Origin of the sequence: Pseudomonas sp. HN11, assembly GCF_021390155.1 — a bacterium.
Taxonomy (GTDB): Bacteria; Pseudomonadota; Gammaproteobacteria; order Pseudomonadales; family Pseudomonadaceae; genus Aquipseudomonas.
In genome coordinates this window covers 171,996-228,125 of the sequence record NZ_CP089985.1, presented here as the reverse complement: position 1 = coordinate 228,125, position 56,130 = coordinate 171,996, and the positions used below count along the sequence as shown (strand labels likewise).

53 protein-coding genes and 1 tRNA gene (2 of these 54 running past the window's edge) are annotated in these 56,130 nt (G+C 60.8%); 22 read left to right on the top strand and 32 right to left on the bottom strand.

The annotated features are described in order from the left end of the window. The 9 genes from tcyN to LVW35_RS01035 form a co-directional block, all read left to right on the top strand. Nucleotides 1–413, top strand: the 3' portion of a protein-coding gene (tcyN, locus tag LVW35_RS01075; protein ID WP_233893286.1) for an L-cystine ABC transporter ATP-binding protein TcyN. The gene continues 334 nt to the left of window position 1, outside the view; 413 of the gene's 747 nt are visible here — the last part of the coding sequence; its start codon lies beyond the left edge, outside the window; the stop codon is at nt 411–413. 386 nt (nt 414–799) lie between these two features. Then, the gene (locus tag LVW35_RS01070; RefSeq protein WP_233896362.1) at nt 800–1,552 is read left to right on the top strand and encodes a hypothetical protein; all 753 of its coding nucleotides are present in this window, start codon (nt 800–802) and stop codon (nt 1,550–1,552) included. Between the two features lie 187 nt (nt 1,553–1,739). After that, nucleotides 1,740–2,981: an SfnB family sulfur acquisition oxidoreductase gene (locus tag LVW35_RS01065; protein ID WP_233893285.1), complete on the top strand. Its 1,242-nt coding sequence runs from the start codon at nt 1,740–1,742 to the stop codon at nt 2,979–2,981. A 24-nt stretch (nt 2,982–3,005) separates the two neighbouring features. Then, nucleotides 3,006–4,199 (top strand): SfnB family sulfur acquisition oxidoreductase, encoded by a 1,194-nt coding sequence (locus LVW35_RS01060; RefSeq protein WP_233893284.1) that lies wholly within the window; start codon nt 3,006–3,008, stop codon nt 4,197–4,199. Then, nucleotides 4,199–5,578 carry an LLM class flavin-dependent oxidoreductase gene (locus LVW35_RS01055; RefSeq protein ID WP_233893283.1) on the top strand — a complete coding sequence of 460 codons (1,380 nt, stop codon included), beginning with the start codon at nt 4,199–4,201 and terminating at the stop codon, nt 5,576–5,578. Before LVW35_RS01060 ends, LVW35_RS01055 begins: the two co-directional genes overlap by 1 nt. After that, the gene (locus LVW35_RS01050) at nt 5,575–6,390 is read left to right on the top strand and encodes a MetQ/NlpA family ABC transporter substrate-binding protein (RefSeq protein WP_233893282.1); all 816 of its coding nucleotides are present in this window, start codon (nt 5,575–5,577) and stop codon (nt 6,388–6,390) included. The genes LVW35_RS01055 and LVW35_RS01050 overlap by 4 nt, the downstream gene beginning before the upstream one ends. Then, on the top strand, nt 6,387–7,502 hold the full coding sequence (locus LVW35_RS01045) for a methionine ABC transporter ATP-binding protein (RefSeq protein ID WP_233893280.1): 1,116 nt from the start codon (nt 6,387–6,389) through the stop codon (nt 7,500–7,502). Before LVW35_RS01050 ends, LVW35_RS01045 begins: the two co-directional genes overlap by 4 nt. Further along, nucleotides 7,492–8,136: a methionine ABC transporter permease gene (locus LVW35_RS01040; RefSeq protein WP_233893278.1), complete on the top strand. Its 645-nt coding sequence runs from the start codon at nt 7,492–7,494 to the stop codon at nt 8,134–8,136. The genes LVW35_RS01045 and LVW35_RS01040 overlap by 11 nt, the downstream gene beginning before the upstream one ends. Nucleotides 8,137–8,175: 39 nt before the next feature. Beyond that, complete coding sequence (locus LVW35_RS01035) at nt 8,176–8,805, top strand: class I SAM-dependent methyltransferase (RefSeq protein WP_233893276.1); 630 nt, start codon at nt 8,176–8,178, stop codon at nt 8,803–8,805. On the opposite strand, the gene LVW35_RS01030 is transcribed toward LVW35_RS01035, so the two are convergent. Genes LVW35_RS01030 through LVW35_RS01010 form a run of 5 tightly spaced genes read right to left on the bottom strand, consistent with a single transcriptional unit; the run spans nt 8,806 to nt 17,572 of the window. Beyond that, complete coding sequence (locus LVW35_RS01030; protein WP_233893274.1) at nt 8,806–10,122, bottom strand: amidohydrolase family protein; 1,317 nt, start codon at nt 10,120–10,122, stop codon at nt 8,806–8,808. Between the two features lie 40 nt (nt 10,123–10,162). Further along, the gene (locus LVW35_RS01025) at nt 10,163–12,370 is read right to left on the bottom strand and encodes a glycoside hydrolase (protein ID WP_233893272.1); all 2,208 of its coding nucleotides are present in this window, start codon (nt 12,368–12,370) and stop codon (nt 10,163–10,165) included. Nucleotides 12,371–12,372: 2 nt separating this feature from the next. Next, nucleotides 12,373–15,426, bottom strand: a complete 3,054-nt coding sequence (locus LVW35_RS01020) for an efflux RND transporter permease subunit (RefSeq protein ID WP_233893271.1) — start codon at nt 15,424–15,426, stop codon at nt 12,373–12,375. After that, on the bottom strand, nt 15,423–16,493 hold the full coding sequence (locus LVW35_RS01015) for an efflux RND transporter periplasmic adaptor subunit (RefSeq protein ID WP_233893270.1): 1,071 nt from the start codon (nt 16,491–16,493) through the stop codon (nt 15,423–15,425). The genes LVW35_RS01020 and LVW35_RS01015 overlap by 4 nt, the downstream gene beginning before the upstream one ends. Continuing rightward, the gene (locus LVW35_RS01010; RefSeq protein WP_078046357.1) at nt 16,490–17,572 is read right to left on the bottom strand and encodes an efflux RND transporter periplasmic adaptor subunit; all 1,083 of its coding nucleotides are present in this window, start codon (nt 17,570–17,572) and stop codon (nt 16,490–16,492) included. The genes LVW35_RS01015 and LVW35_RS01010 overlap by 4 nt, the downstream gene beginning before the upstream one ends. A gap of 121 nt (nt 17,573–17,693) precedes the next feature. On the opposite strand from LVW35_RS01010, the gene LVW35_RS01005 reads away from it, so the two are divergent. After that, nucleotides 17,694–18,854 carry an AAA family ATPase gene (locus tag LVW35_RS01005; RefSeq protein WP_233893269.1) on the top strand — a complete coding sequence of 387 codons (1,161 nt, stop codon included), beginning with the start codon at nt 17,694–17,696 and terminating at the stop codon, nt 18,852–18,854. Between the two features lie 90 nt (nt 18,855–18,944). On the opposite strand, the gene LVW35_RS01000 is transcribed toward LVW35_RS01005, so the two are convergent. Further along, nucleotides 18,945–19,238, bottom strand: a complete 294-nt coding sequence (locus tag LVW35_RS01000) for a fructose-bisphosphate aldolase (protein WP_233893268.1) — start codon at nt 19,236–19,238, stop codon at nt 18,945–18,947. Nucleotides 19,239–19,710: 472 nt separating this feature from the next. Between LVW35_RS01000 and LVW35_RS00995 the strand changes: the two genes are divergently transcribed. The 4 genes from LVW35_RS00995 (at nt 19,711) to LVW35_RS00980 (ending at nt 24,499) form a co-directional block, all read left to right on the top strand. Beyond that, entirely contained in the window at nt 19,711–21,930 is a 2,220-nt protein-coding gene (locus LVW35_RS00995; RefSeq protein WP_233893267.1) for a type VI secretion system Vgr family protein, read from the top strand. Between the two features lie 125 nt (nt 21,931–22,055). Next, nucleotides 22,056–22,685, top strand: coding sequence for a VRR-NUC domain-containing protein (locus tag LVW35_RS00990; RefSeq protein ID WP_233893266.1), 630 nt, complete (start codon nt 22,056–22,058; stop codon nt 22,683–22,685). Nucleotides 22,686–22,772: 87 nt separating this feature from the next. Beyond that, on the top strand, nt 22,773–22,922 hold the full coding sequence (locus tag LVW35_RS00985) for a hypothetical protein (protein WP_233893265.1): 150 nt from the start codon (nt 22,773–22,775) through the stop codon (nt 22,920–22,922). A 2-nt stretch (nt 22,923–22,924) separates the two neighbouring features. Continuing rightward, on the top strand, nt 22,925–24,499 hold the full coding sequence (locus tag LVW35_RS00980) for a type VI immunity family protein (protein WP_233893264.1): 1,575 nt from the start codon (nt 22,925–22,927) through the stop codon (nt 24,497–24,499). 86 nt (nt 24,500–24,585) lie between these two features. Here the strand turns inward: LVW35_RS00980 and LVW35_RS00975 are convergent, their stop codons facing one another. The 11 genes from LVW35_RS00975 to LVW35_RS00925 form a co-directional block, all read right to left on the bottom strand. Next, nucleotides 24,586–25,440: a transporter substrate-binding domain-containing protein gene (locus LVW35_RS00975; RefSeq protein WP_233893263.1), complete on the bottom strand. Its 855-nt coding sequence runs from the start codon at nt 25,438–25,440 to the stop codon at nt 24,586–24,588. After that, nucleotides 25,437–26,213, bottom strand: coding sequence for an amino acid ABC transporter ATP-binding protein (locus LVW35_RS00970; protein ID WP_233893262.1), 777 nt, complete (start codon nt 26,211–26,213; stop codon nt 25,437–25,439). The genes LVW35_RS00975 and LVW35_RS00970 overlap by 4 nt, the downstream gene beginning before the upstream one ends. After that, nucleotides 26,210–26,869 (bottom strand): amino acid ABC transporter permease, encoded by a 660-nt coding sequence (locus LVW35_RS00965; RefSeq protein ID WP_233893261.1) that lies wholly within the window; start codon nt 26,867–26,869, stop codon nt 26,210–26,212. The genes LVW35_RS00970 and LVW35_RS00965 overlap by 4 nt, the downstream gene beginning before the upstream one ends. Beyond that, nucleotides 26,850–27,515: an amino acid ABC transporter permease gene (locus LVW35_RS00960; protein WP_233893260.1), complete on the bottom strand. Its 666-nt coding sequence runs from the start codon at nt 27,513–27,515 to the stop codon at nt 26,850–26,852. Before LVW35_RS00960 ends, LVW35_RS00965 begins: the two co-directional genes overlap by 20 nt. Nucleotides 27,516–27,868: 353 nt before the next feature. Further along, nucleotides 27,869–28,651 carry a MetQ/NlpA family ABC transporter substrate-binding protein gene (locus LVW35_RS00955; RefSeq protein ID WP_033898862.1) on the bottom strand — a complete coding sequence of 261 codons (783 nt, stop codon included), beginning with the start codon at nt 28,649–28,651 and terminating at the stop codon, nt 27,869–27,871. 128 nt (nt 28,652–28,779) lie between these two features. Further along, nucleotides 28,780–29,706, bottom strand: coding sequence for a sigma 54-interacting transcriptional regulator (locus tag LVW35_RS00950; RefSeq protein WP_233893259.1), 927 nt, complete (start codon nt 29,704–29,706; stop codon nt 28,780–28,782). 50 nt (nt 29,707–29,756) lie between these two features. Further along, nucleotides 29,757–30,338: an alpha/beta hydrolase gene (locus LVW35_RS00945; RefSeq protein ID WP_016975008.1), complete on the bottom strand. Its 582-nt coding sequence runs from the start codon at nt 30,336–30,338 to the stop codon at nt 29,757–29,759. A 264-nt stretch (nt 30,339–30,602) separates the two neighbouring features. Continuing rightward, nucleotides 30,603–31,004 carry an ExbD/TolR family protein gene (locus tag LVW35_RS00940; protein ID WP_065893820.1) on the bottom strand — a complete coding sequence of 134 codons (402 nt, stop codon included), beginning with the start codon at nt 31,002–31,004 and terminating at the stop codon, nt 30,603–30,605. 1 nt (nt 31,005) lies between these two features. After that, nucleotides 31,006–31,725, bottom strand: a complete 720-nt coding sequence (locus LVW35_RS00935; RefSeq protein ID WP_442799578.1) for a MotA/TolQ/ExbB proton channel family protein — start codon at nt 31,723–31,725, stop codon at nt 31,006–31,008. A 54-nt stretch (nt 31,726–31,779) separates the two neighbouring features. After that, a complete protein-coding gene (locus LVW35_RS00930; RefSeq protein WP_233893258.1) occupies nt 31,780–32,586 on the bottom strand; it encodes an energy transducer TonB in 807 nt (268 codons plus the stop codon). A 240-nt stretch (nt 32,587–32,826) separates the two neighbouring features. Then, nucleotides 32,827–33,675 (bottom strand): LysR family transcriptional regulator, encoded by an 849-nt coding sequence (locus LVW35_RS00925; protein WP_233893257.1) that lies wholly within the window; start codon nt 33,673–33,675, stop codon nt 32,827–32,829. 107 nt (nt 33,676–33,782) lie between these two features. Between LVW35_RS00925 and LVW35_RS00920 the strand changes: the two genes are divergently transcribed. The 3 genes from LVW35_RS00920 (at nt 33,783) to LVW35_RS00910 (ending at nt 36,433) form a co-directional block, all read left to right on the top strand. Further along, a complete protein-coding gene (locus LVW35_RS00920; RefSeq protein WP_233893255.1) occupies nt 33,783–34,244 on the top strand; it encodes a nucleoside deaminase in 462 nt (153 codons plus the stop codon). Beyond that, complete coding sequence (locus LVW35_RS00915) at nt 34,231–35,400, top strand: CynX/NimT family MFS transporter (protein ID WP_233893254.1); 1,170 nt, start codon at nt 34,231–34,233, stop codon at nt 35,398–35,400. Before LVW35_RS00920 ends, LVW35_RS00915 begins: the two co-directional genes overlap by 14 nt. A gap of 97 nt (nt 35,401–35,497) precedes the next feature. Beyond that, complete coding sequence (locus LVW35_RS00910; RefSeq protein ID WP_233893253.1) at nt 35,498–36,433, top strand: LysR family transcriptional regulator; 936 nt, start codon at nt 35,498–35,500, stop codon at nt 36,431–36,433. Here LVW35_RS00910 and LVW35_RS00905 read toward each other — a convergent pair. Further along, on the bottom strand, nt 36,324–37,418 hold the full coding sequence (locus LVW35_RS00905) for a fatty acid desaturase (protein ID WP_233893252.1): 1,095 nt from the start codon (nt 37,416–37,418) through the stop codon (nt 36,324–36,326). The two genes, LVW35_RS00910 and LVW35_RS00905, sit on opposite strands and share 110 nt — an antisense overlap. 101 nt (nt 37,419–37,519) lie before the next feature. Between LVW35_RS00905 and LVW35_RS00900 the strand changes: the two genes are divergently transcribed. After that, nucleotides 37,520–38,524, top strand: a complete 1,005-nt coding sequence (locus LVW35_RS00900) for an AraC family transcriptional regulator (RefSeq protein WP_233893251.1) — start codon at nt 37,520–37,522, stop codon at nt 38,522–38,524. Between the two features lie 9 nt (nt 38,525–38,533). On the opposite strand, the gene LVW35_RS00895 is transcribed toward LVW35_RS00900, so the two are convergent. After that, complete coding sequence (locus LVW35_RS00895) at nt 38,534–38,899, bottom strand: response regulator (RefSeq protein ID WP_233893250.1); 366 nt, start codon at nt 38,897–38,899, stop codon at nt 38,534–38,536. A 38-nt stretch (nt 38,900–38,937) separates the two neighbouring features. Further along, nucleotides 38,938–39,624, bottom strand: coding sequence for a Crp/Fnr family transcriptional regulator (locus tag LVW35_RS00890; protein ID WP_233893249.1), 687 nt, complete (start codon nt 39,622–39,624; stop codon nt 38,938–38,940). An 83-nt stretch (nt 39,625–39,707) separates the two neighbouring features. Between LVW35_RS00890 and LVW35_RS00885 the strand changes: the two genes are divergently transcribed. Further along, a complete protein-coding gene (locus LVW35_RS00885; RefSeq protein WP_233893248.1) occupies nt 39,708–40,235 on the top strand; it encodes an Mpo1 family 2-hydroxy fatty acid dioxygenase in 528 nt (175 codons plus the stop codon). 67 nt (nt 40,236–40,302) lie between these two features. Here LVW35_RS00885 and LVW35_RS00880 read toward each other — a convergent pair whose 3' ends face one another. From LVW35_RS00880 to dibA, 6 genes are all read right to left on the bottom strand, one after another. Next, nucleotides 40,303–41,283 carry a sulfate/molybdate ABC transporter ATP-binding protein gene (locus LVW35_RS00880; protein ID WP_034101869.1) on the bottom strand — a complete coding sequence of 327 codons (981 nt, stop codon included), beginning with the start codon at nt 41,281–41,283 and terminating at the stop codon, nt 40,303–40,305. A 3-nt stretch (nt 41,284–41,286) separates the two neighbouring features. Next, nucleotides 41,287–42,159, bottom strand: a complete 873-nt coding sequence (cysW, locus tag LVW35_RS00875; protein ID WP_233893247.1) for a sulfate ABC transporter permease subunit CysW — start codon at nt 42,157–42,159, stop codon at nt 41,287–41,289. A 13-nt stretch (nt 42,160–42,172) separates the two neighbouring features. Then, nucleotides 42,173–42,991 (bottom strand): sulfate ABC transporter permease subunit CysT, encoded by an 819-nt coding sequence (gene cysT, locus LVW35_RS00870; RefSeq protein ID WP_233893245.1) that lies wholly within the window; start codon nt 42,989–42,991, stop codon nt 42,173–42,175. A gap of 77 nt (nt 42,992–43,068) precedes the next feature. Beyond that, the gene (locus LVW35_RS00865; RefSeq protein ID WP_233893243.1) at nt 43,069–44,079 is read right to left on the bottom strand and encodes a sulfate ABC transporter substrate-binding protein; all 1,011 of its coding nucleotides are present in this window, start codon (nt 44,077–44,079) and stop codon (nt 43,069–43,071) included. A gap of 73 nt (nt 44,080–44,152) precedes the next feature. Continuing rightward, entirely contained in the window at nt 44,153–44,335 is a 183-nt protein-coding gene (oscA, locus tag LVW35_RS00860) for a sulfur starvation response protein OscA (protein ID WP_003170956.1), read from the bottom strand. A 207-nt stretch (nt 44,336–44,542) separates the two neighbouring features. Next, nucleotides 44,543–46,456, bottom strand: coding sequence for a phosphodiesterase DibA (gene dibA, locus LVW35_RS00855; RefSeq protein ID WP_233893242.1), 1,914 nt, complete (start codon nt 46,454–46,456; stop codon nt 44,543–44,545). A gap of 167 nt (nt 46,457–46,623) precedes the next feature. On the opposite strand from dibA, the gene desA reads away from it, so the two are divergent. Further along, a complete protein-coding gene (desA, locus tag LVW35_RS00850) occupies nt 46,624–47,808 on the top strand; it encodes a delta-9 fatty acid desaturase DesA (protein ID WP_233893240.1) in 1,185 nt (394 codons plus the stop codon). Nucleotides 47,809–47,996: 188 nt separating this feature from the next. Next, the gene (locus tag LVW35_RS00845; RefSeq protein WP_233893238.1) at nt 47,997–48,998 is read left to right on the top strand and encodes a sensor domain-containing diguanylate cyclase; all 1,002 of its coding nucleotides are present in this window, start codon (nt 47,997–47,999) and stop codon (nt 48,996–48,998) included. Between the two features lie 321 nt (nt 48,999–49,319). Here the strand turns inward: LVW35_RS00845 and gabT are convergent, their stop codons facing one another. Together gabT and gabD are read right to left on the bottom strand one after the other, a co-directional pair. Continuing rightward, entirely contained in the window at nt 49,320–50,597 is a 1,278-nt protein-coding gene (gene gabT / locus LVW35_RS00840) for a 4-aminobutyrate--2-oxoglutarate transaminase (protein ID WP_233893237.1), read from the bottom strand. A gap of 180 nt (nt 50,598–50,777) precedes the next feature. After that, nucleotides 50,778–52,220, bottom strand: coding sequence for an NADP-dependent succinate-semialdehyde dehydrogenase (gene gabD, locus LVW35_RS00835; protein ID WP_233893236.1), 1,443 nt, complete (start codon nt 52,218–52,220; stop codon nt 50,778–50,780). A 371-nt stretch (nt 52,221–52,591) separates the two neighbouring features. On the opposite strand from gabD, the gene LVW35_RS00830 reads away from it, so the two are divergent. Further along, a tRNA-Arg gene (locus tag LVW35_RS00830) sits at nt 52,592–52,668 on the top strand. A gap of 56 nt (nt 52,669–52,724) precedes the next feature. Here the strand turns inward: LVW35_RS00830 and LVW35_RS00825 are convergent. The 4 genes from LVW35_RS00825 to LVW35_RS00810 all read right to left on the bottom strand — a co-directional run. Beyond that, nucleotides 52,725–53,318, bottom strand: coding sequence for a hypothetical protein (locus tag LVW35_RS00825; protein ID WP_233893235.1), 594 nt, complete (start codon nt 53,316–53,318; stop codon nt 52,725–52,727). Continuing rightward, nucleotides 53,315–53,887, bottom strand: coding sequence for an RNA polymerase sigma factor (locus LVW35_RS00820; RefSeq protein ID WP_034101858.1), 573 nt, complete (start codon nt 53,885–53,887; stop codon nt 53,315–53,317). The genes LVW35_RS00825 and LVW35_RS00820 overlap by 4 nt, the downstream gene beginning before the upstream one ends. A gap of 152 nt (nt 53,888–54,039) precedes the next feature. Then, nucleotides 54,040–55,680 carry a vWA domain-containing protein gene (locus LVW35_RS00815; RefSeq protein WP_233893234.1) on the bottom strand — a complete coding sequence of 547 codons (1,641 nt, stop codon included), beginning with the start codon at nt 55,678–55,680 and terminating at the stop codon, nt 54,040–54,042. A gap of 112 nt (nt 55,681–55,792) precedes the next feature. Beyond that, nucleotides 55,793–56,130, bottom strand: the 3' portion of a protein-coding gene (locus LVW35_RS00810) for a DUF799 domain-containing protein (protein ID WP_078046326.1). Its footprint extends 313 nt past the window's final position; the window shows 338 of its 651 coding nt (coding positions 314–651); its start codon lies off the right edge, out of view; it ends in the stop codon at nt 55,793–55,795.

Here is a 56,130-nt window from a genome sequence, read left to right as displayed (position 1 = left end):
AGAAGATGCCACGCGACGCCGCTGTCGCACTGGGGCGCAAGTTGCTGGCGAGAGTGGGCCTGGAGGGCAAGGAGGACGCCTACCCACGGCGCCTGTCCGGCGGCCAGCAACAGCGCGTGGCGATTGCCCGTGCATTGGCCATGGAGCCGGAGGTGATTTTGTTCGACGAACCCACCTCGGCCCTCGACCCGGAGCTGGTGGGTGAAGTGCTGGCGACCATTCGCAGCCTCGCCGAGGAAAACCGCACCATGGTGATCGTTACCCACGAAATGAGCTTTGCACGGGATGTGGCCAACCGGGTGATCTTTTTCGACAAGGGTGTGATCGTGGAACAGGGCGAAGCCAAGGCGTTGTTTGCCAACCCCAAGGAAGAGCGCACCAAGCAGTTTCTGAGCAAGTTCCTCGCTCACTGACGCCTCCCTTTGTAGGAGCTGGCTTGCCAGCAAAAAAACGATCAGCCGAGACGGTAAATCTGGTTAACCGCATTATCGTGGACGCTCTCGCTGGCAAGCCGGCTCCTACACGGGAATCGTTGTTCCAACAGGTAAAACTCACCCAACGCACCCGCCCGAGTATCCCCGCGCCAGTCAGACCCTTCTGAATCTGCTCCAACCCGTCGCTAAGCCCTTTGCCGCCATTGACGCCCCTCGGCCAACCCTCTTATCTAACGCCCAGAGGATTGGATCCTATCCCGGCTATTCACTGAGTCGTTCTTTTCGGCCCATCACGCGCATCCGCGTCAAAGGTCCGGAACGATTGCTGCTGGCTGCATCAAGGAGATTACTTATGACGCCCCCCCCTGCTCACCGCCCCGACACTGCCACAGGCCATCGGAAATGGCATCAACGCCCTGGCTGCCACACACCTGCAGGTCAACATTGCGCCATACCCCGGCATGGACGAAGGCGACCTGATCGAACTGTTTTGGAACAACTGTTTCGCCGCTTCACGTCGGGTGACTGCCTGCAAAATCGGCACGTACACCTGCCTGCGGGTACCGGAGAGTTTCGTGCTGGATGGCCCGGCGCGGGTTCATTACCAAGTCATGCAGGTCGGTCGCGCTGTTGCACGCTCCGCCACGGCCCACGTGCGCGTGAAGATGTGCTGCCCAGGCGGTCAGCCCTCGCCCTTGTACCGCGACGAAAACCATAACCTCGACCCGGTGGGCATGCCCGAGACCATCCGCCGCTACGGTGTCAACGCCAGCCAGATACGCCGCGGCGTTCCCTTGACCATCCAACCCTACTTGAACATGACCTGCGGCGACGCCATTACCTTGCGCTGGGGCGATGTACGCCTCGACCTGCCGAAGGTCCAGGCCAAGGATGTCGATCTGGCGGTACAGGTGTGGGTGCCTTCGGCGGTGATTACCGAAGCTGGCGACGACTGCAGGCTTGAGGTGACGTACTGCATTCTGGATCGCGTCGGCAACAATTCACGCTGGGCGCCTGCCCGAACGATACGCATAGCCGCCGAGGCGCGGTCCCGCCCGGCCGGGACCGCGCGGATCTACCAACCGCGGCCAATGGGATCACCCTGCGAACCCGGGTGACAGCCCTTCTATGCATATTCCCAAAAGTTAGTTTATTTAAATATTTAACACGCTTAGGGTATATGCACCGGACCACCGGACATCTCTGATTTTTCTGTTTTTATTTCATTGAATGCGAGGTCGGTATGGTCAGAATTACCCCGGTGCACAACGCCAGGGCATTACGTGCAGCCAAGGAGCGGCGCTGATGTCTAACTTGGCTCAAACACCCCCCCAGAGTGATCTGGACGTTGCCCCCCTGCTGTTGCCAGCCGCCGTGCTGCGCAACGACGCAGAGGCGCTGAAGGCTGCCCATGCACTTGCCCAGGCTGCGCGCCTGCAAGCCGGCAAGCGCGACCAGCAGCGCAAGCTGCCGTGGGCGCAGATAGAGCAGTTCACTCGCAGTGGGCTGGGCAGTATTTCCATTCCCCGTGAATACGGCGGCCCGCAGGTCTCTTTCGTGACCCTGGCCGACGTGTTCGCGATCATCAGCGCGGCAGACCCGGCCCTTGGGCAGATACCGCAGAACCACTTCGGCATCCTGCACCTGTTGCAGGGTGCGGCGACCGAGCGCCAGAAAAAGCAGCTTTTCCAGAGCGTCCTCGACGGCTGGCGCATCGGCAATGGCGGCCCGGAACGCGGCACCAAAAACACGCTGGAACTCAAGGCGCGCCTCACCGCCGAGGGTGACGGTTATGTGATCAGCGGCCAGAAGTTCTATTCCACCGGTGCGCTCTTCGCCCACTGGGTCGCCGTCAAGGCACTCAACGATGATGGCAAGCAGGTCATGGCGTTTGTACGCCGAGGCACCGAAGGGCTGCGCATCGTCGATGACTGGTCCGGCTTTGGTCAACGCACGACTGCCAGCGGCACTGTGTTGCTGGACCAAGCGCCGGTGGACGCCGAACTGGTCGTTGAAAACGGGCGCATCGGCGACACACCGAATATCCAAGGCGCCGTCTCCCAATTGATCCAGGCGGCCATCGACGCCGGCATCGCACGCGGCGCGCTCGACGACACCATCGCGTTCGTACGTGAACGCTCGCGCCCGTGGATCGACGCCAAGGTCGAACGTGCCAGCGATGACCTGTATGTGATCGCCGATATCGGCAAGCTGAAGATCGAACTGCATGCCGCCGAAGCCCTGCTGCGCAAGGCCGGCCAAATACTTGACGAGGTCAGCGCCGCGCCGATCACCGCGCAGTCCGCCGCCCATGCATCCATCGCCGTGGCCGAAGCCAAGGTGCTGACCACCGAGGTGTCGCTGCTGGTCAGCGAAAAACTCTTCGAACTGGCCGGCAGCCGCGCGACCCTCGCGGAGTTCAACCTTGATCGTCATTGGCGCAACGCGCGGGTGCACACCCTGCACGACCCGGTGCGCTGGAAGTATCACGCGGTCGGTGCCTATCGACTGAACGGCAGGTTGCCGGCTCGACATTCCTGGATCTGACCGACCAGACATCTGGAGAACATCATGACTTTCTCTCACCCCGTCGCGGTCATTACCAGCGATGAACAAGCCCTTATTGTCGCCAGCGACCTGGCCGAAGACTTCCGCCGCGACAGCGCCCAGCGTGACCGCGAGCGCCGTCTGCCCTTGCCCGAGCTGGACGTGTTCTCGCGCTCCGGCCTGTGGGGTATCAGCGTCCCCAGGGAATTCGGCGGCGCGGGCGTTTCCAACGTCACCCTGGCCAAGGTCATCGCCCTGATCGCCCAGGCGGATGCTTCACTGGGCCAAATCCCGCAGAACCATTTTTATGCATTGGAAGTGTTGCGCGTGAACGGCAGCCCGGCGCAGCAAAAACGCCTGTACGCCGAAGTCCTCGCAGGCCAACGTTTCGGCAACGCCCTGGCAGAGTTGGGCACAAAAACGGCTCATGACCGCATCACCAAAATCATTCGCGACGGTGACGGTTTCCGTATCAGCGGCCGCAAGTTCTATTCCACCGGCGCGATCTACGCCCAGCGCATCCCCACCTCGGTGGTGGATGAACAGGGCGTGCAGCAACTGGCTTTCGTCCCACGCGACAGCAAAGGCCTGAGCGTGATCGACGACTGGAGCGGCTTCGGCCAGCGCACCACCGGCAGCGGTTCGGTGGTGTTCGAAAACGTGTGGATCGCCGCGCAGGACGTGATCCCGTTCCAGAGCGCCTTTGAACGCCCTACAACCGTCGGCCCGCTGGCGCAGATCCTTCACGCCGCCATCGACACCGGCATCGCCCGCGCCGCCTTTGAAGATGCGCTGCACTTTGTGCGCACCAAGACTCGCCCGTGGATCGATTCCGGCAACGACAAGGCCACTGAAGACCCACTGACCCTTAAAAGCTTCGGGCACCTGAGCATCCGCCTGCACGCCGCCGAGGCGCTGCTGGAACGTTCGGGCGAATTCCTCGACCGCGCCCAGGCCGACAGCAACGCGGAAACGGTTGCAGCAGCCTCCATCGCCGTCGCTGAAGTACGTGCCTTGAGCACCGAAATCTCCCTCGCCGCCGGCAGCACCCTGTTCGAACTCGCCGGCAGCCAGGCGACCCTTGCAGAGCACGGCCTGGACCGCCACTGGCGCAACGCTCGTGTGCACACCCTGCACGACCCGGTACGTTGGAAGTATCACGCGGTGGGCAACTACTACCTCAATGATGAAAACCCGCCGCTGCGGGGGACCATCTGATGAGCAAAAAGAAGATCCTGCTCAATGCCTTCAACATGAACTGCATCGGGCATATCAATCATGGCCTGTGGACCCACCCACGAGACACGTCCACCGAATACAAGACGATCGAGTACTGGACCAATTTGGCCAAGACGCTGGAACGGGGGCTGTTCGATGGTTTGTTCATCGCCGATATCGTCGGTGTGTACGACGTCTATCAGAACGCCATCGATGTGCCGCTCAAAGAGTCGATCCAGCTGCCGGTGAATGACCCATTGCTGCTGGTTTCAGCCATGGCGGCCGTCACCCAAAACCTCGGCTTCGGCCTCACCGCCAACCTCACCTACGAGCCGCCGTATCTGTTCGCCCGACGCATGTCCACACTGGACCACCTGAGCCGTGGCCGGGTCGGTTGGAACATCGTCACCGGCTACCTCGACAGCGCCGCCAAGGCCATGGGCCTGACCGAGCAGGTCGAGCATGACCGCCGCTACGACCAGGCCGATGAATATCTGCAGGTGCTGTACAAACTCTGGGAAGGCAGTTGGGAAGACGGCGCGGTGCTCAAGGATCCGCAGGCGCGGGTGTATGCGCAGCCGGGCAAAGTGCACAAGGTCGAACATCACGGCGAGTTCTATCAGGTCGAGGGTTATCACCTGTGCGAGCCCTCGCCGCAGCGTACGCCGCTGCTGTTCCAGGCTGGCAGTTCGGACCGTGGTTTGCTGTTTGCCGGCCGCCATGCCGAGTGCGTGTTCATCAGCGGGCAGAACAAGGCGTCGACCAAGGTCCAGGTGGATAAGGTGCGCGCCAGCGCGGTCGAGGCCGGACGCAATCCGGAGGACATCAAGGTGTTCATGGGCCTCAACGTGATCGTGGGCGCTACCGAAGCGTTGGCCTGGGAGAAGCACGCCGAGTACCTGAGTTACGCCAGCCCGGAAGCCGGCGTGGCGCATTTCTCGGCGTCCACCGCCATCGATTTCGCCCAGTACGAGCTGGACGAGCCGATTCAGTACGTGAAAAGCAACGCGATCCAGTCGGCCACCAAGAACCTGCAGAACAACGACTGGACCCGACGCAAGTTGCTGGAACAGCACGCCCTGGGTGGCCGCTATATCACCCTGGTCGGCTCGCCTGAACAGGTCGCTGACGAGCTGGAATCCTGGATCAGCGAAACCGGCCTGGACGGTTTCAACCTCACGCGCATCGTCACGCCGGAAAGCTACGTGGACTTCATCGACCTGGTGGTGCCGGAGCTGCAAAAGCGCGGCTCCTACAAGACCGCGTATGAGACCGGCACCCTGCGCGAAAAAGTCTTCCACGGCAACGCCCGTCTACCCGAACAACACACCGGTTCCACCTACCGCCAAACGGCTTCTCTGACTGGAAATAGCCTATGAAAAAGACATTACTCGCCCGCCCAGTCAAAGCACTGGCCCTGGCTTTCGGACTGTTCAGCTCGGCGGTGTTCGCCGCCGATACCCCGTTGAAAGTCGGCACCACCGCCGCCTTCGCGATTCCCCTGGAAGCCGCCGTGGCCGAAGCCGACAAGCAAGGCCTGAAAGTCGAGTTGGTGGAATTTACCGACTGGATCGCACCCAACGTCAGCCTGGCCGCCGGCGATATCGACGTGAATTACTTCCAGCACATCCCGTTCCTGGAAAACGCCAAGGCCGCCGCCGGCTTTGACTTGGTGCCGTACGCGCCTGGCATCATCAACAACGTCGGCCTGTATTCGAAGCAATACAAGAGCATCAAAGACCTGCCCCAGGGGACCAGCGTGGCGATTGCCAATGACCCGATCAACAGCGGGCGCGGCCTGCAACTGCTGGCCAAGGCCGGGCTGATCACCCTCAAGCCAGGCGTGGGCTACAAGGCCACCGAAGAAGACATCGTGACCAACCCGAAAAGAATCAAGATCCTGCAAGTAGAGGCTGTGCAACTGGTGCGTGCCTATGACGACGCCGACCTGGTGCAGGGCTACCCGGCGTATATCCGCCTGTCCAAGACCTTCGATGCCGAGTCGGCGCTGCTGTTCGATGGCCTCGACCACCCGGAATACGTGATCCAGTTCGTGATCCAGCCGAAAAGCAAAACCGACCCTCGGGTGATCAAGTTCGTCGACATCTACCAACATTCACCGGTCGTGCGTGCTGCGTTGGATAAATCCCTCGGCAAGCTCTACCAGGTCGGTTGGGAAGCTAAAAAATGACCGCCGCCAACGCCCAACTGCGCGACCTGGGCCTGCCGCCCAGGGACGCCGAGCAGACCGAGCTGCACCCTGGCCTGAACCGCGCTCATGTGCGTTTTATCAACCTGGGCAAGACCTACGACGGCACTGTGCATGCCCTGCAAGGCATCGATCTGGCGATCCAGCGCGGTGAAGTGTTCGGCATCATCGGCCGCAGCGGCGCGGGCAAGTCGTCGCTGATCCGCACCATCAACCGCCTGGAGCAACCCAGCAGCGGGCGCGTGCTGATCGATCAGGTGGACATCGGCGACTTCGATGAAGACCGCCTGGTGGCACTGCGTCGACGCATCGGCATGATCTTCCAGCACTTCAACCTGATGTCGGCCAAGACGGTGTGGCAGAACGTCGAGTTGCCGTTGAAAGTGGCGGGCGTGCCGAAGCTGCAACGCGAGCAGAAGGTGCGCGAGCTGCTGGAGCTGGTGGGTTTACAGGACAAGCACAAATCCTACCCGGCGCAGCTGTCCGGCGGACAAAAACAGCGGGTGGGCATCGCCCGTTCGCTGGTACACGACCCTCAGATCCTGTTGTGCGACGAGGCCACGTCGGCCCTTGATCCGGAAACCACTCAGTCGATCCTTGGCCTGTTGCGCGAGATCAACCAGCGCCTGGGCCTGACCATTGTGCTGATTACCCACGAGATGGCGGTGATCCGCGAAATCTGCGACCGTGTGGTGGTGCTGGAGCACGGGCGCGTCGTCGAGCAAGGCCCCGTGTGGCAAGTGTTCGGAAACCCACAACATGAGGTCAGCAAGACACTGCTGGCGCCGCTGCAACATGGGCTGCCGGATGAGTTGCAACGCCGTTTGAAACCCGCCCCTGAGTCGGCGGACGCAGCAGTGGTACTGCGCTTGCAGTTCACTGGCAGCGATAACGATGAACCGGACCTGGCTGCCTTGTTCAGCGCCCTCGGCGGGCGCGTGCGCTTGCTGCAAGGCGGCGTGGAACGCATCCAGGGGCATGCCCTGGGGCAACTGCTGCTGGCGGTGAGTGGATCGACCCACGACGCTAGCGAGCTGCGCAACCGCGCCGGCAATTGGGCACAACAGGTGGAGGTGCTGGGCTATGTGGTTTGATCGCTTAGTGCAGGGCGCCATCGACACCTTGTTGATGGTCGGCGTGTCGTCGCTGATCGCACTGCTGGTAGGGATTCCGCTGGCGGTGTTCCTGGTGACCAGCGACAGAGGCGGTATCTATCAAGCCCCGGCGCTGAACCGCGTGCTGGGAGCCTTCGTCAATCTGTTCCGATCGATTCCGTTTTTGATCCTGATGGTGGCGTTGATCCCGTTCACTCGGCTGATCGTCGGCACCACCTACGGCGTGTGGGCGGCGGTGGTGCCGCTGACCATTGCCGCCACGCCGTTTTTCGCGCGGATCGCCGAGGTGAGCCTGCGCGAAGTGGACCACGGCCTGATCGAAGCTGCGCAGGCCATGGGCTGCCGCCGCTGGCACATCATTTGGCATGTGCTGCTGCCGGAAGCGCTGCCGGGAATTGTCGGCGGGTTCACCATCACGCTGGTCACCATGATCAACTCGTCGGCCATGGCCGGCGCGATTGGCGCGGGCGGCCTGGGCGACATTGCCTACCGCTACGGCTATCAGCGCTTCGATACGCAGATCATGCTTACGGTGATTGTGCTGTTGGTGATTCTGGTGGCGGTGATTCAGTTGGGTGGGGATCGGTTGGCTCGGGTGTTGAACAAGAGGTGAGGTATAGTCGGGCCATCCCTGCGCCCGGAATCGCCTGTCATGACGCTCAAGCCCGACGAACTCAATCAGATCACTTCCACGACGCTTGACCACTACAACAAAGTGGCCGAGGACTTCCGTGAAGGCACCCGTGATCACGATGTGAGCCAGAACATCGACGCGCTGCTGCGGCATATCCAGGGCACGGCGCCGTTTACCGTGCTGGATTTCGGCTGCGGGCCGGGGCGGGATCTGCAGACGTTTACGCGTATGGGGCATATCGCCGTCGGGCTGGATGGCTCGGAACGGTTCGCGCAGATGGCGCGGGAAGACAGTGGCTGCGAGGTCTTGCAGCAGGATTTCCTGAAGTTGAACCTGCCTGTCGAGCGCTTCGACGGTGTATTTGCCAATGCGGTGCTGTTTCATGTTCCCAAACAGGAATTGCCACGCGTACTCAAGCAGTTGCAGGGGACGTTGAAGCCTGGAGGCGTGTTGTTCAGCTCCAATCCACGGGGCGAGAACCAGGAAGGCTGGAATGGGCCACGGTATGGGTCTTATCACGACTTGGAGGCGTGGCAAGCATTGCTGACGCAAGCAGGGTTTGTAGAGTTGGAACATTACTACCGGCCAGCCGGGTTGCCCCGGGAAAAGCAACCCTGGCTGGCCAGTGTGTGGCGCAAGCCCGCCTGATCAGCGGGCCAATGACACGCCATCCACAAACACCTCGCGGATGTCCTTCACGCCTGCGCCAAACACCAGCGCGGCATAGGGTTCCTGCCAAGGTGTGAACGCCCGTGGATCGAGCAAGAACATATCGGCACGCTTACCCACCTTGAGGCTGCCCACCTTAGCGTCGATGCCCAATACTTCTGCACTGCCCAGCGTGTGCAGGCGCAGCACTTCATAGGCCTGCATCGCCGCCGCGAGCTGGTGCACGGCGCGCACCTGATACAACCCCATGCGCATGTTCTCGAAAGGGTCCGCGCGGTCGGCGCTGGCCTCGCCGTCGACGCCCATGCCGACCTTCATGCCCGCCGCGCGATAGGCCAGCACATCCGCGATCCCGGAGCCGAGTCGTCCATTGGACATGGGGTTCCAACTCATGCTCACGCCTGCCCTGGCAGCTGCGGCGGTCAGTTCGGAAGTGGAATGGATAAAGTGACCGAAGATCAAGCGCGGCCCGATGATACCTGCCTGCTCCAGCATGGGATAACGCTCGCGCTCTCGCGCTGAATCCACCACTGACTCCAGATAATGCTGCTGGTTGCCCAGGGAGAACTCGCGCATCAAGTCACCTTCGACCTGGGCCTGCCCGGCCGATGCGCTGACAAACCCGGCATAACCCGCGAGCATTGTGCCCAGGTAGCGCCCTGGTTCGGGTTGCGCCTCGGCCCACGCCAGGAACGCCGCTGTGCGTTCGCGGGCCATGGCAGGGGTCCAGCTGTTGTTGATCGTGCGCACGTTAAACCCATGGACCACGCGCACACCGGCATCCAATGCACCGCGCAATTGCTGGCGGTCTACCTCGCCGCTACGGTCGGCGCCGGTATAGGTGAAATTGAACACACTGGTGATGCCGTTTTGCAGGTGCCGGGTGGCACCGCGCCGGGTCAGTTGATAAAGCTGTGCAGCATCCAGTTTTGGCGCCTCAACCCCATAAAGCCGGTCGATCCAACCCTCAAGGTTGTCATTGGCGGCAATACCGTAAAACGCGCTTTGCCATAGGTGGCTGTGGGCTGATACAAACCCCGGCAACAACCATTGCCCCCGGGCATCGAGCCGGCGTTGCACGACCAGCCCGGCTGGCGGTTGGCCAGCCGCCAGGCCGCTGATGGCGCCGTTTTGGTCCACCAGCAAATAGCCTTTCACCGGCTGGGTCTGGCCCGGCTCCAGGGTGAGGATAAAGGCGTTCTCGATCAGCAGGCGGGGGTCGCCCTGCCGGGGTTCATGCTGACAGGCAATGACAATCAGCAGGCACAGTGCAAAAAAGGCCGTTCTGAGATACATGAAGACACCTTCCCATCCAGTCCGGCAAGGGTGTCCTCATTCAATGCAGAGGTGTGCCGGCGCGATACTGCGTTGTTTTTTTGCCTGCCTCGAACGCGGTAATGCTGTATCCGACAAAGGTGGTGCCCTCGATCTCACGGCTCTGCCCGGAGAAATTGGCCACCAGCCGAGTTCCATCGGCAAACATGGTCTGTTGCAACTGCCGGTCGTCCGTCAACCAGCGGAAATCAGTCATGCCCTGCGTGGCCAACCTTTGGTGCAGCGGACGGAAAAAAGCATCCTGGCGCTGAATGGCCGGCAAACGCTGTTTGAGTGTAGACGCACTCAAGTGATACAGCGGCGGCACGTTGTAGAGCAGTTGAGTCAGCTCGTTTTCCACCTGCACATTGCTCAGCTTCAAGCTGTCGAACAGCCAGTGATGAGTGGTGATCACCGATCCGTGGAACACCGCCTGATACAGCGGCAGGCGCATCGTCGGCTCGAAATACACTGTGCGAAACGGCTCCTTCAGCGGCACGGACTTGAAGAACACCGCCGGCTGTTCCGGCGGGAACCAGTTACCCACGTAATAGGGCGATTGCTTGTCCCTGGTCATCGCGGGGTCGCCCCAGCCGATCACCGGCGTCTGCATACCATGGGCAAAAAGAACGCCCTGGGCTGTGATGGCGTTGCCGTCTTCAGAACCTGTGGGCAACTTGAGCGCCGTATTGATCCAGCGGGAGGCGTCGATGTTGCCCTCGGCGTTTTGCGCCTGGGTCATCGACGCACTTTCGCGATAGCTGTCGAACACCATGCTGGTGGCGTAGGCATCGAGGAACCATGCATTGAAGCCGGCCTTGGCTTGGACGGCCTGCACCCGCGCTTCCAGCAACGGCCGTACACAGCGCGGGTCGGTGTAGTGCCCGGACGGCTGAAAGCCGGTCTTGAGCTTGCCGCCCTTCAACACAATCGCGCAATCGCGGTAGGCATGACTGCTCAGGTGGGCGGTAGTCCAATCGGGGTTTTCCGTGGCGGATAACGCAGTCTCGTAGGAGTCGTAGGGCGCCATCAGGAAGCCCGCATCGACACCGGCGCGAATCGCCTCGGGGTGCCACAGGCCGCCTTCCCAACCTTCGCCCAATGTCAGCAGCATACGTGGCAGGCCAGAGCTGCTCAGCGATTGAATCACCTGGTTGCCCAAGGCTGCGGGGTTCTCACCGAGGGCACCGGTAAAGTCCACGGCCAACTCGCTGCGTAATTCGCCATAGCGCGCAGCGAGCCGCGTCATATCGGGCTCTGCCACCTGCCAGCTTTGCCGGGCCTTCTTGTTGATCGCCGCGTTCAGCCCTCGCAGCAGCACCGTCCGCTCATAGCGATTCAACGTCGTGGTCTGCGCCAGGACCTTGGCGGACTCCTTGTCCAGCAAGCCTTTGAGTTCATGCCCACGCAAGCGCTTGAGCAACAATGGCCAGTCCCGCACATCTTCCAACGCCAGCAGGTCATTGCCCCACAGGTAGACATGGGTGGCGCCCAGCAACTTCTGCGCTTCGGGCGTCTGCCGCAGTTTGTCCGCCAGGGTTTCGTATCGCCCCTGCTCCACCAGCCACTGGCGATAACGCTTGGCGCCAGCCAAGGGATCGCCATCGCCCAGGTGCAACCGCAAGGTCATCGGCGCGCCAGGGTCGAGCGAGGTGAATTCATGGGACAAGGACAGGGCCTGGTCCGGTTGCCAACGCAGGCGATTGTTGTAGGGATTGGTCAGCAACCAGTTGAGGGTAAACGCGCCGTGGTCGACGCCCCACAAGGGCAGGCTGAGATCCTGGGTCGTATTGAAGTCGCCTTGCTCCAGCAGAAACACCTTCCATACGGCGTTGTCGGCGGGTACGTAATGTCCTTCGGCCAAGGGCCACATCACGCCTTTGCCCAAGGCACTGGCCGGTTGCTGGAGAATCGGTATCTCACCCGGCTCACGCGCACGGATGGACAGCGCCAGGTCGCGTTCATCAAGGGTAGCGCTCACGCGGAAGGCGCCATCATCCCATTGCCAATCGGCCTGTTGATTGCTGTGCATAAGCTGGCTGACGGCACGTGCTGCTACGCCGCTGGAAGCTTGTAGCGTCGGCTGGCCGCTGGGGGTCACGCGGATGGCGAGGCTGGCCGGGTCGAGTTCGACCCGCCACAACGCGTTTTCCAGAACGGTGCCGGCAAACGCCACGGGCGACAGCAACAGGGTGCAGATCAACAATCCGTGGCGCAGGTAGTGGGGCATGTTCAGCTCTGTTCGTGTTTGGGCTCCCGAATCTTGTACCAGGCCACGTACAGCGCGGGCAAAAACAAAAGTGTTAGCAAAGTCGCGATGATGATCCCGCCAATCATCGCGTAGGCCATTGGCCCCCAGAACACTTCGCGTGCGATGGGGATCATGCCCAGGCTCGCCGCCGCCGCCGTGAGCAATATCGGTCGGCGACGATGCTCGGTGGCTTCCACGACCGCATCCCACGGCGAATAGCCCGCCACCTCGTACTCATGAATCTGCGTCACCAGGATCACCGAGTTGCGAATGATGATGCCGATCAGCGCCAGGATCCCCAGGATCGCCACAAAGCCCATTGGCGTGCCGGTGGGAATCAGCGCCAGCACCACACCAATCAAACCGAGCGGCGCGACACTCGCCACCAGGAACATCTTCTGCACGCTGTGCAACTGGATCATCAGGAAGGTCGCCATCAGGAACAGCATCAACGGCACCACGCTGGCAATCGGGCCCTGGGCCTTGCCGCTTTCTTCCACGGTGCCGCCGGTGGCGACCTTGTAACCCACCGGCAAGCCGGCGCTGAATTTGTCGATTTGCGGCTTGAGCTGCTTTACCAGGTCCGTGGGCTGCATCTCATCGCGCACCGACGCCTTGATGGTGATGGTCGGTCTACGGTCGCGGCGCCACACCAGCGGCTGCTCCAACTCGTAGCGCACAGTGGCAAAAGCCAGCAGCGGAATCGAGGTGCCGTTAGGCGTGACAATCTGCAGGTTCTGCAAGGTTTCCGGAGTACCACGCTCGGCATCTTCGGCGCGGCCGACCACGTTGATCAGGTAGATATCGTCGTGTACCTGGGTCACCGAGGCACCACTGACCACGCTGTTCATCAACTGTGCCACGTCTTCCGATGACAGCCCCAGTTGTCGCGCCTTGTCCTGGGCGATGTCGATGCGCAGCACTTTGCCTGGCTCATTCCAGTCGTAGATGATTTCGCCCAGGTGGGTGTTCTTGTCCAGCAAGGTCGCCAGTTCGATGGCGTGTTTGCGCACTTGGTCGGTGTCTTTGCCTGATACCCGATACTGAATCGGCCTACCCACTGGCGGACCCATTTCCAACGGCTGCACAAAGCTACCAATGCCGACGAAGTCATCGCGCAGGCGCTTTTGCAGGCGTGCAATCAACTTGCCGCGCTCCTCCAGGCCCTTGCTCACGATGACCAACTGCGCGTAGTAGGGGTTTTCCAGTTGCTGGTCGAGAGGCAGGTAGAAACGGATCGCGCCCTGGCCGATATAGGTGCTCCAGCGGACGATGTCCGGGTCGTCCTTGATGATCGCTTCCAGGCGGTCGACGGCCTTGCGCGTCTCGTTGATCGAGGCGTTTTGCGGCAGGTTCAGGTCAACCAGGATTTCCGGACGATCCGACGACGGGAAGAATTGGTTTTGCACAAACTGCATGGAAAACACCGACGCCACGAACAGCGCCACAGTGATACCGATTGCCCACCAACGGTTACGCATGGCCCAGAGCATGCCGCTATTGAAAGCGCGACCAATCCGGCCTGGTTCTGCTGCGTGAGGCTTCACGTTGGCGCTGAGGATATGCACACCAATCACCGGCGCAAACAGCACCGCCACTACCCACGACACCAACATCGCCACGGCAATCACCGCGAACAGGGTGAAGGTGTACTCGCCCGCCGAGCTGGCGTTGAGGCCGATCGGCACAAAACCGGCGACGGTGACCAGGGTACCTGTGAGCATCGGGAATGCCGTGGAGGTGTAAGCGTAAGTTGCGGCCTGCTCCTTGGTCTCGCCTTTTTCCAGGCGCGTGATCATCATTTCGACGGTGATCATCGCGTCGTCCACCAACAGGCCGAGGGCGATGATCAGCGCGCCCAACGACACCCGCTGCATGGTGATGCCGCTGTATTCCATGAACACAAACACCAGCGCCAGCACCAACGGAATCGAGCACGCCACCACCAACCCGGCGCGCATGCCGAGGCTGATGAAGCTCACCACCAGCACGATGATCACCGCTTCGAACAGTGCGCTGGTAAAGCCGCCGACGGCCTCTTCCACCACTTCAGCCTGGTCCGACACCTTGTGCACGCCGACACCCACTGGCAGGTCGGCAGTCAGTTCATCCATGCGCCCATGCAGGGCCTTGCCGAACGACTGAATATTGCCCCCCTTCTGCATGGCGATTGCCAAGCCAATCGCCGGCTTGCCGTTGAAACGGAACATCGGCCGCGCCGGGTCGACGTAGCCACGGCTGATCTCGGCAATGTCCGCGAGCCGATAGAAACGGTCATTGAGCCGCAGGTTGACATTGGCCAGGTCCTTTTCCGAAGCGAACTGCCCCGAGGTGCGCACCGAGATCCGCTCCGGCCCGGCCTCGATCACCCCGGCCGGCGTCACTGCATTCTGCGATTGCAGGCTTTGCACCACCTGACGCTGGTCGATTCCCAGGGCCGCCAGTTTGCGCGTGGAGAAATTCAGGTAAATCACTTCATCCTGCTGGCCGATCATCTCGACCTTTCCCAGACCCGGCACCGAACGGATCTCGGCGCGCACCTGCTCCACGTAGTCGCGCAACTGGCGCATCGACAGGCCGTCGCCGGTAAAGGCATACACCGAACCGAACACGTCACCGAATTCATCGTTGAACGACGGCCCCTGTAACCCCTGGGGAAAGGTGCCGCGAATGTCGTCGATCTTCTTGCGGACCTGGTACCAGATCTCCGGGATGGCCTTGGCGCTGGTGGTGTCCTTGAGGAACACGAACACCGTGGACTCGCCCGGCCGGGTGTAGCTTTTCACGTAGTCGAGGGAGTCGAGTTCTTCGAGTTTTTTCTCGATGCGGTCGGTGACCTGCTTGAGGGTTTCTTCCTGGGTCGCGCCCGGCCAGCGGGTCTGGATCACCATGGTCTTGATGGTGAACGAAGGGTCTTCCTCGCGACCCAGGTTCATGTAGGAGAACACGCCCATCAGCAGCGCGACGAACATCAGGTACCAGACGAAGGACTGATGCTTGAGGGCCCAGTCGGATAAGTTGAAACTCCCTTTCATCGCGGGCTGTCCTCGTCGATTTTGACTTTTTGCCCAGGTTTCAGGCTGTTCACGCCAGCGGTGACGATGCGTTCGCCGGGTTTGACGCCACCGTTGAGCAAGGCGCTGTTGGCGTCGCGGTCGATCACCGTGATATCGCGCGGTTGCACGGTCTGGCTTTGCGTGTCGAGCAGCCAGATGCGGGTCTTGCCGTCGACCTCCTGCAAAGCACTCAGGGGCAGTTCGATTCGCGGCGCGATGGCGGTGCTCAAGGTCACGCTGATCGCCGTGCCCAAGCGGAAGGCGGGCGGTGTTTCGGCCAGGGTCAGGCGCGCGCGACGGGTGCGCGTAGCGCTTTGGGCCTGGGGTTCGATCTCGCGCACAATGGCGGTGGTGTTGACGCTCGGGTCGAGTTGCCCGGCGACGAGGAACACCACGTCATGGGGCAGGCGCTCGGCCAGGCCGGCGGGCAGGTCGATCACCGCTTCCTTGATGTCCGGGCGGGCAAGGGTCACCACTTGCTGGCCGGCGCTGACCACTTGACCAGCCTCGGCATTCCAGGCGGTGACGATGCCCGCGTGGTCGGTGCGCAGTTCGGCGTAGTTGAGTTGATCCTTGGCTTGATTGACCGAGGCTTTTGCCTGGTCGAGGGTGGCCTGGGTGGTTTTCAGGTCGGTCTGGGCGATATCCAGCTGGGCCTGGGCGCCGACGCCACGGTTGAACAGTTCCTGCTGGCGGCGAGCGTTGGCCTGGGCGTTGATGAATTGCGCCTGCACGCGGGCCAGGTCGCCCTGGGCCGAACGCAATTGGTTCTGCTGGTCGGTGGGATCGAGGACGGCGAGCAAGGCGCCCTTCTCCACCTCGGCGCCCACGTCCACGGCGCGCCGGGCAATGCGACCAGGCACGCGAAAGCCCAGGTTGCTTTCATAGCGGGCCTGGATGGTGCCGGCGAATCGACCGAGGTTTTCCTGGTCTTCGGCTTTCACTTCCATGGACAGTACCGGCCGCACGGGCTCGGGCGGCGGTTCTTCCTTGGAGCAGGCCACCAGCAACAGGCTGGCGGCGAGTATCCCCGTCAGGCGCTTCATGGTTGGGCTCCTTGCTGGGCGATCTCGACCAGCATGCCGGGGTGCAGCAATTGCCCGCCGGCCACCACGACTTTTTCGCCGCCCTTGAGGCCGTCACCAATGATGACTTTGCCGGTGAGGTAACGCGCCACGGTGACCTTGTGCAATTGCGCCTTGCCGTCGCCGTCGATCAGCCAAACGGCGGGCTCGCTGAGATCTTTGGTTAGCGCAGCCCAAGGTAATTCGATACTGGCCTTGGCCGGGCCATTGGCGGTGGCGCTCACTACAGAACCCAACTCCATGCCCTTGGGCAACGCTTGCAGGGCGATTTTCACCTGCACGGTGCCCGTGTTGGCCGCCACGGCAGGCGTGACTTCACGCACTTTGCCCTGGACCTTGATGCTCGGGTTATCCAGCAGACTGACGGTGATCGGCGCGTCCGGCGGCGGCTCCACCAGCAGCGACTCATACACATTGAACACCGCATCGCGCTCGCCATCCCGCGCCAGGCTGAAGATCGGCACGGTGGCCTGCACTACCTGGCCGACTTCTGCCTGGCGCGCGGTAATCACTCCCGGCGCTTCAGCGATCAGCGCGGTATAGCCGAGCTGTTCGCGGGCATTGGCCAGTTGGGCCTGGGCGGCGGCCAGCGCGCTTTGGCTGCTGCGCAGCGCGGCCTGGGCGGAATCGTATTCGCTGCGGCTGGTGTAGCCCTTGGGCAGGAGTTTTTCCTGGCGCACGAAGGCGGCGGCCGTCTGTTTGACCCGCGCCTGCTCGGCCACGACCTGGGCCTGGGCGGAATCGACGTTGGTCTGCAAGTCTTTGGGATCGAGCTTGGCCAGCACTTGCTTGGCGGTCACACGGTCGCCCACGTCCACCATGCGCTGGATGATCTTGCCGCCCACACGGAAGGACAGATCGGTTTGCACACGGGCCTGGATATCGCCGGTCAACGTGACTGCTGCGGCAAAATCCGCCGGCTGCACGGTCTGTACAAACACCCGTGAATGCTGCTTCGGTTCGGCATTGTCCTCGCTACAGCCGCTCAAAAGCGCCAGTAGGCCAAGGCCTAGAATAAAGGTGGAAATACGACCGCCCATGCAGGCTCCTTTTGCGTGATGCCGACTTGCCAGTGTGTATGCGACTGTGAGCTTAGTTGAGGGTTCCTTATCTGCATGGAGGCTCCCATACTCCAATGGTTCCCACGCCGACTGAATGCCCATGCTCAAGACCCTCGCGGTGGCCAATTACCGCTCGATCAATAAATTGGTAGTGCCCCTGGACCGACTCAACCTGGTCACCGGCCCCAATGGCAGCGGCAAGTCCAACTTGTACCGCGCCCTGCGCCTACTGGCGGAAACCGCCCAGGGTGGGGTGATCAATGCGCTGGCCCGTGAGGGTGGGCTGGATTCGACCTTCTGGGCCGGGCCGGAGACCATTAGCCGGCGCATGCGCAGCGGTGAGGTGCCGGTCGAGCCCATCGTGCGTCAGGGCGTCAAACGCTTGCGCCTGGGCTTTGCCGGGGAAGATTTCAGCTACGCCATTTCCCTGGGGCTGCCGGAACCGACGCTGTCCTATTTCGCCCTGGACCCGGAGGTGAAGAAGGAATGCATCTGGGCCGGCCATGTCTACCGCCCGGCCAGCTTGCTGGTGCAGCGCTCAGGGCCCATGGTGCGTGCCCGCGACGGCCGAAACTGGGATGTACTGGCCCAACACACGCCCAACTACCATAGCCTGTTCGATCAGGTCGGTAGCCTGCGCGGTTCGCCGGAGGTGTTGCTGCTGCGCGAAAGCATTCGTGGCTGGCGCTTTTACGATCACTTTCGCAGTGACGTGGATGCGCCGGTACGCCAGCCACAATTAGGCACGCGCACGCCCGTGCTGCACCACGATGGCCGCGACCTGGCGGCAGCGTTGCAGACGATCCGGGAGATTGGTGACCCCGAGGCGTTGCAGCGGGCGGTCAGCGATGCATTCCCCGGCGCACGCCTGAATATTGAGCCATTGCAGGGCGGACGCTTTGCAATTGAGTTCTATCAGGAGGGTTTGCTGCGGCCACTGTCAGCAGCGGAACTGTCCGACGGCACCTTGCGCTACCTACTGCTGATCGCAGCGCTGCTCACCCCTCGCCCACCGACCATGATGGTACTGAACGAACCGGAGACCAGCCTGCACCCGGACCTGCTGCCGGCGTTGGCGCGCTTGATCAGCCAGGCATCCCAGCAGTGCCAGGTGTGGGTGGTGTCCCATGCCAGCCGCCTGATTGCGGCGTTGCAGCAGGATGAAGGGTGTAATTCGATTGTGCTGGAGAAGGTATTGGGAGAAACCCGGATCGTCGGGCAGGGCATTCTGGATGCGCCGGCATGGCATTGGCCGCAGTGATGGCGGCAGAACACGCAACATCAATCCCACCATGCCACCCGGAAACTTAGAAAACCCGCCGAAGCGGGTTTTCTCACTGCTCAAATCGCATCATCCAACCACAGACGAATCAAACCCGCGCCGTTCAATCACCGTGAATACATCCGCCACATCCTGGACCATGATCCGAGCGGTGTTGGCGACGGTATTGATGTCGTGTTCGGCATAGTCGGACACGTTGGAACAGGCCATCAGATGCAGGTAAGCGAGTACCGCGTTTAGACGTTCGCTTGCACAAGCATGCAACTCGCTGAGTGGGGCATCGCTGTCGATCAGCAACACGGGGTAGTCGGTCGCGGTTTGGGACATTGGGGTGAAGCGGCGAGGCGGGTGTTGATTGGTCATGGTGTAAATCCTCAAAAAAGAAGAATTACCACCGGCTCTGCTGCGAAACAGATGGGGTGGCAGCTGTGCGCGGGTTCGCAGACCGGACGATTTACACCAAAACCCGGCAGACCCAAAGGTCTCCCACGCACAGCCGCCATAAAACATTCGGCAGCCAAGGGTCGGCTGGGGACATGTCTGACGGTATTGGTGTGAATCGTTTCAGGGCTGCGAAACCCTGTCGCTGAACCAGGTCGGCGACGGGCCGAACTATAAGGTGCCGTCAGCCCGCGTGCAACTGATGGGATATTTCCGACAGCTTATCACCGTCCAAAAGGTCGGATGCCTCTTGATTGTCGCCACTCTATTGAGGCGTCAAATCACGCCTGCTTAGAGTGGCTCACGCAACGAAGCTGTCAAGACGTTGCAACCCCAGTTTCAACCCCCGTCATGCGTGATCGACTGCAACTACACAGATCGTCAAGGAATCCCAATGCCCCGCCAAAGCGACCTGCGCTACACCTTCGAACCCTTGAAGAGAGATGCCTTCGATGTAGTGTCGTTCAAGCTCGAAGAAGGCCTGTCCCAGCCGTTCAAACTAGAGCTGGAACTGGCCAGCCACAACGCCTCCATCGACTTCAATCGTGTGCTGGATCTGGCAGGGCTGTTCACGATTTGGCGCGGTGAAACACCCGTGCGCTACGTCCACGGGCTGGTCAGCCTGTTCACCCAAGGCGATACCGGCTTTCGCCGTACCCGCTATAGCGCTGCGGTCGAACCCACCCTGGCCCGTTTCGACTTACGCTCCAACTGGCGTATCTTCCAGGGCCAGAACGTGCCCACTATCATCCTTGAAGTTCTCAAGGATCAGCGCCTCACCGACGTTAAAACCTACCTCTGCTTTGACCACCAGCCCCGCGAATACTGCGTGCAGGCTGGCGAAACCGACCTCGACTTTATCGCTCGCCTCGCCGCCGAAGAAGGCCTGCTCTACACCTTCGACCACCGCGCCGACGGCCACACTCTGTGGCTCACCGACCGCGTTGGCGGCCTGGGCACCATCGGTACCCACGAACATTGCCCGGTGATCTACCAACCGATGGGTGGCGGCGATTCCATGGAGCCGGCCTTGCACCGCTTTCACTACACCGAGCAAGTGCGCACGGCCGTGCAGGTGCAGCGCGACTACACGTTCACTCACCCGCGCTACAACCAGCAGCACACCGCCACCGGTGATCAGGACCTGAACAACCAGCACAAGGACTACGAACGTTACAACTATCCCGGACGCTACAAGCGCGATATCGCAGGCAAACCCTTCACAAAAAACCGCCTTGCCGCCCTACGCAACGACGCCAAACTGGCGCACCTGGCGGGTGACGATGCGCGCCTGCAACCGGGCCTGGCCTTCGACCTGAACGAGCATCCGCGCGAAGACTTCAATGATCGCTGGCGCGCCATCACCGTCCAGCATGCAGGCAAGCAACACTCCAGTCTGGAGGAAGAAGCCTTCGGCAGTGACAGTGGCACATCCTATGAGATGAAGGCCACGGCCATCCGCTGGACCTCCGATTGGAAAGCCCCGCTGCGCGACAAACCCTGCATCGACGGCCCGCAGATCGCCACTGTCGTTGGCCCTCCGGATGAAGAGATTTATTGCGATAAATGGGGCCGGGTCAAAGTGCAATTCCCGTGGGACCGTTCGGATAAAAACAACGATCAGAGTTCCTGCTGGATTCGTGTAGCCCAGGGCTGGGCTGGCGCGACCTGGGGCGCCATGGCCGTGCCTCGAGTCGGTCAGGAGCTGATTATCAGCTATCAAGATGGTGATCCTGACCAGCCGATTGCCACGGGTCGCACCTACCGCGAGACCAATTTGCCGCCCTACGAGCTGCCGAAACACAAAACACGGATGACCATCAAGAGCCGAACCCACAAGGGTTCAGGCTTCAATGAACTGCGTTTTGAGGATGAGCAAGGACAGCAGGAGGTGTACATCCACGCCGAAAAAGATAAGAACGTCCATATCAAACACAACAATGGCATCTTCGTCGGCAATGACCGCCGCGAGAAGGTCGGGCACGACGAGCATATTGAAATCGGCCACGACCGCAACGAGCGGGTGGGTAACGATGAGCGAATTGAGGTGGTACAGGACCGCATTCAGACGCTGGGCCGCGACCATCGGACCCACATTGGCAGGGATCGTACCGAGGAGGTGGGCAACAACCGATACGACACAGTCGCTGCCGACCATGGCATCCGTATCGGTGGGAATGTTGAGCATTGTGTAAATAGTCACTACCGGCTGGTCGCCGGAGAAAGTATTACGCAGAAAACCACCGTGTTTGAAGTCGCAGCGAGCCAACGAATTGTTTTGAAGGCGCCCGGAGGCAGTCTCACGATTGATAGCGATGGGATTACCCTTGATGGGCTGACCATCAAAATCAAAGGCCCCGTGACCGGCGATACGATGGGCACCGGCAATCCATTCGCAAACCTACAGCGCTCGCCGCCCCCTCCTCCTGGCGACTTCCTGGGGCGCTATACGCTGCTCAAGAACGATCATCGCGCCTTCTCTGGTTATCGGTATCGCATCACCGACGGCGCTGCCGTACTCACCGAAGGCCTGACCCACTCATCGGGTGAAACAGACTGGGCAATGACCCCGACGACCCACGCCGTACAAGCCCATAAAGCAATCGTTCGCTAGGATCAGCGAGTCACCGAGACCTGGCGACCCAGCATTGCACTCATTGAAGAACAAGCTGTGGCTCACGATGACGCTGGGCTTTTTCCAGATGATTTTCTTGATCAATACACGGGAGACCTCGACTGATGCCAGCTCCAGCCGCCGCCGCGATTCTTGCTGGTGCGTACCGCGCCTATCGTGTTTACCAGGCTCACGAATCCGCCATGAGCGCCGCCGACCTGGCACGGCTCGCCAGTGAAATCGCCGAGCGCAAGAGCAGTATCAAACAAGTCTTGCAGCAGGCCATTGAAGCACTGACACGTGAAATCGAGATAAAAAGTTCGACCTTTGCCGTGGTGGACCGAGGCGGCAATAGCACCATTTCGCGGCGCGGCAATGAAAACGTGACCTTCAAGGAATACATCGAACGCAAAGTGCCGTTCCGCCCAGCCATCAGCCAGGTGTGCAACGTCGCGTTGCAGATGCCGATCAAGGTGCCGCGTCGCCTGCGCAAGACCGTCGCGGGCGACAGTGTGACGACCACCATCGAGGTGGCCCTCAAGCAAACCACCGCTTCGTTGCTGTTTGAGGCAATCGACGAGGTGTTGGATTGGCGCAGTCCGCTCAAAGCTGAGCCCAACTACAACCGCAACAGCGCAAAAGCCTTGCTGGGCGAACCCGAAACTCGGCCCAAGCGGTTTGGCAAGGTGTTTCCGTTCTGGCCGCGGCCTTGGGAGAGCCTCGCTCCAGACTTGGTGGTGGTCGAGTACCGGTAGGAGGCGTTTGAAACGGACAATGTGTTTGCGGCGATTGAAATAAAGTTTCCGGGGGATTGGGTATAGGAGAGTCAAATACGGGCCTACGTGAAACTAATGATGCCGAAAACAGGAGTCAACCGAGGAAAAATTGGCAAGGAGAAAGTAGCGCTGTTGCGGGTGCCGGAAGATTGCACTGGCTTTGAAGCAGATGAAAAGAAATCGCCGCAAAACCAACAAGCAAGGAAGAAAAACTAATTATGAGCACTACTCATCAGATGTTTACCGCCGAAGAGCGAGACCTATTTGTCGAGTTGTTGAAGGAGTGGCCTAACTCAGAGTCAGGCACTGAAGAGTCATCACATGGCGTTAGCCCTTTCATCAGTTTTTATTTCCCCCCAGGCCCGGATAATCACCAAGAAGTGGCACTGTTGATGGTGGATATTCACGAAGCCTTTGAGCAATTACTTGGAAAGCCTTACACCATCGCGACCCACCCGGTTTCAGAACGTCCACATCCATATGGCTCATCACGCCTGCCGGATTTACGCGAACAGGCGCGGAAAACCTCCCGTTCAGAGTTTTTTGTTTTCAAATTCACCAATGAAAAAAACCATGCATCTTCACCGACGACAGCGGGTTATTTTTGGCGTGACTGGGTCAACAGGGAAGAGTCTGTATCACACTATTCCTCAGTCGTGTTCTATTACCGTTGGCAGTGGTGGCTGGATAACCGCGAAGCATGGCGCCGCTTTGTGCTCAAGACCATTGACCTGCTCAAGGCGCATCAGGTCTACAGCGGCTTTGCCATGGCCAATCCGCTTGAGTTTGGTACACGATCTGCCGTCACCACGTGGGAGCGGGCGTTAGCTCCCAGCTTCTACGGCTTGGATATCGACTACGCGTTTGGCATGAGCGATGAACTGCTCAACGGCATCCGCCCCCCCACCTGGGCCTTCCTGCTCGCCGACCACTGGCGCGAAAAACTAGACCTCACCCGCGAGCAAGTGCGCGCGGCACTGGCCCACCCGCGCATCAGCATCACCGAATTACACAGCGGCCAATGGATCGAACTGGGTGAGCAGCCCGAGTTGTACCCCGTCGAGCAAGGCGTGCCCGAACTACCGATGCTTTTGAATAAACTCCTCAAACCTATTCGCTACGACGACTTGGGACTGCTCGGCTTTGGCCAGTGGGACGGCGATCCCAACGAGCGTTTCACCGACGCCGATGGCCGCCGCTGGATGGCCCGTTTCGACCCCGACAGCGACTGGCCGACAAAGGCAGCGCGCTTAATAAAACCGCCGATGACCTCTTCTTCTGAGCTTCCCAAAAAAGAGTTGCCGCCCAGGATTGTTACCGGCATGACGTGCACTCAAGCCGGCTGGTGGCTTGTTCCTGGCCAAGCCTACTCCCGGCGCGCCTTCAAGCAGGGCGAAGTGCTACCGGGGCTGGCCAGCGAGTCAGGTGACGACACCGTATTTTGGCAACGTGATCTTGATCAAACACCCTCCGGTTTCGCCAATAGTCATGAACCGGCGCCTCGCGCAGGCCGCTGGGAGATGGAACTCGATCGTTGCGTCGATTGTGCAGTCCAGTTGAACGAGCGGCTCCCCCTCCATCAAGGGCAGGTCGTTCGCTGGCTCTGGGCTGTCAGCGGGTTACGCGCACGCAGTGGCGAACCTTGTCCTTATCACGGCATGTGGGTCTGCGAGTACAAACCCAGCACTCTGCAACTGTTTTACGATGAAGCCCAGATGCCTTGGGTTGACGGTGAGAAGGTTGTCTGGCGTTGGCTGGGGACGGTAGATCACTTCTTTTATGAAGTCCCGTGAAGCCCCCAACTAACCTGTACCGGTAGGGCTGCACGACCGGCCGTTCAGTAGCCAGGTCGAGGGGTGCCCTCGACCCAAGCACAACTTCAACCCTGCCACTTCCCGCCTTCAACAATCACACTCTCCGGCTTGGTGTCATCGCTCAGCTCTTTACGCACATACTGGTCGTACAGCTTGAGCAGGAATTTCTCCTCACCCAACTTCGCCAACTCGGTGTTCACCCAGTCACGCAGTTCGATGTTGCCCTTCTTCACGGCTGGTGCAATCGGTGCTTCATCGCCGAGTTTTTCTTCCAGCACACGGTAGCCCGGGTTCTGCTTGGCCCAGCTGAACAGCACCAGATTGTCCTGAGCATAGGCATCACCACGACCGGCGGACAGCGCTTGCAGCGACTCGGAGTTTTTCTCGAACTTGAGCAGCTTCCAGTCCGGGTGGTTCTTGGTCAGCCAGATATCGGCCGTGGTGCCGGTGGTGACGATGGTGGTGCGGGTGGCCAGGTCATCCAGGCTTTTCACCGTGCTATCGTTCGGCACCAGGGCCTGCACCGCGACCTTAAGGTTAGGGTTTGTGAAGTCCACCGCTTCCTTGCGCTCCGGGGTCACGGTCATGTTGGCGAGGATCAGGTCGACCTTGTCGCTTTGCAGGAACGGAATACGGCTGGCCGGCTCGACGGCAACGAACTCGACTTTGTTCTCATCGCCCAGCAGGTCTTTGGCGAATTGGCGGCCGATGTCGGTATCGAAGCCGACGTAGCGGCCGGCTTCGTTGACGAAACCGAACGGCGGTTTGTCGGTGAAGACGCCGACGATCAGCTTGTCGCGCGCCTTGATCTTGTCGAGGTAGCTCGCCGCAGCGGCGGCGGGCTTGGCAGGCTCTTCGGCCTTTTTATCGCAGCCGGCCAGCAGTGCGACAGCAAACAGTGGCAGCAGTAGCTTTTTCATATCAGCGCAAGTTCCTTGGGTTTTTTGGGCAGTGTTGAAACAAAGGAGAACTTCTCCAGGAACTGCTGCGCGCGTGCGGTTTGCGGGTTCGTAAAGAATGCCTCGGGGGTGTTGTGTTCGAGGATGCGACCGGCCTCCATAAACACCACGCGGTCGGCTACGGCGCGGGCGAAGGCCATTTCGTGGGTAACGATCAGCAGGGTCATGCCATCGCGAGCCAGCCCCTGAATCACTTCCAGCACCTCCTTGACCATTTCCGGGTCAAGGGCGGCGGTGACCTCATCAAAGAGCATGACCTGAGGGTTCATGCACAGCGAACGAACGATGGCGATGCGTTGCTGCTGGCCGCCGGAGAGCTGACGCGGGAAAACGTCGCGCTTGTCGGCCAGGCCCACACGCTCCAGCAGTTTTTCTGCTTGGGCACGGGCCTCGCGTGGGTCGCGCTTTTGTACTTTCAAGGGGCCGAGCAAGATGTTGTCGAGCACGCTCATGTGCGGGAACAAGTGGTAGCTCTGAAACACCATGCCCACGTCCTGGCGTACTTGGCGCCAGTCGGTGCTTTTGTCCAAAAGCTCTTTGCCTGCGAAACGCAGGCTGCCGCTGTGGGCCACTTCCAGCCCGTTGAGGCAACGCAGCAAGGTGCTTTTGCCGCAACCGCTAGGGCCGAGGATCACCACCACTTCGCCGCTTTGCACGCTCAGGTCGATGCCCCTGAGCACTTGCGCCTCGCCGAAGAATTTGTTGAAACCCTGGAACTCGATCAATGCGTTCATGCTTGGGCCCAGCGCCGTTCCAGCACCTTGGAGGCGGCCGACAACGGGTAGCAGATAAAGAAGAAAAACAGGAACAGCACGCCGTAGATCAACACCGACTCATAGGTGCGTTCGATTATTTGTTGGCCAACCTTGATCACATCCACCACGCCGATCAGCACCGCCAGGGAGCTGGTCTTGATGATGCGCGTGTAGACGTTGATAGTCGGCGGGGTCATGCGTTTCAGGGCTTGGGGCAGCAGCACGTAACCGTAAAGTTGCGGATCCGAAAGACCAATCGACAACCCTGCTTCACGTTGCCCGCGTGGCAGAGAATGCAACGCGCCGCGCACCACCTCCCCCACTTCGCTGGCGCCCCACAGCGACAGCACCAGTACCGCGCACCAGAAGCTCGGAATGCTCAGGCCGAGAAAAATCGGCAGGCCAAAAAACAGCAGGTACAGCCACACCAACACCGGGATCGCGCGGAACAGCTCCAGGTACACCCGCAGCACGGCATTGATCACCTTGTTGTTCAAGGTGCGCAGCACGCCATACAACACGCCACCGACGGTGCTGAAAACGATGCTCAAGAATGAAATCGACAGGGTTTGCGCAGCGCCCTTGCCCAGTTGCGGCAACGACACCCACAACAACTCAAGACCCGAACTGGCCATGCTGGAGCCTCCTTTCCAAACGGCTGAGCAGCAGCGACAGCGGCAAGAACAGCAACACGCAAATCAGCGTCAGCACGGCAAGCATTTCGTAAGTCTTGTAGTAGAGCGCGATGTAGCTCTTGGTGGTGTAGAGAATTTCCGGCACCGCCACGGCAGAGACCACAGTGGTCTCCTTGAGCAAGAAGATGAAATTGGCGAACAGCGCCGGCAGGCTGAGGATGCCGGCCTGGGGCAAGATCACGTGGCGCAGCAGTTGCCAGTCAGACAGGCCGATGGACTTGCCCGACTCGATCTGCGCCAGCGGCACCGCTTCCACACCGGCGCGCAGCACTTCGGTGAGATAAGCGCCGCCGAGGAAGGTCATGGTGATGATCGCCGCCCAGAACCCGGAGATATTGAAGCCCAGGACCGGCAGCGCGAAGTACACGAAGAACAGCTGGATCAGCAGCGGCGTATTGCGCGCCAATTCCACATAGAGCACCACCAGGCGCGACAGGTAGGGCCTGCGAAACACCAGCAGCGCCGCATTGATCAGTGCCACCAGCAAGGAGGTGGCGATGGCGATCAGGCCCACTTGCAGCGTCACCCCTACGGCCTTTAGGAACGCCGGCAGGGTGCTGAGGATAAAAGCGAAATCGAAGGTCATTTCCAGTCCATGACGCCGCAAGGGTAATGCAGCGAGCGCAATCCGATCCGGTGTGGTTAACGCCGGGTAGCGCGAACTTTAAAGGTATAAAAAGTAAAATTTAAATACCAAAATAGCATATTGATATCACCCAAAAAGCTAACCCCCGGATTCGCGGGTTTGCCGTGTGACGGCTATGGTTGGTGGGTCTGAGATTCGAGGGATTGAACCGTGAAGGAAGTGAAACCGATGGATCCGCAGGAGCTGGTGAAGTGGTTGACGGCATTACGCAGGGCGATCAATAGCACGTCATAAAAAAACGCCGACGCTGTAACAGCCGTCGGCGTTCAAACCTTGAAGGGGTTTCGTCTACATCAGAACGCAGGCACTACCGCGCCGTTGTACTTCTTCTCGATGAAGGCTTTGACTTCCGGGCTGGTCAGGGCCTTGGACAGCTTCTGGATAGCGTCGCTGTCCTTGTTGTCCGGGCGAGCCACCAGGAAGTTCACATACGGCGACTTGGCGTCCTCAATGATCAGCGCATCTTTGGCGGGGTTGAGGCCAGCTTCCAGAGCGTAGTTGGTGTTGATCACATCAAGGTCAACCTGGTCCAGAACGCGTGGCAGCAGCGCCGATTCGAGCTCTTTGAACTTCAGGTTTTTCGGGTTGCTGGCAATGTCTTTTGGCGTGGACAGGGCATTGGTCGGGTCTTTCAGCGTAATCAGACCGTTCTTTTGCAGCAGCAACAGGGCACGGCCGCTGTTGGAGCCTTCGTTCGGGATGGCTACGGTAGCGCCATCTTTGAGTTCCGAAATATTTTTGATTTTCTTCGAGTAACCGCCGATGGGCTCAACGTGCACGCCGACCACAGTCACCAGGTTGGTGCCCTTGCCCTTGTTGAAGTTCTCCAGGTACGGCAGGGTCTGGAAGTAGTTAGCATCCAGGCGTTTCTCGGCAACCTGCGTGTTGGGTTGAACGTAGTCGGTGAAGACTTTGATCTGCAGGTCCACGCCTTCTTTGGCCAGGGTCGGCTTGATCAGCTCAAGGATTTCGGCGTGGGGGATCGGGGTCGCGGCCACGACGAGTTTTTCGTTGGCCTGGGCGAAGCTTGCAGTCAGGGCAGCCGCCAGTGCGGTAAACAACAGAACCTTTTTCATGCAGTGTCCTTATCGGATTTCCGGGGGCGTCTCTGACGACCGTTTTTTATATGGCGTGCCAGCGAAGTGCTATCGCGGCGTGGAGGGGACAATACCTAGATTTTTTATTCCCGAACAATATCTTTTCTTCACGTTGATATTCCATTTTGTTCATGCAGGAATTCAAGCAGGTTTTTTTGTTCCGCGGGGCTGGCAGTCTGGAAAATCCGCTGGACCTGCTCCACCGGCGAACCCGCGACCGGCAGGTTCAAATGTTCAGGCAGAATCTCGTCGCCGCTGCTGACCAGCAACGCAAAGTGAATAACGTTTTCCAGCTCGCGGGTATTGCCCGGCCAACTGTGATGCTCCAACACACGCTGGGCCGCATCGCTGATCAGCGGCACCGGCAGGTCCAGGCGCTGACTGTAGATGCCCAGGAAGTATTCGGCCAGAGACAGGATGTCACCGACCCGCTCACGCAGGGCCGGCAAGTCCAACTGACCTTCGCTCAGGTAATGGAACAGGCGCTCATGGAACTTGCCGGCCGCCACGGCCTGGGCCAAGTCGATGCTGGTGGCCGCCACCAGCCGCACATCCACCGGGCTGGGCTGATGGGCACCAACGCGGGTGACTTCGTGGTTCTCCAAGGCGGCCAGCAGTTTTACCTGGATCGGAAGCGGCAAGTCGCCAATCTCGTCCAGGTACAAGGTGCCGCCATTCGCTGAACCAAACCACCCCGCCCGGCTGCTGGCGGCGCCGCTGTGGGCGCCGGCAGCGTAACCGAACAATTCCGCATCGGCATAGGTAGGGCTTATCGCACCGCAGTTGACCGAGACAAACAAACCTGTACGGTCGCTGCCACGATGAATATGGCGCGCCAACAGCTCTTTACCACTACCGGTCTCGCCGCGAATCAATACAGGCAGCGCACGCGGGGCGAGGTTTTCCAGGTCTTCGCGCAGTTGGCGCGAACGAGGATCGACAAACACCAATGCCTTGGCGCGGATGCTCAGCGGGCTTTTTTCCGCGTCGGGAAAGGTCAGCAAGGGCTGGCCGTAGGTTTCATGCAGACTCATGGCAGGCTCCCGCCCCCAATCCACTCAAGGGACGGGGCGTTGAAAAATGTTCAGGCAGTGCGCCGGGCGTGATGCTCAAGACGGCTCTGCAGGCGATACAGGTAAGCAAACCCCTGCTCCCAACGCTGGTGACCGGACTTCACATTGATATGGCCAGCACCGGACAGAATGCCCGCTTCGGCTCCCCAGTTACGGGCCAACTCCAGGGCTCTTGGGGCGCTGACGGCACTGTCGTTATCGGAACTGACCACCTGGCTGGGAAACGGCAACAGATCGGTCGGGATCGGCGCGAAATTACGCAATGCCGGAGAGCAGGCAGGACGCTCGACATCGGCCGGGGCCACCAGCAAGGCGCCGCGCACCTGACGCAAAAACTGCACCGGCGCAGTGGCCGCCCAGTGCGCCACGGTGATGCAGCCCAGGCTATGGGCGATCAGGATCACCGGCGTGCTGTCGGCCGCGATGGCCTCGGCCAGCGCGGCGACCCAATCTTCGCGGCGCGGCGTCAGCCAGTCGGCCTGCTCCACGCGGGCGCTGTTGGGCAGGCTGTTCTGCCAGTGACTTTGCCAATGATCTTCTGGCGATCCTTGCCAGCCCGGCACGATCAGGTAACGAATCGACTCGCTGTGCATGGGTGTGCCCTCCTGCAGCGTTTGACGTTGCTGAACAGTATAGGGACGGGTGTTATATTCGTTAAGGAATAAGAAGCTATTTATTAATAACAAAAAAATCAGGCCCAAGCTGTTAGCTGCAAGCGGCAAGTTAAGAGCAAAAAAAGGCCGCACCCTGCCAAGGAGACGGCCTAAAAAACAGCTTCGAGCGGGTAGCCACAAGCCGCAAGTTAAGAGCAATCAGCTATTGCTTGCCGCTTATAGCTTGAAACTCACAGCTGCGCGCTACCGCGCCGTTATCACTGACAACTTCGTTATCCCCGCGCGCTCGATAGACGCCATGGCTCGCGCCACTTCGCCGTAGTTCACGCCATCGTCTGCCTGCAGTTGCACCCGCACATCGGGGTCCTTGGCTTTTGCTGCCTGCAGGTTGAATTCCAGCAGGTCCGGCTGGATTTCGTCCTTGTTGATAAACAGTTTGCCGGCACCGTCGATGCTCACCACCAGCGGGTCCTTCTGCTCCACCGGGGCTACAGCCTCGGTCTTGGGCAGGTTGATCGGAATCGAATTGGTCAGGAGCGGCGCGGTGACGATGAACACCACCAGCAGCACCAGCATCACGTCTACCAGGGGCGTGACGTTGATCTCACTCAGTACCTCATCGCTGTCTTGGGTGGAGAAGGCCATCTCAGGACGCCTCCTTCACTTTCTGCGGGTTGCCGGTGGGGGCTTTGCTCAACGTTGGGTGCAACAGTACGCGGAAGGCGTTCTTCTGCGCCAGGCTATAGAAGTCGTGGGCGAAATCATCGAGGTCGGCGGCAGTCAGCTTGAGGCGGCGCAGGAAGTAGTTGTAGACCAGCACTGCCGGCACCGCGACAGCGATACCCACACCCGTCGCGACCAGTGCCGCACCGATCGGGCCGGCCACGGTTTCGAGGCTGGCAGAACCGGCGGCACTGATGCCCTTGAGGGCTTCCATGATGCCCCACACGGTGCCAAACAGGCCGATGAACGGCGAGGTGCTGCCGATACTGGCGACCACGGCCAGGCCGGTTTCAAGGGAGCGCCGCTCGCGCACGATCTGTTGGCGCAGGGCACGCTCAAGGCGGTCCTGGTGGTTGATCGCCTGGCTCAGGTCGGCCGCGTGTGGGGTTTCGCCCACCTGGATCGCGGCATAACCGGCCTGGGCGACACGGGCAGCGGCGCCCGGCTGGGTTTCTGCCAGTTCGGCGGCCGAGTCGAGACTCGACGCCGCCCAGAACTGTTTGTGGAACTTGCGATCCTGCGCCTTGAGGCGACCGAACTGCACGCCCTTGAGCAGGGCCAAGCCCCAGGTGGCGACCGAAAAAACCACCAGCAGCCAGATCACCGCGCTTTCGATGGACTCAAGTGGAGATGCTAATGCCATGATGTCTTCCCTCTGTGCAGGTCGCGGCGTGTGCAACACACCGCAGCCGAATAGTTAGTGAATCTTGAAATCGATCGGTACGCTGACCCAGCCGTCCTGGGCTACATCGCCCTGCTTGGCCGGCACGAAGCTCCAACGCTTCACCGCTGCCAGTGCAGCGTCATCGAGTTGCTGGCGACCGCTGCTTTTCTGGATCTGAATCTCACCCGGCTTACCGCTGGCCAGTACCTGCACCCTGAGCAACACCGTGCCTTCCCAACCGCGACGCTGGGCCAGTGACGGGTACTCCGGCGCCGGGTTCTTCAAGTACGCAGCGTTGGCCGAAGCAGGCGTTACCGGAGTCGGCGCCGGAGGAGCTGGAGGCGCGGGCGGTGCGGGTGTCGGTGGCGCGGGCGGCGCCTCGACCGGCTTCGGCACAGGCTTGGACTCAGGTTTTGGAACCGGCTTGGGTTTTGGAATCGGTTTTGGCGGCGCCGGCTTGGCGGCCAACTCATCCACTATCGGCGGCGGTGGTTCAACGACGGGCGGCGGTGGGGGTGGCGGCACAGGCGGTGGCGGTTCGACCACGGGTGGCGCCGGCTGGGAAAACTCGATGGTCATGGGTGGAATTTCCGGCGGCACGATCGGCAACACCGGCGTGGGCCGCTGACTCACCCAGTAGATCACCGCTCCGTGCAGGGCCAGCACCAGCAAACCCAGCAGGATCCCCTCGCGACGGCTGGAGAAACGCTTTGGCGTTTTCTGTGTACGCAGCTGCCCCAAAGGCGCGCGGTGCGGCCGGCCAAGGTCGACCAACTCACCACTCGGTGCCTGGCGCCATTGCGCCTCGTGTGCACTGGCGGCGGTCTGGACATTGCCCATTGATTCACTCCCTACGGTTTTGACGCAAAAAAACCGACAGGCCTGCGTGGAAGGCCATCTGGGGCTGAATCATCGGGGCCAGACGCTTATTTCTTAAAGTAATCTTTAAAGTTATAGGTAGATCTAAATTGAATAAACGAAACATTCAGAAACGGCAAAGCCACGTCCTGCGCGGGTTGGCGCAAACGCGTTGTTTCTGAATGCCTTTCAGGCATAAAAAATATTCAGTAAAGGCATCGCTCAGACAGGGCTGTTTGCACACAAATCAAGCAGTTGACGTTGCAGACTCTGCCCCGCTGCGCCCAAGCCACTGCGGCCATACAACGCCAGCCGCACGCCTTGCACCTCTGGTAAACCGCTGTCATGGGCCAACACGACATGCCCGGCTTGTACCACTCGGCGCGGCAACAAACTGATGCCCAACCCCGCCGCTACGGCTGAACACACACTGGCCAGGCTCGCGCTGGAATACCCGATACGCCAGCGCCAGCCTGCCACTTCCAGGTGTTGAAGCATTTCATTGCGGTACAGGCCGCCCACCGGAAATGCCACCAACGGCAAAGGGTCGCGCCCCAGGCACGGTGTGCGGCGGCTGTCCACCCAGCACAATGGCTCCGGCCATGAGGCCAGGCAGTCGCTGTCGCCCATCTGTTTGACCAGCAATACGTCGAACTCGCCGTTGCGGTACTGGCGTTGCAACTCAGGGCCAAGGCCGCTGGTGACTTCCAAACGTACTCGGGGATAGGCCAGCACAAAAGCCGAGAGCAAGGGCATCAGGCGCTCGGCCGCGAAGTCTTCCGGCACACCGAGGCGCAACACGCCGTCACTCTGTTGGTTGATTAACACGTCGGCGGCTTCTTCATGCAGTGCAAGGATACGCCGCGCATAGGCCAGCAAACGTTCACCCTCCGCTGTCGCCACGACATGGCGCTGGTCGCGGTCCAGCAACTGGCACGTCACTGCTGCTTCCAGGCGGCGGATCTGCTGGCTGACCGTGGACTGGGTCAGGTGCAGGCGCTCGGCCGCACGGGTGAAATTGCCGCAATCCACTACAGCGACAAAGCTGCGCAACAACACGGGATCAAACATGGCCGCTCACCATTTCATCTGCCACTGGTTGGCATGGTTATATTTAATTTCAGAATACCTCGACGGCTGCCCATACTTCATCCTCCATCCTGCCCAGAGGGATCCTCATGACCGACGATCAACAGCACCTGCAACGCGCCATCCGACTGGCCCAGGCCAACGTAGCCAAGGGTGGCCGCCCCTTCGGTGCGGTGCTGACGCGCAACGGCGAAGTGCTGGTAGAAGCCGTGAATGAAATCCACCTGACCCAGGACCCCACCGCCCACGCCGAACTGCTGGCGATCCGCGCCGCAAGCCGGCAACTCGGCACGCGCCTGGACGCCTGTGTGATCTACGCCAGCGGCCAACCCTGCCCGATGTGCCTGAGCGCTATGTACCTGTGCGGCGTGGAGCGAGTGGTGTTTGCAGCCAGCAACGAAATGGCCGAGCCCTTCGGCTTGTCGACGGCGGCGATCGGCCAGCAGGTAGGCCTGCCCTTGAGCGAACAGCGCCTGCCGATCCAGCATCTGCATGATGCGGCCATGACCACCCTGTACCAACATTGGAAAAACCTGCATGACCCTGAATAAATCCCTCGCCGGCTGGGGCCTGCTGGTGGTCCTGGGCCTCAACCTGCGGCCGATCCTCAGCTCCATCAGCCCATTGCTCGGCGAGATTCGCCTGGCCACTGGCTTGAGTTTCCAGAGCAGTGCCTTGCTCACCAGCCTGCCCGTGGTGTGCATGGGCCTGGTGGCGCTGGTGGGTGTGCGTGTTGAGGCGCAACTGGGTGAGCGGCGCGGCATCGCCCTGGGCCTGATGATGATTCTGCTGGCGTGCGTGGCGCGCTGGCTGATGGGCCAGGGTTCGACGCTGCTGGTGACCGCGTTGCTGGGCGGCGCCGGTGTCGCGCTGATCCAGGCGCTGGTGCCGGCGATGATCAAGCGCGAGTTTCATCACCGCGTGCCGGTGGCGATGGGCGTTTATTCGGCATCGTTGATGGCCGGTGGCGGGCTGGCGGCGCTCCTCAGCCCGGTGGCAGCCACGTATTTCCAGCAGTGGCAAGCCGGGCTCGGCGTGTGGCTATTGCCAGCGCTGGCCGCATTATTGTTGTGGGCCTGGTTGCCTCTGGGCGCGGCAAAAAGCGCGATAGTCATCCCTGCCTTCAAGGGCCTGCGCAATCGCCGCGCGTGGCTGCTGGCGCTGTATTTCGGCCTGGTGAACTGCGGTTACATGAGCATGGTCGCGTGGCTGCCGGCCTACTATCAGCAACTGGGCTGGGGCGTGTTGCCCAGTGGTTCATTGCTGGCGTTCATGACCATCTTCCAGGTGATCGCCGCGCTGTTGATGCCGGTGCTGGCGCAACGGGGGATCGACCGTCGGCCGCTGCTGTGGATCAGCCTGTTGGCTCAGACCGTCGGCTATCTCGGCCTATTGATCGCGCCGCTGCAACTTCCGCACCTGTGGGTGGCGCTGTGCGGTTTCGGCCTGGGCGCATGTTTTGCCTTGAGCCTGTTGCTCACCCTCGACCACCACCGCGACCCGCGCCAGGCCGGGCAACTGGCGGCGTTCGTGCAAGGCGTGGGCTTTTTGATCAATGCGGTTTCGCCGTGGTTGACCGGTTGGCTGCGCGAACTCACCGGCAGCTTTGTGAGTGCCTGGGTGGTGCTGACCGTCACGGCGGTGGCGATGCTGGTGGTGACGCGGGTGTTCAGCCCCGCCACTTACCGCACGGCGCCCGCTCTATAGATATGCATTTAAGATCTACATAAAACAAACATGCTTCATTGACGGAATAAGTAGTGCCCTTAAAATCCCGATTCCCCTACAGGATGCCGGGCACACCATGGACCTTCGCCAACTGCGCTACTTCATCGCGCTCAACGAGCACCGCAGTTTCGGGCGCGCAGCGGACGCCATGGGCATCACGCAGCCAGCATTCAGCCGCAGCATCCAGGGCCTGGAGCAGGAGTTCGGCTGTGTGCTGGTGGACCGCACCCACAAAGAGCTGCGTCCTACCCCCGAAGGCCAGGTGGTGCTGCAACATGCGTTGAGCCTGGTGCAAGGCGCGGCGTTGCTGAGCCATGAAGTCACGCGCATGACCAAACTCGACGCCGGCGAAGTGCGCTTCGGCAGCGACGCCGTGGCCGCCGTGAATCTGGTGCCCAAAACAATGGCGCGCTTTGTCTCTACCTACCCCAAGGTGCGCACCGCTTTGCAGGTGGATAACTGGGAAAAACTCGGACGCAGCCTGAACCGTGAAGAGATCGAATTCTTTATCGCCGACGTGCGGCACTTCGAGGCCGACCCGAACTTCCAGACCCAGGCCCTGACGCCTCGACGCAGCGTATTTTTCTGCCGTGCGGGACACCCGCTGCTGGCCAAAGACAGCCTGTCCACCAACGACCTGTTCGGCTTCCCGCTCGCTACCCCGCTGATCGCACCCGGCATTCGCAAATTGCTGGCCAACCTCAGTGGGCGCATCGACTTTGCGCCTGCCATCGAGCTCGAGCAGTTCGCTGCACTGGCCACCATCGTGCGGCAATCCGACGCCATCGGCCTGGGCGCCGAAGAAGCCTTTATCGACGCATTCGCCAGCGGTCATTTGCAGGTGCTGCATTGGCGCAATCTGCCGCACGCGCTGGACAGTCTCAGCAACCTTTGCGGGGTGATCAGCCGCGCTGGGGTGCGCTTGTCGCCTGCGGCGAAGGCGCTGATCGAAACCCTGCTGGCGGTGGAAAACCAAGCCGATTGGCCCGCGCAAATGTCCCGAAATCATTGAAGCGTACGCCCATCTCAGCCATCACCTTGTGGGCCACCTTGGCGGTCATCTGGCGGATGTAAAACGGTTCCTTCACCACAAAATGGTGGATGCCATGGGTGCTGCCGAAGTTGAAGCAAAACGCCTGCAACGGCCACATCCACCACGGGTTCAACACCTGGGTCTGCTGGATCACATTGCCCAGTTCCACATCGCCGTAGTAGTGCATGTTGGAGCTGACAAAGTGCAGGCAAAACGTGCGCAGCACGTTGGGGCCGATGATCACCACGGCGGCGATATCGATTACCTGCATCATCTGCAAGGTACCGGCGGACCACTCGATGGGCGCGCCGAGCAGACTGGCGACACCATTGGCGGCATGAAAACCCAGGAACACATACCACGCGCCCCAATGCAGCAGCGCCAGCGGTGCATACACCAGCAGCGAGCGCTTGAGGATCGTCAGTTTGTGCTTCCAGGCCTTGGCCCGCAGGATGCGGATGAACGCGGACATCACGTTGTCGCCCACCATCAGCAACCGCGCCAACCCCCAGGGCTCGCCGTTGGTGATGGCGCGCTCTTCCATATCGGTCTCGGTGCCGGAGACCTTGTGATGATTGAGATGCAGGTGCCGGCGCACCCACGGATTGATCGTACTTGGGCGCGCCAGCCACACCAGGCCCATCATCAGGTTGTGGGGCACGCGCTGTTTGCGAAAGTACATGCTGTGGATCAGGTCGTGTTCCAACTCGTGGGTCAGTGACGCCAGGAACGCATTGAGCAGCAAGCACGCCCACCAGGCCATATGACCCGTGATGTAGAGCGCCGCCGAGCCCACCATGCCGAGCAGCGCAAATGCCAGGATCCCCGCGCCCAACGCGTCCTGATGCAGCAGCCAGGGATGTTGCTGGCGCAGTCTTACGCCTTCGGCCAGCACCACTTCACGGATATGCGCCGAGCGCTGTTGTGCGTTCATCTGCTGGGGACTTGCAGAAGTACCGTCCATGCTTCCATCCTCTTGCTTATTGAGGCTCACATCCTGCCCCAATCGATCAATCAGGATGCTAGCCACGGACGCCAACTTGTTGACCGCAAGCGCCAATCGCCATGACCGAACCCACTTCCCTCGCCAGCTGGACCCGCGCCTTGCGCAAGCAGCTCGATGCCCTGGGCCTCGACAGCGCCGGGTTGTGCCTGCAAGCCGGGCTCGACCCGCAGCAGATGGATGATCCCAACGCACGCTACCCATTGTCGGCCACCACGCGTCTGTGGAAATTGGCGGTGCTGGCCAGTGGCGATCCGGCGATTGGCTTGCGGGTGTCGCGGTTTGTCAGCCCTACCACCTTTCATGCGCTGGGGTATGCGCTGGTGGCCAGTGGCAGCTTGCGGGAAGTGTTCGAGCGCATCGTGCGGTATCACCAGGTGGTCAGTGATGCCTTGAGCCTGGAACTGAGCGGCGATGGCGAACGCTATCGGTTCCGCCTGCTGCAACTACCAGGCAGCCCGGCGCCAGCGTTCGAGGCCATTGATGCGTTTGCGGCGATCTACGTACGCACCTGTCGCAATCGTCTGGGCCGTGAATACGCGCCGCTGGCGGTGTACCTGCGAAGACCCGAGCCCGCAGACCCCAAGCCGTGGCACACGGTGTTTCGCGCGCCGGTATTTTTCGACGCCGAAGAAGACCGCCTGGAGTTTGCCGCCGCCGATTTCGACAGCCACCTGGACGACGCCAACCCCGAGCTGGCCGAGCACAACGAAACCGTACTCAAGCGCACCCTTGCTCAACTGCAGCCTCTGACCTGGGAGCGCAAGGTGCGCCGGGTGATCGAAGCACAGTTGCCCGACGGCGAGCCGAGTGCCGAACGCGTCGCCCAGGCGCTGCACCTGAGCCTGCGCAGCCTGCAGCGACATCTGGCGGATGAAGGCTGCCGGTTTGATGCGCTGCTCAATGAGTGCAGGGAGAACCTGGCCTTGTTGCACTTGCGCGATCCGCAGTGCTCATTGGCCGAGATCAGTCATTTGCTCGGGTTTGCCGATACCAGCAGCTTCAACCGGGCGTTCAAGCGCTGGACGGGGATGACGCCAGGGCAGTTTCGGGATGGGCTGCGGTAGGTGGGGCAATCAACGCCCGCGATCACGCCGCAGCAGCTTCTTCACCCGCGCCATCAGCGTTTTGGCCGCAAATGGCTTGAGCAGGTAGTCATCCTCATGCAATTCCAACCCGCGCAGACGATCTTCAATCCCGCCCGGCGTGGTCAGGAACAACACCGGCGTCTGGCCCTTCCGCCGAATCGCCTGTTGCAACTTCCAGGCATTGAGCCCCGGCAGCATTACATCCAGGATCACCAGGTCGTACTCGGTGCTTTCAACCAAGCGCAACGCCGCCATGCCATTGGCCGCCACTTCAACGGTGTAACCGGCCTCGTTCAGGCCACCGGCCATCCGCTGTGCCTCGTCGGATTCATGTTCCACTAACAGCACGCGCATAACACACCTCGATTGATCAGGCGTGCAGGCTACCACCCTCAGGTGTGCGCCGCCTGCCGTAGCCGCTGTACGTCGAGGATTTCGATCTCGCCGTAGCCCAGGCGCACGATGCCCTGGGCTTGCAGGTCCTTGAGCAGCGCATTGGTGGTCTGGCGCGACAGGTTCAACATGGCCGCCAGGTCTTCCTGGGGCAACTGCAGCACGCGCTTGGCGTGCTCGGTATCACCATAGCCTTCGACGATCATCAACAAACGGTGGGCCAACCGCACCGGGGCCGGCATCAGACTGAGCTGTTCCAGGCCGATAAAGCTCAGGCGCAGCTTCTGGCTCATCAACAGCGCCAGGTCGCGCCAGTATTGCGGGGTGTCATCAAGGATGTTCAGCAACGCCTGCTGCGGTACTTGCAATAGCGTGCACGGCCCAACGGCACAGGCATCGTGGGTACGAGGCAAGCCATCGAATAAACAGATTTCGCCGAACCAATGGGGTAACTCCACCAGGCTGAGTATCGCTTCCTTGCCTTGCTCATTCACCGCGCTGACCCGCAGGGTGCCGTCGATTACCGCGTACAAGCCACAGGGCGGGTCGCCGCGCTTGAACAAGTACTGTCCCGCCGCGAGCTGCCTCACGCGGGCACTGGCCAGCAAGCTATGCTGAAAAGGCGCCGGCAGGTGGCTGAACCAGTGCCCGGTGACCAACCGGTCGCGCCATTGTTCTGCGTCCATGTGAACTCCGAAGATTGTCGCCCAGCTGACAGTTCGCCACAGGCTGACGGGGCATGATCAAGCATCCTACAGGAGGAATAACAATGAAAAGCCTCGTCGACCATCTCAGTCAATACGCCGCCTACCACCGCGACCCGCGCAACATCGCTAGCCACTTTATCGGCATCCCGCTGATTGTGGTGGCGGTGGCCGTGCTGTTGTCACGCCCGGAATGGGCGCTACGCGGCCTCTGGATTTCACCCGCCGTGATTGTCGCGCTGTTGGCGGCGTGGTTTTACCTGCGCCTGGAATTGGCCCTGGGCGTGTTGATGACGGTGTTGATGGGCCTGTCGGTGTGGGCCGGGCATGTGCTGGCGGCACAGAGCACACTGGTGTGGCTCAGCAGCGGCATCGGCATGTTCGTGGTGGGTTGGGTGATTCAGTTTGTCGGCCACTACTACGAAGGCAGGAAGCCGGCGTTTGTGGATGATGTATCGGGGCTGATTGTGGGGCCTTTGTTTGTGGTGGCCGAGTTGGCGTTCCTGCTGGGGTTGCGGCACGGCCTCAAACAGCAGATCGAGGAGCGCTCGGGGCCGGTGGAGCGCCGTGATTTAAAACCGAGCAAAGTCTAAATGTGGGAGCGGGCTTCACTCAGCGTTCGCGAGCAAGCCCGCTCCCACATTGGGTATCGCGCGGTTGTTAGGCTTTTTGCCAGACCTTGGGTTTGAAGAACAGCGTCTCGCCGCGCGCAAGACCCGTCAGGCTGTCGTGGTCTTTCACCACTTCAGCTTCGATCAGCTCGCTCTGGCCTTCCACTTTCAACGTCACACGCGTCGTCGCGCCGAGCGGACGAATATCCCGCACTTCAGCCGCATGGTGGTCTTCCAGCTCATGCCGTGACAGCGACACTTCGTGTGGGCGGAACAGCACGTGTTTGTCTTCACCCAGGTGCAGGCGGTTCGAATCACCCAGGAAGTGGTAGACGAAATCGCTGGCCGGGTTCTCGTACACATCGCCCGGTGAACCGATCTGCTCGATCACACCCTTGTTCATCACCACGATGCGGTCAGCGACTTCCATGGCCTCTTCCTGGTCGTGAGTCACGAACACCGAGGTCAGGTTGATGTCTTCGTGCAGGCGCGCCAGCCAGCGGCGCAGTTCTTTACGTACCTTGGCGTCGAGAGCGCCGAAGGGTTCGTCCAGCAGCAGCACTTTGGGTTCCACCGCCAGGGCGCGGGCCAGGGCGATACGTTGGCGCTGGCCACCGGAAAGTTGCTCCGGGTAGCGATCCGACAGCCAATCCAGCTGCACCATATTCAACAACTCATGCACCTTGACCGCGATCTGGCTTTCGCTCGGGCGCTGGTTCTTCGGCTTCATGCGCAGGCCGAACGCCACGTTGTCGAACACGGTCATGTGACGGAACAGCGCGTAGTGCTGGAACACAAACCCAACGTTGCGATCACGTACGTCGTGGCCGGACACGTCTTCACCGTGGAACACGATGCTGCCGTCATCCGGGGTTTCCAGGCCGGCGATGATACGCAGCAAGGTGGTCTTGCCGCAGCCGGAAGGGCCGAGCAAGGCCACCAGCTCGCCACTCTGGATGTCCAGATTGATGCTGTTCAGGGCCTTGAAGGCGTTGAAGTTCTTGCTGACATTACGGACTTCGATCGACATGACTTATTCCTCACCCGCGCTGTTGCGCAGGCGGTTGATACGGTTCTCGCTCCACTGCTTGAGCAGCAGGATGAAGAGCGCCAGGATCAGCAGCAGGCTCGCGACGGCAAACGCGGCGACATGGTTGTATTCGTTGTAGAGGATCTCGACGTGCAGCGGCAGCGTGTTGGTCACGCCGCGAATGTGGCCGGACACCACCGACACCGCGCCGAACTCACCCATGGCCCGTGCGGTACACAGCACCACGCCGTAGATCAGCCCCCATTTGATATTCGGCACGGTCACGTGCCAGAACATCTGCCATCCGTTGGCGCCGAGCAGACGCGCAGCCTCCTCTTCCTGGGTGCCCTGCTCCTGCATCAGCGGGATCAGCTCACGGGCCACGAAAGGCACGGTGACGAAGATGGTCGCCAGCACGATGCCGGGCAAGGCAAACACGATCTGGATGTCATGGTCCTGCAGCCACGGGCCAAAGAAGCCCTGGGCGCCGAACATCAGCACGTAGACCAGGCCGGCGATCACCGGTGACACCGAGAACGGCAAATCGATGAGCGTCACCAGGATGCTTTTGCCACGGAACGAGTACTTGCTCACGCACCACGCGGCGCTGACGCCGAACACCAGGTTGAGCGGCACCGAAATCGCCACGGCAATCACCGTGAGTTTCAGCGCCGACAGGGCGTCGGGTTCAAGAATCGCAGCGAAGAACGCGCCTAGGCCGTTCTTCAAACCCTGGGTCACCACGATAAACAGCGGCAATAGCAGGAACAGCGCGAACACCAGCCAGCCAAGGCCGATCAGGATACGTCGGGACGCAGCACTGCCACGACGGGCAGCGTTGGCCGAGGACGCGGCGGAAATAGACGATTGGGACATGTTCCGCGCCTCCTTATGGACGTTCGATGCGCCGCTGCAACAAATTGATCAGCAGCAGCAGGACGAAGGAAACCACCAGCATCAGCACGCCGATGGACGTGGCGCCGCGGTAGTCGTATTGATCGAGCTTGACCATGATCAGCAACGGCAGGATCTCGGTTTTCATCGGCATGTTGCCGGCGATGAAAATCACCGAACCGTACTCACCGACGCCACGGGCAAACGCCAGGGCGAAACCGGTCAACCAGGCGGGCAGCAATGCGGGCACAAGGATGTGGCGGAACACCTGCAACGGCTTGGCACCCAGGCAGGCGGCGGCTTCTTCGACCTCCCGAGGAATATCGGCCAGTACCGGCTGCACCGTACGTACCACGAACGGCAAGGTGACGAAGGTCAGCGCCAGGGTGATGCCCAAGGGGGTGTAGGCGATCTTGAAGCCCAGGTCCGCAGCGAACTGGCCGACCAGGCCGTTAGGCGTGTACAGCGCGGTCAGTGCAATACCGGCGACGGCGGTAGGCAGGGCGAACGGCAGGTCGATCATCGCATCGATGACCTTGCGGCCAGGGAAGGTGTAGCGCACCAGCACCCAGGCCAATAGCGTGCCGATCACGCCGTTGATCAGCGCGGCGTACAACGCGGTGCTGAAGCTCAACTTCAAGGCCGCCAGCACGCGCGGTGCGGAAATGATGTTCCAGAACTGATCCCAGGTGAGTTGAGCGGCGTGTACAAACATCGCCGCAAGGGGGATGAGTACGATCAGGCTGAGGTACACCACGGTGTAGCCCAGCGTCAGCCCGAAGCCGGGTATGACGGGGGAGATACGACGCGACATAAGAGTCCTTGGTTAAGGGAACTGACACACAAAACCCGCAGGTGAATGCGGGCTATGTGGGCGGGTTGTTGCTTGGTTTACTGCGCGGTGTAAATCTGGTCGAACACGCCACCGTCGTTAAAGAATTTCGGTTGGGCAGTTTTCCAGCCGCCGAAGTCTTTGTCGATAGTCACCAGGTCCAGTTTCGGGAACTGCTGGGCATATTTGGCGGCCACTTTTGCATCGCGTGGGCGGTAGAAGTTCTTCGCCGCAATCTCCTGGCCAGCCGAGCTGTACAGGTGTTTCAGGTATTCAGTGGCGATTTCGGTGTTGCCCTTTTTCTCGGCGTTCTTGTCGACCACGGCCACTGGCGGCTCCGCGAGGATGGACAGGGAAGGCACGACGATATCGAACTTGTCGGCACCGCCGTCTTCTTTCAGGGCCAGGAAGGCTTCGTTTTCCCAGGCCAGCAACACGTCACCCTGACCGTTGTTGACGAAGGTGATGGTTGAACCGCGAGCGCCGGTGTCGAGCACAGGCACATGCTTGAACAGCTCTTTCACGTACTCTTGGGCCTTGGCTTCACTGCCGCCGGTTTTCAGGCCATAGGCCCAGGCGGCGAGGAAGTTCCAGCGGGCGCCGCCGGAGGTTTTCGGGTTCGGGGTGATCACGGACACGTCTTTCTTGATCAGGTCGCCCCAATCCTTGATGCCTTTAGGGTTGCCTTTGCGCACCAGGAACACGATGGTCGAGGTGTACGGGGTACTCGCGTCCGGCAGGCGGGTCTGCCAGTTTTCCGGCAGGGTCTTGCCCAGCTTGGCGATTTCGTCGATATCACCGGCCAGGGCCAGGGTGACCACGTCGGCGCGCAGGCCGTCGATCACGGCGCGGCCCTGTTTGCCCGAACCGCCGTGGGATTGCTGGATCTTGACGTTGTCGCCGGGGTGGGACTGTTTCCAGAAGTTGGTGAACTCAGCGTTGTAGTCCTGGTACAGCTCACGGGTCGGGTCGTACGAGACGTTGAGCAACTCGTAGTCCTTGGCAACGGCGGAACCAGCAAACACGGCGCTGGCCAGGGCGGCCAGGGCATAACGGCGAATCGACGACATAGAAGCTCCTGAAAATTCTTGGGTGTTGGCTTTTTCTTATTAAACTTAAACGCGGGTCTATCGCCGTCAGTGCCTAGCTCGGTTTGTTACCCGGGTTCTGCAAACGGAATTTTTCTTTGCGTTCGATCTGTACGACTTGAGCGTTGTGCACAGTGATTTCCACCGCGCCGAACCGCAGATCGCGCAGGGCGCTCTGGATCTCACGCAAAATGGCTGCTTCGTCCTGGCCGTCGACGCTACGTAGAGATGCGCTCATGGTCTCGCTCCTGAAATGAATAGTGCCTCGCAGTGGCGGCACTGCTTGCGGCGTGAGGGCGATAGTAGATAAGCGCGGATATTCTTAAAAATACTATTTAAGAATGTTTATATAACCAGAAAGAATTTTCTGGCGGGACGTGGAGTTGCGTGCAGATTTTTTGTGATGTCGCTGAAATTAAGCCTTGAAAAGATCCAAATGTGCATTTCAATTCTGGATTGGGGGTGCCCGGTTCCAGTCAATCTCTCGCGCTGGCATCGGCCGGCCAAACCAATACCCCTGCCCCATGTCGCACTGCTGGTCGAGCAGAAACCGAGCTTGCTCCACCTGCTCGATCCCCTCGGCATGCACCTGCATGCCCATGCTTTTAGCGAGGGCGATCACCACGCGCACGATGGCCGCGTCATCTTCGTCCCATGGCAGCCCGGCAACAAAGCCCTGGTCGATCTTCAGCTTCTGCACCGGCAGGCGCTTGAGACGCAGCAGTGACGAATAACCGGTGCCAAAATCATCGATAGCCAGGCGCAGCCCCAACTCACGGAGACGGTGCATCTGCTCCAGCGCGACCTCCGGGTCTTCCATCACCGCGCTTTCGGTGACTTCCAACTCGAGGAATGCCGGATCCAGGCCCGTGTCATGCAGCACTTGGGCGACCTTCTCATACAGCTCACGTCGCGCAAAAAGGCGGCTGGACACATTGATGGCAATAAAACTCAACGGCGCACCATCGGTCAGCCATTGGCACATCTGACGACAGGCCTGGTCCATCACCCATGCATCGATCTCGGCAATCAACCCGGTGCGTTCGGCAATCGGGATAAATTCCCCCGGCGGCACCAGGCCGCGTTCCGGATGCTGCCAGCGCACCAGTGCTTCGACGCCGATAAGTCGACTGCTGTGCAGGTCGTGCACAGGTTGGTAGTAAACGCATAGCTCCTGCTGTTCGAGGGCGCGGCGCAGCTCGCTGGCGACTTCCACGCGATTCTGCGCGTGGGCGGTCAGTTCCTCGGTGTACAGGGCGTAGCCTTCGCGGCCGGCATTCTTGGCCTTGAACAGCGCGGAATCAGCGTTACGCAGCAACTGCTCGGCGCTCAGGGCATCGGTGGGGAAAAGGCTGATCCCGATACTGGCGCTGATAAACAGCTGATGGGCGTCAAAGATAAAGGGCTGTTTCATCGCCTCCAGCATGCGTTGCGCCAGGCCCGCAGCCTGAGCCACCTGCGGGCAACTTTCCGCCAGCACCGCGAACTCATCCCCCCCCAGACGCGCAAGCGTCACGCCAGGGCCAAACAGCGCCTTGAGTCGTTCGCCTACCAGCTTGAGCAATTGGTCGCCAACGTTATGGCCCAGGCTGTCGTTGATGATCTTGAAGTGGTCCAGGTCCAGCAACAGCAGGGCACAGCCGCGCTTGTGGATCTGCGCCGAGGCCAGCGCCTGCTCGGCGCGGTCGGTGAACAACAGACGGTTGGGCAGGTCGGTGAGCGGATCGTGGTGCGCGAGGTGGGCCAGTTCATGCTCGGAATCCTTGATGGCGCTGATATCGGAAAACACCGCGACGTAATGGCTGACCTGGCCCTGATCATCGTGGATCACGCGAATGGTCTGCCACTGGGGATAAATTTCACCGCTTTTGCGCCGGTTCCAGATTTCACCGCTCCATTCGCCGGTGCGTTCCAGGCTCTGGAACATTTGCTGGTAAAAACTCGACGAATGGCGACCGGACTTGAACAGGCTGGGCTGCTGGCCCATGACGTCTTCGCGGCGGTAGCCGGTGATCTCGATGAAGGCACGGTTGACGTGCACAATCAGTTCCTGGGCGTCGGTGACCAATACGCCTTCTCGCGTGCAATCGAACACGGCGGCGGCCTGGCGCAGGCGTTCGCGGTTTTCTTCCAACGGTTGTTGCAGTTGGTTGGCCCGGGCAAATCGGGCGCAGATCAGGTAGATCGCCAGAGCGCTCAGCGCGACCCACACGTAGCCGCGCACCTGCAGCCAGTGGTTCAGCTCACTCGGGTTATCGAGAAACTCGATCAATACGCGCTGAGTGACGCCGATCCACAGAACGGAGACCAGCAGGTATACCAGCCCCGCACGTAGGGCGCCTCGGTATGAAAACAGCATATGGTCAGTAATCCTTACCCAAAAAAACAGAATCGCCCTACAAAGGCTGCGGATTATAGAATAAGAAACATCCAGTCACTCCTATCTGAAAGCGCGGCTGGTTTTCTCTGTAGGCTTAGTGATAATGCGTGAGCTGTTCTTTTCTTTATCTGAGGGCCATACAGCCTATGTGGTACAACGGTTTTCTTGACCTGTCAGCCTGGCAACTGGTGGCGGTCACTCTGTTGATGACCCACGTGACCATCGTTGCGGTCACGGTCTATCTGCATCGTTATTCAGCCCATCGCTCCCTGGAGCTCAATGCCGGCCTGAAACACTTCTTCCGCTTCTGGCTGTGGCTGACCACAGCGCAGAACACCCGCGAGTGGACCGCCATCCACCGCAAGCACCACGCCAAGTGCGAAACCGTCGACGACCCGCACAGCCCGGTCATCAAGGGCCTGTCCACCGTGATGCGCAAAGGCGCCGAGCTGTACCGCACCGAGGCCGAAAACCCCGAGACCCTGCGCATCTACGGCAAGAACTGCCCGGACGACTGGATCGAGCGCAGGATCTACACCCCGTACCCATTGCTGGGCGTGGCGATCATGGGCGTGATCGACCTGCTGCTGTTCGGCACCATCGGCATCACCATCTGGGCGATCCAGATGATGTGGATTCCGTTCTGGGCTGCCGGCGTGATCAACGGCCTGGGTCATGCCGTAGGCTATCGCAACTTCGAATGCCGTGACGCGGCGACCAACCTGGTGCCGTGGGGCATCATCGTTGGCGGCGAAGAGCTGCACAACAACCACCACACCTACCCCAACTCGGCCAAGCTGTCGGTGAAGAAATGGGAGTTCGACCTGGGCTGGGCCTGGATCAAGGTCTTCAGCTTCTTGCGCCTGGCCAAGGTGCAGCGCGTAGCGCCCATCGCCCACCGTGTGGAAGGCAAGGGCCACTTGGACATGGACACCGCTATGGCGATTCTCAACAACCGCTTCCAGATCATGGCCCAATACCGCAAGTTGGTGATCGGTCCGCTGGTCAAGCAGGAGTTGGAAAAAGTCGATCATTCGGTGCGCCATCAGTTCCACCGTGCCAAGCGGTTGCTGTCGCGGGAAACCAGTTTGCTGGATGATCGCCACCACCTGCGTATCCAGAGCATGCTGGAACACAGCCACGCGCTGAAAGTGATCTACGAAAAGCGTCTGGCGCTGCAGCAGATATGGCTCAAGACCAGTTCCAACGGCCACGATATGCTCGCAGCCATCAAGGAATGGGTGCATGAAGCCGAGGCCAGCGGCATCCAGTCCCTGCGGGATTTTGCCCATCAATTGAAGACTTATTCGCTACGGCCTGCGGCGGTCTGATGCTGTGGTGGGAGGGTTCGCTCTCCCACCTATCGGCTTTTTGGCGTCATTTACCGGGCACCGGCAATCGGTCCTGTTGACGGAACTTCACTGCAATTCCCCTCTCTCAATGAACACTTCGCCATCATGGTGGCCCCTTGTAGTGACCGCTGTTCCAACTTGCGGCGCGCCCAGAGAGAGTTGTGCCGATGGTTCACGAAAATCCTTACTTGCCCGATCCTCCCACCGCTGAGCATCCGCGTCCGGCAGCGGCTGCGACCCTGCTGGCGCTGGTGCATGCCCAGGGTGAAGTCGAGCGGTTGAGCGAGCGTGAGCAACTGCTGAGTTCGTTGCTGGTGAGTGTGAACGCGGTGCTGTGGGCCATCGATTGGGAAACGCGGCGCGTGCTCTACGTGAGCCCGGCCTACGAGCGAGTGTTCGGACGTTCCGCCGGCCTGCTACTGGCCGATCATCGGGAATGGCGCAACAGCATTCACCCTGAAGACCTGGACTATGCCGAACACAGTCTGGCCCGCGTGCTGGAACAGGGCGCCGTGGAAGACCGCGAGTACCGCATCATCACGGCCGACGGGCAGATTCGCTGGCTGAGCGATAAGTGCTACATCAACCAACAGGTCGAGCCCGGCGAACCGTTGATCGTGGTGGGCATGGCCGAAGACATCACCGAGAAGAAACAGCTGGAACTGGAGCTGCACCGCCTGGCCACCACCGACGTGCTGACCCAGAGCAGCAACCGCCGGCACTTTTTCGAGTGCGCCAACCACGCCTTCGACAGCGCCTGCGCCCAGGGCGCCCCACTGGCCTTTTTGTTGCTGGACATCGATGACTTCAAGGACGTCAACGACACCTACGGCCACCTGGAGGGCGATCAGGTGTTGCGCCGTATCGCGGAGAGCGGTCGAGGGGTCTTGCGCCGTGGTGACCTGTTCGGACGCATTGGCGGCGAAGAGTTCGCCGCCGTTCTGCCCGGTTGCGCGCCGGAGATGGCGTTGCAGGTGGCTGAGCGGCTCGGCAAGGAGATTCAGGAACTGCGTTTCAGCTATGAAGGCCAGGCATTCAGCGTAACCATCAGCCAGGGCCTGGCCAGCCTCACTGAGCAGGACTCGACCCTGGACAGCCTGTTCGCCCGTGCCGATGCCGCCATGTACGAGGCCAAGCGCCTGGGCAAAAACCGCGTTATAGCGGGCTGAAGCCGAACACCTTCATCTGCCACAATGAAAACCCAATGTGGAAGCTGGCTTGCTCGCGAATGCGTTGGCTCAGCGGCACATGTGTCGACTGACACGGCGCTTTCGCGGGCAAAGCCGCTCCCACACTGAATATCGTCGCTCTCTAGGCCTTGCGCACCCGCGTGAGTTCCAGGCCCTTCGGCCCGACATCGGAGGCAAAGAAGCCGCCCGCGAGCCAAAAAACGCCTAAGCGGTTTCTTGTTCACGGGCGGCTTCTCTGAGCTGCACATTTGAAGCTACAGGCTGCAAGCCGTACATGACTTGCTGCTTATAGCTTGCTGCTTAAAGCTCTGCGAAGCACTCTTCGATGATCGCCAGGCCTTTGTCCAACTGCTCGTCCGGCGAGGTCAGCGGGACCAGTACGCGCAACACGTTGCCGTAGGTGCCGCAGCTCAGCAGGATCAGGCCCTTGTCACGCGCCTTGGCCACTACGGCGGCAACGGCAGCGGCGTTTGGCTTGTGGCTGTCGCCATCTTCAAACAGCTCGACCGCGATCATTGCACCCAAGGCACGCACTTCGCCGATCACCGGGTACTTGGCCTGGATGGCTTTCAGCCCGGTCACCAGACGCTCGCCGACAGCTTTGCAGCGGTCCAGCAGGTGCTCTTCTTCGAACACGTCCATCACGGCCAGGGCCGCCGCGCAGGCGATCGGGCTACCGGCGTAGGTGCCACCCAGGCCGCCTGGCGCGATGGCGTCCATGTATTCCGCCTTGCCACACACACCGGCCAGCGGGAAGCCGCCAGCGATGGATTTGGCGAAGGTGGTCAGGTCGGCGGCAACGCCCATCTGTTCCATGGCAAAGAAGGTACCGGTACGGCCGGCACCGGTTTGCACTTCGTCGGCGATCAGCAGGATGCCGTGCTTGTCGCACAGTTCACGCAGGCGTTTCATGAAGGATTTAGGCGCGACGTAGAACCCACCTTCGCCCTGCACCGGCTCGATGATGATGGCAGCGATATCACGCGGCTCGGCATCGTTCTTGAAGATGCGTTCGATGCTGGCGATGGCGTCGTCGTCGCTCACGCCGTGCAGTTCGTTCGGGAACAGCGCGCGGAACACGCCGCCTGGCATCAGGCCCATGCCGGCCGAGTAAGGCACGACTTTACCGGTCAGGCCCAGGGTCATCATGGTGCGGCCGTGGTAAGCGCCGGTGAAGGCGATCACGCCGGCACGGCCAGTGGCAGCGCGGGCGATTTTCACGGCGTTTTCGACGGCTTCGGAACCGGTAGTGACCAGCAGGGTTTTCTTGGCGAAATCACCTGGGACCTTGGCGTTGATTTTTTCGCACAGTTCCACGTAAGGCTCGTAGGCCAGTACCTGGAAGCAAGTGTGAGTCAGCTTGTTCAGCTGCTCGGTCACGGCTGCGATGATTTTCGGGTGCACGTGGCCGGTGTTCAGCACGGCGATACCGCCGGCGAAGTCGATGAACTCGCGACCTTCAACGTCGGTCACGGTGGCGTTCTTCGCGGATTCGGCGAAGATCGGGTGAATCTGGCCAACACCGCGGGGTACGGCGGCTTCGCGGCGTTTCATCAGGGATGCGTTGGTCTTGCTCATAAAGTCCTCATTCGCCACTCATCGGGTGGCGTGGTCCAAGGCATAAGTGGCGGGGAGGCAACTACGGCAGCATGCGATGATCGACTGCCACAGCTTTCCCGGCCACTACGAATAACGGGGTGAAACACGCAAAAGGTCAGCGCTCTCGTGCCCTCTGCGTTTGCTGCAATCTCCTGCTGGTCAGATGCCCAGGCAGAGGTATTTGATTTCCAGGTAATCCTCGATCCCGTACTTGGAGCCTTCACGGCCCAGGCCCGAAGCCTTGATGCCGCCGAATGGCGCCACTTCGTTGGAGATCAACCCGGTGTTGACACCGACCATGCCGTATTCCAGGGCTTCAGCCACACGGAACACACGGCCCAGGTCGCGGGCATAGAAGTAGGAAGCCAGGCCGAACTCGGTGTCGTTGGACATCGCGATCACTTCGGCTTCGTCTTTGAAACGGAACAGCGGCGCCAATGGACCGAAGGTTTCTTCCTTGGCGACGGCAGCGTCTTTAGGCACGTTGGTGAGGATGGTCGGCTCGAAGAAGTTGCCTTCCATGACCTTGCCACCCGCCAGCAGCGTAGCGCCTTTGCTCAGGGCATCGGCAATGTGCTCCTGAACCTTGGCCACGGCTTTTTCGTCGATCAGCGGACCGGTGGTGGTGCCTTCTTCCAGACCGTTGCCGATCTTTAGCTTGGCCACGGCCACTTTGAGTTTTTCAGCAAACGCGTCGTACACCGAATCCTGGATGTACAGACGGTTGGCGCAGACGCAGGTCTGGCCGTTGTTGCGGTACTTGGAGATGATCGCGCCTTCAACGGCCTTATCCAGGTCCGCGTCGTCGAACACGATGAACGGCGCGTTGCCGCCCAGTTCCAGGGAGACTTTCTTGATGTCCTTGGCGCACTCGGCCATCAGCTGGCGACCGATTTCGGTCGAGCCGGTAAAGGACAATTTACGCACGATCGGGTTGCTGGTCAGCTCGCCGCCGATGTCGCCAGCGCTGCCGGTGACCACGCTCAACACGCCTTTCGGAATACCGGCACGGTGCGCCAGCTCAACCAGGGCCAGTGCCGAGAACGGGGTTTGCGAAGCCGGCTTGATCACCATGGTGCAACCGGCGGCCAGGGCCGGGCCGGCTTTGCGGGTGATCATCGCGGCCGGGAAGTTCCACGGGGTGATCGCGGCGGTCACGCCGATCGGCTGCTTGATCACGATCAAGCGCTTGTCAGGCTGGTGGCCGGGAATGACGTCGCCATAGATGCGTTTGGCTTCTTCGGCGAACCACTCGATAAAGGAGGCGGCGTAGACGATTTCGCCCTTGGCTTCAGCCAGCGGCTTGCCTTGTTCAAGCGTCATCAGGCGACCGAGGTCATCCTGGTTTTCGATCAACAGTTCGAACCAGCGGCGCAGCTTGTTGGCGCGCTCCTTGGCGGTGAGTGCACGCCAGGCCGGCAGCGCCTTGTCGGCGGCTTCGATGGCGCGGCGGGTTTCAGCGGCGCCCATCTTTGGCACGGTGCCGAGAATCTCGCCCGTGGCAGGGTTGTTGACCTTGATGGTCTGACCGTTGTCCGCATCGACCCAAGCGCCATCGATAAAGGCTTGCTGGCGGAACAACTGGGTATCTTTGAGCTGCATGTCGGCTTTCCTTAACAGCACCGCGCGCACGCGGAGCGAATTAGAGTTGTTGAAAGGCGCCTTGTGGGCTGCCGTCAGGGAAATCAGCCCCAGCGCGCAAGAGAAGTGAAAGAGCGCACGGGAGACAGAGCGTTTGAAATCTCAAACGAATCCTAGGATCAATGGGGGTACAGGGCAATAGTCTGTTCGAAAAAAAGAACGAAAACGGCGCATTTATCGGATCTTTCTGATCAGCGTCCCTGGACCGGGTTCCGCGCTCCTGAGCGGGGGCGCCCGGCTTAGGGCCTCTGTGCCGCAGATTCCTACACTGGAACGCCCGAAGACCAGCATGGACGCCCAAGGTCGACATGGGTATGATGTCGCCCGCACAAGCATCCGTAGCTCAGCTGGATAGAGTACTGCCCTCCGAAGGCAGGGGTCGTGGGTTCGAATCCCGCCGGGTGCACCAGATATGATGAGAAAGCCCCAGGTCGAAAGGCCTGGGGCTTTTTTGTGGACGACGATTCAGTGTTTCTGCAACGCCTCCAACCGCGCCGGCAAGTCCTCCTCAGGAAAGCGCTGATGCAAGGCCAATAATTTCTCATCCGCCGCTCTGGTCTCCCCAACCTCACGCAGGTTGAGGATCTCCTGCAACCCCTCCTCCAACGAAGGCAATGCCACCGGCGCGCGCTTGCTGAGTTTGGCGCTCGACTCGTCCGCCATCGAGCCCATGACTTGCGCACTTTCGGCCTTAGGCGCTATCGCCAGTCGGGCCACGGGCGCCGGCGCGGACATCGGTGGCGCAGCGGCAGGGGCGGCTTGCTCATGCAGCGCAGAGAAGGTCGCGGTGGAGATTTCGGGTTGCGACACGGGTGAGCGCATCACCACGCCGATCATCAGCGCCAAACCTGCGACAGTGGCAAACGCCATTTGCCAGCGTGGCCGTTGGCAGGCGTGCAGCCAGCGTTGCCACAGGTTCGGTTGCGGTGCTGGGGCTTCGCGGCGGGCGGCGTTGAGGATGAAGGCGTCGAGGGACGCGGGTGGCTCACCGGTACTGTGTTGACGCATATGCTGGAGCAGCACGTCGTCGGGGTCCGGGATGTGTCGGGAGTCGGTCATGCGGGTATCTCCTCGGCCAGCAGGCGGCGCAGTTTCTGCTGGGCGTAACGCAGGCGGCTTTTTACGGTTTCCAGCGGGGCACCGGTGAGGGCGGCGATTTGCGGCACTTCGAGGTCGCCGTGCAGGCGCAGCAGGAAGACTTCGCGCTGGTCTTCGGGCAAGCCTTGCAGTGCGGCGTCGAGCCGCGCCTGGTCGCGGCTCAGGCTCAATTGCTGCTCGGGGCCGGCGCTGTCGTCGGCTTGGGCGTGCAGTTGCTCGTCGTAGCTGTCGTGCAGCGGGTTGTGGATGCCGTGCTTGCGCCAGTAATCGATCAGGCGGTTGCGGGCGATCTGGAACAACCAAGTGCGAAAACTCGCCCGGCCTTGTGGCTGGGTGGCGCTGCGGATCAGGCTGAGCCAGGTCTCCTGGTAGATTTCCTCGGCCAGTTCGGCCTTGTTGCTCAAGGACACGAGGAATCGGTACAGGCCCTGGCGATGCCGCGCATACAGGGCTTCGAACGCGGCACTGTCGCCGGTTCGGTAGCGGGCCAGCAGCGCTTCGTCGCTGGGTGAATCATCGGGTACGGCCATGTAGGTGGCGAACTCCTTTCGATGGATCAATGCAGATTTGCTGTGGGAGCCGGGCTTGCCCGCGATGCAGACGCTTCGGTGTTTCAGTCACACCGCATTGATGCTATCGCAGGCAAGCCAGCGCCCACATTGGTTCGACGCTGCAGGCAAATTCAGTGTTTGAGGCTTTGAGCCAGCTCCACCAGTTGCACGAACTCGTTACGCAAGCCGAACTGGTCATTGCCTCGGGCTGAGCGGGCCAGTGCGGCAGTGTCCTGCAGGCTCATGCTGCCAGTGTAGCGGCCATCGCCCTTGAGCTGCTGGGCGAAAGCAGCCACGGCTGCCGCGAAGCGCAGGTCATCGCTGGCATTGGTGGACTCATTGCTGATGGGCCGCTCGATCAGCTGACTGTCACCACCCGCCGCAGGCTTGTAGCGTACACGCAGCATCGCCAGCTCAGCAGATTTGTCCCCGGCCACAGGCGCAGCGGCGTACCGCAAAGGCTCCAACCAGCCCTTCTCGCCTTTGGGCACAATTTCGTACAGCGCTGTGACCGTATGCCCTGCGCCAATTTCACCAGCGTCGACCTTGTCGTTGTTGAAATCCTCACGCTTCAGGGCGCGGTTTTCATAGCCCAGCAGGCGATATTCGCTGACCCGCGCCGGGTTGAATTCCACCTGCAATTTCACATCGCGCGCTACCACCGCCAGGGTCGAGCTGAGTTGATCCACCAGCACCTTGCGCGCCTCGCGCAGGTTATCGATGTAGGCGTAGTTGCCATCACCGGCGTCGGCCAATTGTTCCATCAGGTGTTCGTTGTAGTTATCCACACCAAAACCCAGGGTGGTGAGGGACACGCCACTTTTGCGCTGTTCAACCGCCATTTGCTTAAGGCTGTCGAAGTCACTGATACCCACGTTGAAGTCACCGTCGGTGGCCAGCAGGATGCGGTTGATGCCCTTGTCGATAAAGCCTTCGCGCGCCATCTGGTAGGCCAGCTCGATACCGGATGCACCCGCCGTGGAGCCGCCAGCGGTGAGCTGGTCGATGGCGTTGCGGATCTTCACCTTGTCGCGACCGGAGGTGGGCTTGAGCACCACCCGGGATTCACCGGCATAGACCACCAGCGAAACACGGTCCTGTTCACGCAGTTGATCCACCAGCAATTTCAGCGTGCTTTTCACCAGCGGCAGGCCTTCGCGACGGTCCATGGAGCCCGACACATCCACCAGGAACACCAGGTTGGCCGGCGCCAGTTGGGCCACGGCGCGGTCGGACGCCTTGATGCCGATGCGCAGCAACTGGGTGTGCGGGTTCCAAGGTGTGGCGGCCACTTCGGTGGTTACGCCAAAGGGTGAGCCGTCAGTGGGCAGCGCGTAGCTGTAGGGGAAATAGTTAACCATTTCCTCGAGTCGCACAGCGCCTTCGGGTGGCAGGCTGCCTTGGTTGAGGAAACGCCTGACGTTGGCGTAGCTGCCGGTGTCGACGTCGACGCTGAAGGTGGACACAGGCGTTTCGGCCACGCGATGCACCGGGTTATCCGGCAGGTTTTCGTATTGTTCGCGGGGTTCGCTGCGGTACTCCATCGCCGCCGAGTCCTGCCTCATCATTGTCGCGCTCATGGGCGCCGGCATGGGCATGCGCTTAACCAGCGCGCCTTGCACGGGAACGCTTTGCAGCTCGGCGACAGGCGCTGCTTCGGCAGGTTTGGCTGCATCACGGGAAGAAGACAGCCCGCAACCGGCCAGCGCCACCAGCAAGGTAACGGCAAAGCCCTGGGCAGCAGGACGCAGGAAGAGCAGAGGACGGGACATGGGCTGAACCTCGTGAATGAATGATCCGTTCACAAGGTCAGACGCAGGGTGCAGGCTGTTCGGGTTAAACCGTTCGGCGGGACAGAAACACCTGCTCCGCCGAACCGCTCAATCAGTCCGTACCGTATTTCGGGTTACGCGGACCGTAGAGGATCCCTGCACGCTGCCCCGGCGACAGCAGGCGCGCACTGGTAATACCGGCGATCGGGTGCGCCGCATCGGTGGAGCTGTTGATCACCTGCTTGACCGCCGCCGTGATCAGCATGCCGACGAGACCGCCACCGTTGTTGTTGCCTTCTTCGCTGGAAGCACGCGCCGAGCCGGTCCACAGGGTGGTGCCGGTGCGCAGGTCCACCAGTTTGGCCGAGGCCGTCACGGAGGTGTCGCTGGAGATCAGCATGTACTTGGTGCCGTACTCGGTGACGGTGATGTACAGCGCCGCGTCCGCCC

Coding starts and splice junctions, on each gene's coding strand:
- LVW35_RS01065 (WP_233893285.1), top strand. CDS start 1,740: ATGTCTAACTTGGCTCAAACACCCCCCCAGAGTGATCTGGACGTTGCC.
- LVW35_RS01060 (WP_233893284.1), top strand. CDS start 3,006: ATGACTTTCTCTCACCCCGTCGCGGTCATTACCAGCGATGAACAAGCC.
- LVW35_RS01055 (WP_233893283.1), top strand. CDS start 4,199: ATGAGCAAAAAGAAGATCCTGCTCAATGCCTTCAACATGAACTGCATC.
- LVW35_RS01050 (WP_233893282.1), top strand. CDS start 5,575: ATGAAAAAGACATTACTCGCCCGCCCAGTCAAAGCACTGGCCCTGGCT.
- LVW35_RS01045 (WP_233893280.1), top strand. CDS start 6,387: ATGACCGCCGCCAACGCCCAACTGCGCGACCTGGGCCTGCCGCCCAGG.
- LVW35_RS01040 (WP_233893278.1), top strand. CDS start 7,492: ATGTGGTTTGATCGCTTAGTGCAGGGCGCCATCGACACCTTGTTGATG.
- LVW35_RS01035 (WP_233893276.1), top strand. CDS start 8,176: ATGACGCTCAAGCCCGACGAACTCAATCAGATCACTTCCACGACGCTT.
- LVW35_RS01030 (WP_233893274.1), bottom strand. CDS start 10,122: ATGTATCTCAGAACGGCCTTTTTTGCACTGTGCCTGCTGATTGTCATT.
- LVW35_RS01025 (WP_233893272.1), bottom strand. CDS start 12,370: ATGCCCCACTACCTGCGCCACGGATTGTTGATCTGCACCCTGTTGCTG.
- LVW35_RS01020 (WP_233893271.1), bottom strand. CDS start 15,426: ATGAAAGGGAGTTTCAACTTATCCGACTGGGCCCTCAAGCATCAGTCC.
- LVW35_RS01015 (WP_233893270.1), bottom strand. CDS start 16,493: ATGAAGCGCCTGACGGGGATACTCGCCGCCAGCCTGTTGCTGGTGGCC.
- LVW35_RS01010 (WP_078046357.1), bottom strand. CDS start 17,572: ATGGGCGGTCGTATTTCCACCTTTATTCTAGGCCTTGGCCTACTGGCG.
- LVW35_RS01005 (WP_233893269.1), top strand. CDS start 17,694: ATGCTCAAGACCCTCGCGGTGGCCAATTACCGCTCGATCAATAAATTG.
- LVW35_RS01000 (WP_233893268.1), bottom strand. CDS start 19,238: ATGACCAATCAACACCCGCCTCGCCGCTTCACCCCAATGTCCCAAACC.
- LVW35_RS00995 (WP_233893267.1), top strand. CDS start 19,711: ATGCCCCGCCAAAGCGACCTGCGCTACACCTTCGAACCCTTGAAGAGA.
- LVW35_RS00990 (WP_233893266.1), top strand. CDS start 22,056: ATGCCAGCTCCAGCCGCCGCCGCGATTCTTGCTGGTGCGTACCGCGCC.
- LVW35_RS00980 (WP_233893264.1), top strand. CDS start 22,925: ATGAGCACTACTCATCAGATGTTTACCGCCGAAGAGCGAGACCTATTT.
- LVW35_RS00975 (WP_233893263.1), bottom strand. CDS start 25,440: ATGAAAAAGCTACTGCTGCCACTGTTTGCTGTCGCACTGCTGGCCGGC.
- LVW35_RS00970 (WP_233893262.1), bottom strand. CDS start 26,213: ATGAACGCATTGATCGAGTTCCAGGGTTTCAACAAATTCTTCGGCGAG.
- LVW35_RS00965 (WP_233893261.1), bottom strand. CDS start 26,869: ATGGCCAGTTCGGGTCTTGAGTTGTTGTGGGTGTCGTTGCCGCAACTG.
- LVW35_RS00960 (WP_233893260.1), bottom strand. CDS start 27,515: ATGACCTTCGATTTCGCTTTTATCCTCAGCACCCTGCCGGCGTTCCTA.
- LVW35_RS00955 (WP_033898862.1), bottom strand. CDS start 28,651: ATGAAAAAGGTTCTGTTGTTTACCGCACTGGCGGCTGCCCTGACTGCA.
- LVW35_RS00950 (WP_233893259.1), bottom strand. CDS start 29,706: ATGAGTCTGCATGAAACCTACGGCCAGCCCTTGCTGACCTTTCCCGAC.
- LVW35_RS00945 (WP_016975008.1), bottom strand. CDS start 30,338: ATGCACAGCGAGTCGATTCGTTACCTGATCGTGCCGGGCTGGCAAGGA.
- LVW35_RS00940 (WP_065893820.1), bottom strand. CDS start 31,004: ATGGCCTTCTCCACCCAAGACAGCGATGAGGTACTGAGTGAGATCAAC.
- LVW35_RS00935 (WP_442799578.1), bottom strand. CDS start 31,725: ATGGCATTAGCATCTCCACTTGAGTCCATCGAAAGCGCGGTGATCTGG.
- LVW35_RS00930 (WP_233893258.1), bottom strand. CDS start 32,586: ATGGGCAATGTCCAGACCGCCGCCAGTGCACACGAGGCGCAATGGCGC.
- LVW35_RS00925 (WP_233893257.1), bottom strand. CDS start 33,675: ATGTTTGATCCCGTGTTGTTGCGCAGCTTTGTCGCTGTAGTGGATTGC.
- LVW35_RS00920 (WP_233893255.1), top strand. CDS start 33,783: ATGACCGACGATCAACAGCACCTGCAACGCGCCATCCGACTGGCCCAG.
- LVW35_RS00915 (WP_233893254.1), top strand. CDS start 34,231: ATGACCCTGAATAAATCCCTCGCCGGCTGGGGCCTGCTGGTGGTCCTG.
- LVW35_RS00910 (WP_233893253.1), top strand. CDS start 35,498: ATGGACCTTCGCCAACTGCGCTACTTCATCGCGCTCAACGAGCACCGC.
- LVW35_RS00905 (WP_233893252.1), bottom strand. CDS start 37,418: ATGGACGGTACTTCTGCAAGTCCCCAGCAGATGAACGCACAACAGCGC.
- LVW35_RS00900 (WP_233893251.1), top strand. CDS start 37,520: ATGACCGAACCCACTTCCCTCGCCAGCTGGACCCGCGCCTTGCGCAAG.
- LVW35_RS00895 (WP_233893250.1), bottom strand. CDS start 38,899: ATGCGCGTGCTGTTAGTGGAACATGAATCCGACGAGGCACAGCGGATG.
- LVW35_RS00890 (WP_233893249.1), bottom strand. CDS start 39,624: ATGGACGCAGAACAATGGCGCGACCGGTTGGTCACCGGGCACTGGTTC.
- LVW35_RS00885 (WP_233893248.1), top strand. CDS start 39,708: ATGAAAAGCCTCGTCGACCATCTCAGTCAATACGCCGCCTACCACCGC.
- LVW35_RS00880 (WP_034101869.1), bottom strand. CDS start 41,283: ATGTCGATCGAAGTCCGTAATGTCAGCAAGAACTTCAACGCCTTCAAG.
- cysW (WP_233893247.1), bottom strand. CDS start 42,159: ATGTCCCAATCGTCTATTTCCGCCGCGTCCTCGGCCAACGCTGCCCGT.
- cysT (WP_233893245.1), bottom strand. CDS start 42,991: ATGTCGCGTCGTATCTCCCCCGTCATACCCGGCTTCGGGCTGACGCTG.
- LVW35_RS00865 (WP_233893243.1), bottom strand. CDS start 44,079: ATGTCGTCGATTCGCCGTTATGCCCTGGCCGCCCTGGCCAGCGCCGTG.
- oscA (WP_003170956.1), bottom strand. CDS start 44,335: ATGAGCGCATCTCTACGTAGCGTCGACGGCCAGGACGAAGCAGCCATT.
- dibA (WP_233893242.1), bottom strand. CDS start 46,456: ATGCTGTTTTCATACCGAGGCGCCCTACGTGCGGGGCTGGTATACCTG.
- desA (WP_233893240.1), top strand. CDS start 46,624: ATGTGGTACAACGGTTTTCTTGACCTGTCAGCCTGGCAACTGGTGGCG.
- LVW35_RS00845 (WP_233893238.1), top strand. CDS start 47,997: ATGGTTCACGAAAATCCTTACTTGCCCGATCCTCCCACCGCTGAGCAT.
- gabT (WP_233893237.1), bottom strand. CDS start 50,597: ATGAGCAAGACCAACGCATCCCTGATGAAACGCCGCGAAGCCGCCGTA.
- gabD (WP_233893236.1), bottom strand. CDS start 52,220: ATGCAGCTCAAAGATACCCAGTTGTTCCGCCAGCAAGCCTTTATCGAT.
- LVW35_RS00825 (WP_233893235.1), bottom strand. CDS start 53,318: ATGACCGACTCCCGACACATCCCGGACCCCGACGACGTGCTGCTCCAG.
- LVW35_RS00820 (WP_034101858.1), bottom strand. CDS start 53,887: ATGGCCGTACCCGATGATTCACCCAGCGACGAAGCGCTGCTGGCCCGC.
- LVW35_RS00815 (WP_233893234.1), bottom strand. CDS start 55,680: ATGTCCCGTCCTCTGCTCTTCCTGCGTCCTGCTGCCCAGGGCTTTGCC.